At 68.1% G+C, this 56,236-nt stretch carries 57 protein-coding genes (2 of these 57 running past the window's edge); 30 read left to right on the top strand and 27 right to left on the bottom strand.

Annotation, left to right across the window (positions count from 1 at the left end):
* The 4 genes from ampC to O6P37_RS04530 all read right to left on the bottom strand — a co-directional run.
* Positions 1–202, bottom strand: the beginning of a protein-coding gene (ampC, locus tag O6P37_RS04545; RefSeq protein ID WP_408633100.1) for a class C beta-lactamase. 950 nt of this gene lie to the left of the window's left edge; the window shows 202 of its 1,152 coding nt (coding positions 1–202); the start codon lies at positions 200–202; the stop codon falls past the left edge of the window.
* A 76-nt stretch (positions 203–278) separates the two neighbouring features.
* Positions 279–1,463 carry a thiolase domain-containing protein gene (locus O6P37_RS04540; RefSeq protein ID WP_269892912.1) on the bottom strand — a complete coding sequence of 395 codons (1,185 nt, stop codon included), beginning with the start codon at positions 1,461–1,463 and terminating at the stop codon, positions 279–281.
* Between the two features lie 4 nt (positions 1,464–1,467).
* The gene (locus O6P37_RS04535; protein ID WP_269892911.1) at positions 1,468–2,532 is read right to left on the bottom strand and encodes a thiolase domain-containing protein; all 1,065 of its coding nucleotides are present in this window, start codon (positions 2,530–2,532) and stop codon (positions 1,468–1,470) included.
* Between the two features lie 14 nt (positions 2,533–2,546).
* Positions 2,547–3,539: a Zn-ribbon domain-containing OB-fold protein gene (locus tag O6P37_RS04530; protein ID WP_269892910.1), complete on the bottom strand. Its 993-nt coding sequence runs from the start codon at positions 3,537–3,539 to the stop codon at positions 2,547–2,549.
* Positions 3,540–3,591: 52 nt separating this feature from the next.
* On the opposite strand from O6P37_RS04530, the gene O6P37_RS04525 reads away from it, so the two are divergent.
* From O6P37_RS04525 to O6P37_RS04515, 3 genes are all read left to right on the top strand, one after another.
* Positions 3,592–4,623: an LLM class F420-dependent oxidoreductase gene (locus O6P37_RS04525; protein ID WP_269892909.1), complete on the top strand. Its 1,032-nt coding sequence runs from the start codon at positions 3,592–3,594 to the stop codon at positions 4,621–4,623.
* A 113-nt stretch (positions 4,624–4,736) separates the two neighbouring features.
* Positions 4,737–5,417, top strand: coding sequence for an acetoacetate decarboxylase family protein (locus O6P37_RS04520; RefSeq protein ID WP_269893171.1), 681 nt, complete (start codon positions 4,737–4,739; stop codon positions 5,415–5,417).
* Entirely contained in the window at positions 5,414–6,625 is a 1,212-nt protein-coding gene (locus O6P37_RS04515; RefSeq protein WP_269892908.1) for a cytochrome P450, read from the top strand. The genes O6P37_RS04520 and O6P37_RS04515 overlap by 4 nt, the downstream gene beginning before the upstream one ends.
* A 58-nt stretch (positions 6,626–6,683) precedes the next feature.
* Here the strand turns inward: O6P37_RS04515 and O6P37_RS04510 are convergent, their stop codons facing one another.
* Positions 6,684–7,520 (bottom strand): hypothetical protein, encoded by an 837-nt coding sequence (locus tag O6P37_RS04510; RefSeq protein ID WP_269892907.1) that lies wholly within the window; start codon positions 7,518–7,520, stop codon positions 6,684–6,686.
* Between the two features lie 139 nt (positions 7,521–7,659).
* On the bottom strand, positions 7,660–8,460 hold the full coding sequence (locus O6P37_RS04505; RefSeq protein ID WP_269892906.1) for a crotonase/enoyl-CoA hydratase family protein: 801 nt from the start codon (positions 8,458–8,460) through the stop codon (positions 7,660–7,662).
* Between the two features lie 69 nt (positions 8,461–8,529).
* Here O6P37_RS04505 and O6P37_RS04500 point away from each other — a divergent pair, with 69 nt between their 5' ends.
* From O6P37_RS04500 to O6P37_RS04490, 3 genes are read left to right on the top strand one after another with little or no spacing between them, the layout of a single operon-like run.
* On the top strand, positions 8,530–10,179 hold the full coding sequence (locus O6P37_RS04500) for an acyl-CoA synthetase (protein ID WP_269892905.1): 1,650 nt from the start codon (positions 8,530–8,532) through the stop codon (positions 10,177–10,179).
* Positions 10,176–11,297, top strand: coding sequence for an NAD(P)H-dependent flavin oxidoreductase (locus O6P37_RS04495; RefSeq protein ID WP_269892904.1), 1,122 nt, complete (start codon positions 10,176–10,178; stop codon positions 11,295–11,297). The genes O6P37_RS04500 and O6P37_RS04495 overlap by 4 nt, the downstream gene beginning before the upstream one ends.
* Before the next feature lie 52 nt (positions 11,298–11,349).
* Positions 11,350–12,054: an alpha/beta fold hydrolase gene (locus O6P37_RS04490; RefSeq protein ID WP_269892903.1), complete on the top strand. Its 705-nt coding sequence runs from the start codon at positions 11,350–11,352 to the stop codon at positions 12,052–12,054.
* A 33-nt stretch (positions 12,055–12,087) separates the two neighbouring features.
* On the opposite strand, the gene O6P37_RS04485 is transcribed toward O6P37_RS04490, so the two are convergent.
* Positions 12,088–12,816 (bottom strand): LpqN/LpqT family lipoprotein, encoded by a 729-nt coding sequence (locus O6P37_RS04485; protein WP_269892902.1) that lies wholly within the window; start codon positions 12,814–12,816, stop codon positions 12,088–12,090.
* 146 nt (positions 12,817–12,962) lie between these two features.
* Between O6P37_RS04485 and O6P37_RS04480 the strand changes: the two genes are divergently transcribed.
* On the top strand, positions 12,963–13,361 hold the full coding sequence (locus O6P37_RS04480; RefSeq protein WP_269892901.1) for a VOC family protein: 399 nt from the start codon (positions 12,963–12,965) through the stop codon (positions 13,359–13,361).
* Here O6P37_RS04480 and O6P37_RS04475 read toward each other — a convergent pair.
* Entirely contained in the window at positions 13,298–14,053 is a 756-nt protein-coding gene (locus tag O6P37_RS04475) for a DUF6597 domain-containing transcriptional factor (RefSeq protein WP_269892900.1), read from the bottom strand. The two genes, O6P37_RS04480 and O6P37_RS04475, sit on opposite strands and share 64 nt — an antisense overlap.
* A 34-nt stretch (positions 14,054–14,087) precedes the next feature.
* Here O6P37_RS04475 and O6P37_RS04470 point away from each other — a divergent pair, with 34 nt between their 5' ends.
* Entirely contained in the window at positions 14,088–16,355 is a 2,268-nt protein-coding gene (locus tag O6P37_RS04470; RefSeq protein ID WP_269892899.1) for a molybdopterin-dependent oxidoreductase, read from the top strand.
* Here O6P37_RS04470 and fadD17 read toward each other — a convergent pair.
* From fadD17 to O6P37_RS04455, 3 genes are read right to left on the bottom strand one after another with little or no spacing between them, the layout of a single operon-like run.
* Entirely contained in the window at positions 16,336–17,847 is a 1,512-nt protein-coding gene (fadD17, locus tag O6P37_RS04465) for a long-chain-fatty-acid--CoA ligase FadD17 (protein ID WP_269892898.1), read from the bottom strand. The two genes, O6P37_RS04470 and fadD17, sit on opposite strands and share 20 nt — an antisense overlap.
* A gap of 2 nt (positions 17,848–17,849) precedes the next feature.
* A complete protein-coding gene (locus tag O6P37_RS04460; protein ID WP_269892897.1) occupies positions 17,850–18,941 on the bottom strand; it encodes an acyl-CoA dehydrogenase family protein in 1,092 nt (363 codons plus the stop codon).
* A gap of 14 nt (positions 18,942–18,955) precedes the next feature.
* Positions 18,956–20,137, bottom strand: a complete 1,182-nt coding sequence (locus O6P37_RS04455; RefSeq protein WP_269892896.1) for an acyl-CoA dehydrogenase — start codon at positions 20,135–20,137, stop codon at positions 18,956–18,958.
* A 175-nt stretch (positions 20,138–20,312) separates the two neighbouring features.
* Between O6P37_RS04455 and O6P37_RS04450 the strand changes: the two genes are divergently transcribed.
* The 12 genes from O6P37_RS04450 (at position 20,313) to O6P37_RS04395 (ending at position 32,203) form a co-directional block, all read left to right on the top strand.
* A complete protein-coding gene (locus O6P37_RS04450) occupies positions 20,313–20,504 on the top strand; it encodes a ferredoxin (RefSeq protein ID WP_269892895.1) in 192 nt (63 codons plus the stop codon).
* A 4-nt stretch (positions 20,505–20,508) separates the two neighbouring features.
* Positions 20,509–21,435 (top strand): 3-oxoacyl-ACP reductase, encoded by a 927-nt coding sequence (locus O6P37_RS04445; RefSeq protein ID WP_269893170.1) that lies wholly within the window; start codon positions 20,509–20,511, stop codon positions 21,433–21,435.
* A 265-nt stretch (positions 21,436–21,700) separates the two neighbouring features.
* The gene (locus O6P37_RS04440; RefSeq protein WP_264014061.1) at positions 21,701–22,462 is read left to right on the top strand and encodes an MlaE family ABC transporter permease; all 762 of its coding nucleotides are present in this window, start codon (positions 21,701–21,703) and stop codon (positions 22,460–22,462) included.
* On the top strand, positions 22,459–23,313 hold the full coding sequence (locus O6P37_RS04435) for an MlaE family ABC transporter permease (RefSeq protein ID WP_269892894.1): 855 nt from the start codon (positions 22,459–22,461) through the stop codon (positions 23,311–23,313). Before O6P37_RS04440 ends, O6P37_RS04435 begins: the two co-directional genes overlap by 4 nt.
* An 18-nt stretch (positions 23,314–23,331) precedes the next feature.
* The gene (locus O6P37_RS04430; protein WP_269892893.1) at positions 23,332–24,522 is read left to right on the top strand and encodes an MCE family protein; all 1,191 of its coding nucleotides are present in this window, start codon (positions 23,332–23,334) and stop codon (positions 24,520–24,522) included.
* Entirely contained in the window at positions 24,522–25,556 is a 1,035-nt protein-coding gene (locus O6P37_RS04425; protein WP_264014058.1) for an MCE family protein, read from the top strand. Before O6P37_RS04430 ends, O6P37_RS04425 begins: the two co-directional genes overlap by 1 nt.
* Complete coding sequence (locus tag O6P37_RS04420) at positions 25,549–26,595, top strand: MCE family protein (protein ID WP_264014121.1); 1,047 nt, start codon at positions 25,549–25,551, stop codon at positions 26,593–26,595. The genes O6P37_RS04425 and O6P37_RS04420 overlap by 8 nt, the downstream gene beginning before the upstream one ends.
* A complete protein-coding gene (locus O6P37_RS04415) occupies positions 26,592–28,049 on the top strand; it encodes an MCE family protein (protein WP_269892892.1) in 1,458 nt (485 codons plus the stop codon). The genes O6P37_RS04420 and O6P37_RS04415 overlap by 4 nt, the downstream gene beginning before the upstream one ends.
* Positions 28,046–29,242, top strand: coding sequence for an MCE family protein (locus tag O6P37_RS04410; protein ID WP_269892891.1), 1,197 nt, complete (start codon positions 28,046–28,048; stop codon positions 29,240–29,242). Before O6P37_RS04415 ends, O6P37_RS04410 begins: the two co-directional genes overlap by 4 nt.
* Complete coding sequence (locus tag O6P37_RS04405) at positions 29,242–31,023, top strand: MCE family protein (RefSeq protein ID WP_269892890.1); 1,782 nt, start codon at positions 29,242–29,244, stop codon at positions 31,021–31,023. Before O6P37_RS04410 ends, O6P37_RS04405 begins: the two co-directional genes overlap by 1 nt.
* Positions 31,023–31,715: a mammalian cell entry protein gene (locus O6P37_RS04400; protein WP_269892889.1), complete on the top strand. Its 693-nt coding sequence runs from the start codon at positions 31,023–31,025 to the stop codon at positions 31,713–31,715. The genes O6P37_RS04405 and O6P37_RS04400 overlap by 1 nt, the downstream gene beginning before the upstream one ends.
* Positions 31,715–32,203, top strand: coding sequence for a mammalian cell entry protein (locus tag O6P37_RS04395; protein ID WP_269892888.1), 489 nt, complete (start codon positions 31,715–31,717; stop codon positions 32,201–32,203). Before O6P37_RS04400 ends, O6P37_RS04395 begins: the two co-directional genes overlap by 1 nt.
* Here the strand turns inward: O6P37_RS04395 and O6P37_RS04390 are convergent.
* Positions 32,200–33,657 (bottom strand): alpha,alpha-trehalose-phosphate synthase (UDP-forming), encoded by a 1,458-nt coding sequence (locus O6P37_RS04390; protein ID WP_269892887.1) that lies wholly within the window; start codon positions 33,655–33,657, stop codon positions 32,200–32,202. The genes O6P37_RS04395 and O6P37_RS04390 overlap by 4 nt on opposite strands.
* Positions 33,658–33,822, bottom strand: coding sequence for a hypothetical protein (locus O6P37_RS04385; protein ID WP_264014052.1), 165 nt, complete (start codon positions 33,820–33,822; stop codon positions 33,658–33,660). It lies immediately after the preceding gene.
* Positions 33,823–33,940: 118 nt separating this feature from the next.
* Here O6P37_RS04385 and O6P37_RS04380 point away from each other — a divergent pair, with 118 nt between their 5' ends.
* Genes O6P37_RS04380 through O6P37_RS04370 form a run of 3 tightly spaced genes read left to right on the top strand, consistent with a single transcriptional unit; the run spans position 33,941 to position 36,361 of the window.
* Positions 33,941–34,834 (top strand): enoyl-CoA hydratase, encoded by an 894-nt coding sequence (locus O6P37_RS04380; RefSeq protein ID WP_269892886.1) that lies wholly within the window; start codon positions 33,941–33,943, stop codon positions 34,832–34,834.
* Positions 34,835–34,880: 46 nt separating this feature from the next.
* A complete protein-coding gene (locus tag O6P37_RS04375) occupies positions 34,881–35,708 on the top strand; it encodes an SDR family oxidoreductase (RefSeq protein WP_269892885.1) in 828 nt (275 codons plus the stop codon).
* 26 nt (positions 35,709–35,734) lie between these two features.
* Positions 35,735–36,361, top strand: a complete 627-nt coding sequence (locus O6P37_RS04370; protein ID WP_269892884.1) for a trimeric intracellular cation channel family protein — start codon at positions 35,735–35,737, stop codon at positions 36,359–36,361.
* Here O6P37_RS04370 and O6P37_RS04365 read toward each other — a convergent pair whose 3' ends face one another.
* The 4 genes from O6P37_RS04365 to O6P37_RS04350 all read right to left on the bottom strand — a co-directional run bounded on the left by O6P37_RS04365 (position 36,362) and on the right by O6P37_RS04350 (position 40,996).
* Complete coding sequence (locus O6P37_RS04365; protein ID WP_269892883.1) at positions 36,362–37,138, bottom strand: hypothetical protein; 777 nt, start codon at positions 37,136–37,138, stop codon at positions 36,362–36,364.
* Positions 37,139–37,490: 352 nt separating this feature from the next.
* Positions 37,491–37,955, bottom strand: coding sequence for a GreA/GreB family elongation factor (locus O6P37_RS04360; protein ID WP_269892882.1), 465 nt, complete (start codon positions 37,953–37,955; stop codon positions 37,491–37,493).
* A gap of 126 nt (positions 37,956–38,081) precedes the next feature.
* Positions 38,082–39,344, bottom strand: coding sequence for an NAD(P)/FAD-dependent oxidoreductase (locus O6P37_RS04355; protein ID WP_269892881.1), 1,263 nt, complete (start codon positions 39,342–39,344; stop codon positions 38,082–38,084).
* 122 nt (positions 39,345–39,466) lie between these two features.
* On the bottom strand, positions 39,467–40,996 hold the full coding sequence (locus O6P37_RS04350) for a PucR family transcriptional regulator (protein WP_269892880.1): 1,530 nt from the start codon (positions 40,994–40,996) through the stop codon (positions 39,467–39,469).
* Between the two features lie 134 nt (positions 40,997–41,130).
* Between O6P37_RS04350 and O6P37_RS04345 the strand changes: the two genes are divergently transcribed.
* Both O6P37_RS04345 and O6P37_RS04340 read left to right on the top strand, forming a co-directional pair.
* On the top strand, positions 41,131–41,970 hold the full coding sequence (locus tag O6P37_RS04345) for an SDR family oxidoreductase (RefSeq protein WP_269892879.1): 840 nt from the start codon (positions 41,131–41,133) through the stop codon (positions 41,968–41,970).
* A gap of 129 nt (positions 41,971–42,099) precedes the next feature.
* A complete protein-coding gene (locus O6P37_RS04340; RefSeq protein WP_269892878.1) occupies positions 42,100–42,273 on the top strand; it encodes a hypothetical protein in 174 nt (57 codons plus the stop codon).
* Here the strand turns inward: O6P37_RS04340 and O6P37_RS04335 are convergent.
* From O6P37_RS04335 to O6P37_RS04320, 4 genes are read right to left on the bottom strand one after another with little or no spacing between them, the layout of a single operon-like run.
* Positions 42,254–42,757, bottom strand: a complete 504-nt coding sequence (locus tag O6P37_RS04335; protein WP_269892877.1) for a (2Fe-2S)-binding protein — start codon at positions 42,755–42,757, stop codon at positions 42,254–42,256. The genes O6P37_RS04340 and O6P37_RS04335 overlap by 20 nt on opposite strands.
* On the bottom strand, positions 42,750–43,652 hold the full coding sequence (locus tag O6P37_RS04330; protein ID WP_269892876.1) for an FAD binding domain-containing protein: 903 nt from the start codon (positions 43,650–43,652) through the stop codon (positions 42,750–42,752). The genes O6P37_RS04335 and O6P37_RS04330 overlap by 8 nt, the downstream gene beginning before the upstream one ends.
* Positions 43,649–44,362 (bottom strand): SRPBCC family protein, encoded by a 714-nt coding sequence (locus O6P37_RS04325; protein WP_269892875.1) that lies wholly within the window; start codon positions 44,360–44,362, stop codon positions 43,649–43,651. Before O6P37_RS04325 ends, O6P37_RS04330 begins: the two co-directional genes overlap by 4 nt.
* Before the next feature lie 2 nt (positions 44,363–44,364).
* Complete coding sequence (locus tag O6P37_RS04320; protein ID WP_269892874.1) at positions 44,365–46,758, bottom strand: xanthine dehydrogenase family protein molybdopterin-binding subunit; 2,394 nt, start codon at positions 46,756–46,758, stop codon at positions 44,365–44,367.
* A 264-nt stretch (positions 46,759–47,022) separates the two neighbouring features.
* Between O6P37_RS04320 and O6P37_RS04315 the strand changes: the two genes are divergently transcribed.
* Genes O6P37_RS04315 through O6P37_RS04305 form a run of 3 tightly spaced genes read left to right on the top strand, consistent with a single transcriptional unit; the run spans position 47,023 to position 49,278 of the window.
* Positions 47,023–47,166, top strand: coding sequence for a hypothetical protein (locus O6P37_RS04315; protein WP_269892873.1), 144 nt, complete (start codon positions 47,023–47,025; stop codon positions 47,164–47,166).
* Positions 47,163–48,419, top strand: coding sequence for a spinster family MFS transporter (locus O6P37_RS04310; protein WP_269892872.1), 1,257 nt, complete (start codon positions 47,163–47,165; stop codon positions 48,417–48,419). The genes O6P37_RS04315 and O6P37_RS04310 overlap by 4 nt, the downstream gene beginning before the upstream one ends.
* Positions 48,420–48,429: 10 nt before the next feature.
* The gene (locus O6P37_RS04305) at positions 48,430–49,278 is read left to right on the top strand and encodes an EamA family transporter (protein WP_269892871.1); all 849 of its coding nucleotides are present in this window, start codon (positions 48,430–48,432) and stop codon (positions 49,276–49,278) included.
* On the opposite strand, the gene O6P37_RS04300 is transcribed toward O6P37_RS04305, so the two are convergent.
* The gene (locus O6P37_RS04300) at positions 49,275–50,954 is read right to left on the bottom strand and encodes an alpha-amylase family protein (protein ID WP_269892870.1); all 1,680 of its coding nucleotides are present in this window, start codon (positions 50,952–50,954) and stop codon (positions 49,275–49,277) included. The two genes, O6P37_RS04305 and O6P37_RS04300, sit on opposite strands and share 4 nt — an antisense overlap.
* Positions 50,951–51,946, bottom strand: coding sequence for a TIGR03885 family FMN-dependent LLM class oxidoreductase (locus O6P37_RS04295; RefSeq protein WP_269892869.1), 996 nt, complete (start codon positions 51,944–51,946; stop codon positions 50,951–50,953). The genes O6P37_RS04300 and O6P37_RS04295 overlap by 4 nt, the downstream gene beginning before the upstream one ends.
* Before the next feature lie 123 nt (positions 51,947–52,069).
* Between O6P37_RS04295 and O6P37_RS04290 the strand changes: the two genes are divergently transcribed.
* On the top strand, positions 52,070–52,789 hold the full coding sequence (locus O6P37_RS04290) for a cutinase family protein (protein WP_408633099.1): 720 nt from the start codon (positions 52,070–52,072) through the stop codon (positions 52,787–52,789).
* Between the two features lie 5 nt (positions 52,790–52,794).
* A complete protein-coding gene (locus O6P37_RS04285; protein ID WP_269892868.1) occupies positions 52,795–52,950 on the top strand; it encodes a hypothetical protein in 156 nt (51 codons plus the stop codon).
* 31 nt (positions 52,951–52,981) lie between these two features.
* On the opposite strand, the gene O6P37_RS04280 is transcribed toward O6P37_RS04285, so the two are convergent.
* The 4 genes from O6P37_RS04280 to O6P37_RS04265 form a co-directional block, all read right to left on the bottom strand.
* Positions 52,982–54,940, bottom strand: a complete 1,959-nt coding sequence (locus O6P37_RS04280; RefSeq protein WP_269892867.1) for a serine/threonine-protein kinase — start codon at positions 54,938–54,940, stop codon at positions 52,982–52,984.
* 104 nt (positions 54,941–55,044) lie between these two features.
* The gene (locus O6P37_RS04275) at positions 55,045–55,350 is read right to left on the bottom strand and encodes a heme-binding protein (protein WP_269892866.1); all 306 of its coding nucleotides are present in this window, start codon (positions 55,348–55,350) and stop codon (positions 55,045–55,047) included.
* A 113-nt stretch (positions 55,351–55,463) separates the two neighbouring features.
* Entirely contained in the window at positions 55,464–55,787 is a 324-nt protein-coding gene (locus O6P37_RS04270; RefSeq protein ID WP_269892865.1) for a hypothetical protein, read from the bottom strand.
* Positions 55,788–56,165: 378 nt separating this feature from the next.
* Positions 56,166–56,236, bottom strand: the 3' end of a protein-coding gene (locus O6P37_RS04265) for an HNH endonuclease (RefSeq protein ID WP_269892864.1). It continues 334 nt past the right edge of the window; only the last 71 of its 405 coding nucleotides appear in the window; its start codon lies off the right edge, out of view; the stop codon is at positions 56,166–56,168.

The following is a 56,236-nucleotide window of genomic DNA, read 5'->3' as shown; positions in this document are numbered from 1 at the left end:
CCGCCACGCCGTAGCTGAAGAACTGGCTGCGGCCGTCGACGGTTACGGCGACGGCCATCCCGGGGATCCCGTGTTCGGCCATCAGCGGGGCGAACGCGCGGTCCACCGCGGCGGCGACCGTTCCCGGTTCGGCGCCCGCCGCCGCGGCCGGTGCCACAGCGGCAAGCAGCGCCGCGACAAGCAGGAATCTGAGCACTCTCACGGAGCTTCTCCTCGGGGTCGGGTCCGCCGTCCGCCCCAAGGTAGCCGCTGCCGGCCGCGCCGCTGGCCCGCGTGCGTCAGGCGGGTTTGTCGCCCGGCTTGTCGATGCTGACGACCCACATCGAGTAGTACTGCGAACCGCCGCCGTAGGCATGGCCCAGGGCCTTGCGGGCGCCCTGCACCTGGTGCTCGCCCGCCTTGCCCATCACCTGGATCGCGGCCTCGGCGAAACGGATCATGCCCGAGGCGCCGATCGGATTGGACGACAGGACACCGCCCGACGGGTTGAGCGGGATCCGTCCGCCGATCGCGGTCTCGCCAGCCTCGGTGAGCTTCCAGCCCTCACCCTCGGGGGCGAAACCGAGGTTCTCCAGCCACATCGGCTCGAACCACGAGAACGGCACGTACACCTCGGCGACGTCGATCTCGTCGATCGGGCTGGTGATGCCCGCGGCCTTCCACAGCGCCTTGGCGGCGTCCCGGCCGGCCTGCGGGTTCACCTGGTCGCGGCCCGAGTAGGCGAGTGGTTCGGTGCGCAGCGCGGTCGCGTGGATCCACGCCACCGGATTCCCCTCGGCGACGCGGGCGTCCGCGATCTCCTCGTTGCCGATGACCATCGCGCAGGCGCCGTCGGAGGACGGGCACGTCTCGTCGAACCGGATCGGGTCCCACAGCATCTGCGATGCCATCACCTTCTCGAGCGTGATGTCGGGCTGGTGCAGGTGCGCCAGCGGGTTCTTGGCGCCGTTGAGCCGGTCCTTCACCGCGACCATCGCACCGATGTGCGTCGGCGCACCCGACCGGCGGATGTAGGAACGCACGTGCGGCGCGAAGTAGCCGCCGGCACCGGCGCCGACGGGCTTGGTGAACGGCACCGGAATGCTCAACGCCCACATGGCATTCGACTCCGACTGCTTCTCCCAGGCCATCGTCAGCACGCGCCGGTACTTGCCGGACTGCACCAGTGACGCGGCGACCACACCGGTGGACCCGCCCACCGAACCGGCGGTGTGCACCCGGATCAGTGGCTTGCCCGTTGCGCCCACAGCGTCGGCCATGAACAGCTCGGGCATCATCACGCCCTCGAAGAAGTCCGGCGCCTTGCCGACCACCACGGCGTCGATGTCGTCGAACGTCGATCCCGAGTCGGCGAGCGCCCTGTCGATCGCCTCACGGACGAGGCCGTTCATCGACACGTCCTGGCGCTTGGCGACGTACTTCGTCTGGCCGGTGCCCAGCACCGCAGCGAGTTGCTTACCCATCGTGTTACCGGCCTTCCAGGACTGCGACCAGATTCTGTTGCAATGCAGGGCCACTCGTCGCGTGGGCGAGTACCCGTTGCGCGGATCCGTCGAAGATGTGCCGCGCCGCGAAGCCGATACGCTCGAGGCCCGCCGAGAACATCGGATTGGCGGCCAGCGCGCCACCGGACGGGTTGATCTTCGTCGAGCCGTTCAGCCCGATCGCCTCCTTGAGGATCAGGTGCTGGTGGGTGAACGGCGCGTAGAGCTCGGCGACGTCGATCGATCCGGCGTCGCCACCCGTGGCGGCCTTCGCCGACGCCGCGGTCGACGGGGACGTCGTCAGGTCGCGGGCGCCCAGGATCGGCGTCTCGATGCGGTGCTCGAATCCGGTGATCCAGGCCGGGTTCTCGCGCAGCTCGCGGGCGCGGTCGCCGGCGGCCAGCACGATCGCGGCGGCGCCGTCGGAGATCGGCGCGATGTCGTGGCGGCGCAACGGATCGGCGAAGTACGGCCGCGCGAGCAGTTCGTCGACGCTCTCGGCGGGCTGCTCGCGGTCGGTGCGCTCGGCGACGGCGAACGAGTCGAGTGCCACCTGAGCCATCTGCTCGGCGGTCCACTTGCCGCCGTCGAGCCCGAGGCGGGCCTGCAGGCCGGCCATCGACACCGAATCCGGCCACAGCGGCGCGACGGTGTACGGGTCGGTCTGCAGTGCCAGCACGCGGCGCAGGACGCCGGCGCTGGACTTGCCGAAGCCGTAGACCAGCGCCGTGTCGACCTCACCGGTGAGGATCTTGATGTAGGCCTCGTAGAGCGCCCAGGCCGCGTCCATCTCGACGTGGGACTCGTTGATCGGCGGCACGGCGCCGATCGAGTCGATCGCGGAGATGAACGAGAACGCCCGGCCGGCAAGGTAATCCGACGACCCCGAACACCAGAACCCGATGTCGGTCTGCTTGAGGCCGAGGTCTTCGTAGAGCTCGGCGAAACACGGCATCAGCATCTCGACGCCGTTGGTGGTGCCGTCGGTGCGGCGCACGTGCGGGGCGTGCGCGAAGCCCACCACTGCAACATCATTCGAGCCAGTCATTGTGTGTGCGCCCCTCAGAGGTGGTGCTTGTAGGTGTCGTACTCGGCGTCGGGCTCACCCGTCGGCCGGAAGTGCGAGATGTTGTCGATGCCGAGGCCCCACTCCTCGCGGGGCTTCCACACCGCCTGCACCCGCATCCCCATCCGCACATCGGCGGCCTCGATCTCGGTGACCAGGTGCAGGAACGGGATGTCCGCGCCGTCGAGCAGCACGTAGGCCGCCACGTACGGCGGCTTGATGCGCTGACCCGCGAACGGGATGTTGATGATCGCGAACGTCGTCACGGTGCCCTTGTCCGGCAGCTCGACGAACTCGGTGGTGGGCCGGCCGGTGCCCGGATCCGCTTCGCGCGGCGGGAAATACAGCTTGCCGTCCTTGCCGGTGCGCGCACCGAGCAGCTTGCCCTCCTCCAGCGCGCGCAGGAACGTGCTCTCCGGCAGCGACGCGGTGTGCTGGATCTCGATGCTGCTGGGTGACACCTGCACCGTCACCGGTTCGCGGTCGTCGGTGACGTCGGGGTGCTGCTCGGCCTCGTCGCCCAGCTCGAAGTAGGCGATGTCGGTGATCGCGCCCACCGGCTCGTCGGCCCAGTGCACGCGCACCCGGGTGCCGGCGCTGATGGCGTCGGACGACCCGGCGTCCACCGCGTGCAGCATCGGGGTGTCGGCGCCGTCCAGCGTGATGAGTGCCCACGCGAACGGACGGTCCAGCGGCTGCCCCTCCAGCGGCTGCGGCTGCCACGTCCACGACACCACCGTGCCGACCTCGCCCACCGGTACGATCTCCGTCAGCTGTTCGTAGCTGACCGGGTCGTATTCGGCGGGTGGCACGAGCACGCGCCCGTCGGTGCCGCGCACGCCGAGGATGCGCCGCGAGCGCAGCGCCGTGAAGAACTGACCGAGGAGTGGTCCGACTGAACGGGTGTAGTCGAAAGACAGTCTCAGCGGCGCGGAGAGCGGCTTCTCATGCTGGTCGATCAGGGCCGGGCTGCTTTGGCTGGCGGTCACGGCATCGAGTAGAACAGGTTCTAACTATGGTTTCAAGAACAGGGTGGCACTGATGAAACTGGGACTGCAGCTCGGCTACTGGGGCGCACAGCCGCCGGAGAACGCCGCGGAACTCGTCGCAGCGGCCGAGGACGCCGGTTTCGACACCGTGTTCACGGCCGAGGCGTGGGGCTCGGACGCCTACACCCCGTTGGCGTGGTGGGGTCGCGAGACCACTCGGATGCGGCTTGGCACGTCGGTCATCCAGCTCTCGGCGCGCACGCCCACCGCCTGTGCGATGGCCGCGCTGACGCTCGACCACCTGTCCGGCGGGCGGCACATCCTCGGCCTCGGCGTCTCGGGGCCGCAGGTCGTGGAGGGCTGGTACGGCCAGCGGTTCCCGAAGCCGCTGGCGCGCACGCGGGAGTACATCGACATCCTGCGCCAGGTGTGGGCGCGCGAGGCGCCGGTGCACAGCGACGGCCCACACTACCCACTGCCGCTGACCGGCGAGGGCACCACCGGACTGGGCAAGAACCTCAAGCCGATCACCCATCCGCTGCGCGCCGACATCCCGGTGATGCTCGGCGCCGAGGGGCCGAAGAACGTGGCGCTGGCCGCCGAGATCTGCGACGGCTGGCTGCCGATCTTCTACTCGCCGCGCATCGCGGGGATGTACAACGAGTGGCTCGACGAGGGTTTCGCCCGGCCGGGCGCGCGACGCTCCCGCGAGGACTTCGAGATCTGCGCGACGGCGCAGGTGGTGGTCACCGACGACCGGCCGGCGGTGATGGAGCTGATGAAGCCGCACCTCGCGCTCTACGTCGGCGGGATGGGCGCCGAGGGCACCAACTTCCACGCCGACGTCTACCGCCGGATGGGTTACTCCGAGGTGGTCGACGATGTGACGCGGCTGTTCCGGTCCGACCGCAAGGACGAGGCCGCCAAGGCGATCCCCGACGAGCTGGTCGACGACTCGGCGATCGTCGGTGACCTGGCGTTCGTCGAGGAGCAGATCAAGGCATGGGAGGCCTCCGGCGTCACGATGATGGTGATCGGCGCGCGGTCGACCGAGCAGATTCGTGATCTCGCCGCCCTGGTCTGAGTAGACACTTCTTGCAAGCTGTCTAGAACACGTTCTAGATTCAACGTGTGACCGACACCACCCCTGTCTCGGGGGAGAGCTCCACGTACATCATCCAGGGCACCACGCTGACCATGCCGGTGCGTATCCGCAGGGCCGACACCCACGTCGCGATGTTCTCCGTCGACGCGACCGCCGCGCAGCGGTTGATCGACTACAGCGGGCTGAAGGTGTTCGAGCTGCGGCCGGGCCGCGCGGTGGTGATGCTGATGCTCGTCCGATACCACGACGGCGACCTCGGGAAGTACCACGAGTTCGGCACGGCGGTGATGGTGAGCCCGCCGGGCAAGACCCTGAAGGGGCTGGCGTCGATGCAGTCGGCGGCCGCGTTCATCCATCACCTGCCGGTCAACCAGGGCTTCACCCTCGAAGCGGGACAACGCATCTGGGGCTTCCCGAAGATCATGGCCGACTTTTCCGTCCGGGAGACGGGCGGCTTCGACTTCGACGTCAGCGAGGAGGGGAAGCTCGTCGCGGGCATCGAGTTCCGCAGCGGCGTGCCGATCCCCTCGGCGTTGACCGCCAAGCCCCAGGTGCTCACCACCTTCAGCCACCGCGACGGCGTCACCCGCGAGATCCCCTGGGAGATGAGGAACTCCGGGATGCGGGTCCGCCTCGGCGGCGCGCGGCTCCGACTCGGTGACCATCCCTACGCAGACGAGCTGCGGTCGCTCGGTCTGCCGAAACGGGCGTTCGCCAGCCAATCGTCTGGCAACGTCGAGATGACCTTCGGCGACGCCCAGGAGATCCGATGACACAGACGCTCCCGACGACCAAGCCCGACGTCGACCTCGCCGACGGCAACTTCTACGCCGACGGGCCCGCCGCCCGCGAGGCCTATCGGTGGATGCGGGCCAACCAGCCGGTGTTCCGGGACCGCAACGGCCTGGCCGCGGCGACCACGCACGCCGCGGTGCTCGATGCCGAGCGCAATCCCGAGCTGTTCTCGTCGACCGGTGGCATCCGCCCCGACCAGCCGGGCATGCCCTACATGATCGACATGGACGATCCGGCACACGTGCTGCGGCGCAAGCTGGTGAACTCCGGCTTCACCCGCAAGCGCGTGATGGACAAGGTGCCGTCGATCGAGCGGCTCTGCGACACCCTGATCGACGCGGTCTGCGAGCGCGGCGAGTGTGACTTCGTGCGCGACATCGCCGCGCCGCTGCCGATGGCGGTGATCGGCGACATGCTCGGCGTGCTCCCCGAAGAGCGCGACATGCTGCTGCAGTGGTCCGACGACCTGGTGTGCGGGCTGAGCTCGCACGTCGACGAGCTGACCGTGCAGAAGCTGATGGACACCTTCGCCGCCTACACCGCGTTCACCATGGACGTCATCGCCAAGCGGCGGGCCGAACCCACCGACGACCTGTTCTCGGTGCTGGTGCACGCCGAGGTCGAAGGTTCCATGATGGCCGACGACGAGATCGTCATGGAGACGCTGCTGATCCTGATCGGTGGCGACGAGACCACCCGGCACACGCTGTCGGGCGGCACCGAGCAGCTGCTGCGCCACCGCGACCAGTGGGAGAGCCTGCGCGCCGACGTGGAGAAGCTGCCTGGCGCGATCGAGGAGACCCTGCGCTGGACCGCCCCGGTGAAGAACATGTGCCGCACGCTGACCGCCGACACGGAGTTCCACGGCACCGAGCTCAAGCAGGGCGAGAAGCTGATGCTGATGTTCGAGGCGGCCAACTTCGACGAGGAGGTGTTCGGCGATCCCGAGAACTTCCGGATCGATCGCAATCCCAACAGCCACCTGGCCTTCGGCTTCGGCACGCACTTCTGCCTCGGCAACCAGCTGGCCCGCCTCGAGCTGCGGCTGATGCTCACCAAGGTGTTGCAGCGGCTGCCCGACCTGCGCCTCGCCGACGGCGCCGAGGTGCCGCTGCGGGCGGCCAACTTCGTCAGCGGGCCGGAGGCGATGCCGGTGGTGTTCACGCCGACCGCGCGGGTGCTCTGAGTCGTTTCCGCCGAATGTGAAACTGTGGCGGGATTCGGGCCAGATTCCCGCCAAATCTTCACATTCGGCGATCCCAGGCGGCCTGTAGCCGACAAATGATGCCCCCTTCGGTGTCCTGGGACGTGACCCGGATGTCGGTCCAGCCGAGTTCCGTGACGGCGTCATGGCGGTGGATGTCCTTGTTGAAGCGGATCGGGCCCCTATGGTGGGCGCCTTCGTAGTCGAGCGCGACCTTGATGTCCTCCCAGCCCATGTCGAGCACGGCCACCAGGACGCCGTACCGGTCACGAACGGGGATCTGTGTGGTCGGCGGCGGAAAGCCGTTGCGGATGACCAGGAGTCGTAGCCACGTCTCCCGCGGCGATTCCGCGCCTGGGTCCACGAGCGCGAGGGCCCGACGAGCCGCCCGAATGCCGCGGCGGCCTCGGTACCGCTCCGCGAGGAGTTCGACGTCGGCGACTTTGAGATGGGTGGCATTCGCCAGCGCGTCGACCTCGGCGACGGCACGCTGCAGCGGGTTGCGGCGGGCCAGGTCGAGTGCGGTGCGGACCGGAGTCGTCACGACCATGCCGTCGATCGTGGTCAGCTCGTCATCCGCGATGGCATCGGCCCACGTGCTTATGCCTCGGGGCGGGTGCCGATTCCCATAGAGCAATTCGGCCGGGGCTCGGGGATCCAGCCATTTGGCGCCGTGCAAGGCCGCAGCCGATCGGCCGGCGAGGATTCCGCGGCGTCGTGACCACAGCCACGCCGCCTCAGCACGCAGCCGTGCCGAGACCTCCGCATCTGCGTGTACGTAGACGCCGGGATACAGCGCGGTGTGACGACTGCGGAGTTGATGGCGGGTCAGCACACCGCCGGTCAGCGCCTCACCCCCGATGAACGGCGTCTCCATGGCAGAAGTGTGCCGACACCGACCGACACCGTCGTGAGTGTGAAACCTGGGCGGAAAAAGGGCGGAAATGCCGCCAAGGATTCACAGTCGCGTGCCGACGCGACCCGGTGTGCGCGGCGCCCCGACTCCCCGGAGCCGCCTACTTCATCTGGAAGTTGGGCGCCCGCTTCTCCTTGAACGCCCGCGGGCCTTCCTTCGCGTCGTCGCTGATGAAGACCTCGATGCCGATCTTCGTGTCGATCTTGAACGCGTCGTTCTCGTGCAGGCCTTCGGTCTCATGGATCGACCGCAGGATGGCCTGAACGGCGAGCGGACCGTTCTTGTTGATCACCTCGGCGATCTCGAGTGCCTTGTCGAGCGCCGAGCCGTCGGGCACCACGTAGCCGATCAGCCCGTACTCCAGCGCCTCCGCGGCCGTGATGTGCCGTCCGGTCAGCAGCAGGTCGCACGCAATGGTGTACGGAATCTGGCGCGGCAGGCGCACCGCCGACCCGCCCATCGGGTACAGGCTCCACTTGGCCTCGGAGATGCCGAACTTGGCGCTCTCGCCGGCGATGCGGATGTCGGTGCCCTGCAGGATTTCGGTGCCGCCCGCGATGGCGGGTCCCTCGACGGCCGCGATCAGCGGCTTGGTCAGCCGGCGGCCCTTGAGCAGGCCGTCGATGCGCGAAGGGTCGTAGGCGCCGCTCTTGAAGGAATCTCCAGGAGGCGCCTTGGTCGCGGCCTTGAGGTCCATGCCCGCGCAGAAGTAGCCGCCGGCGCCGGTGAGGATGCACGTCCGGATCTCCGGATCGTTGTCGACGCGGTCCCAGGCCTCGACCATTATCGAGAGCATCTCGGTCGAGAGCGCGTTGCGCGCCTCGGGCCGGTTGAGCGTCAGGATCAGAGTGTGTCCGCGCTGCTCAATGAGGGCGTCGGGGCCCTTTTCCGGCTCGCTCACAGGTATCCGCCTTCCCGCCGATCAACCACAGACTTGTCACGAAATGTAACACGTTCTAGTTTAGGCATCGTGGCCCTGAACATCGCCGATCTTGCCGAGCACGCCATCGACGCCGTGCCTGACCGTGTCGCCCTGATCAGCGGCGACGAAACGCTGACTTACGGCCAACTCGAGGAGAGGGCCAACCGGCTGGCGCACTACCTGCTCGAGCAGGGGGTGAAGAAGGACGACAAGGTCGGTCTGTACTGCCGCAACCGCATCGAGATCGTGATCGCGATGCTGGGCATCGTCAAGGCCGGCGCGATCCTGGTCAACGTCAACTTCCGCTATGTCGAGGGCGAACTGAAGTACCTGTTCGACAACTCCGACATGGTCGCGCTGGTGCACGAGCGCCGCTACGCCGACCGGGTCGCCAACGTGCTGCCCGAGACGCCGAACGTCAAGACGATCCTGGTGGTCGAGGACGGGTCCGACGACGACTTCCAGCGCTACGGCGGCGTCGAGTTCTACGCCGCCCTCGAACAGGCGTCGCCTGAACGCGATTTCGGTCCGCGCAGCGAGGACGACATCTACCTGCTCTACACCGGCGGCACCACCGGCTTCCCCAAGGGCGTGATGTGGCGCCACGAGGACATCTACCGGGTCCTGTTCGGCGGCACCGACTTCGCGACGGGTGAGCCCATCGCCGGCGAGTACGACCTGGCCAAGCAGGCCGCCGAGAACGCACCGATGATCCGGTACCCGATCCCGCCGATGATCCACGGCGCCACCCAGTCCGCGACGTGGATGGCCCTGTTCTCGGGTCAGACCGTGGTGCTGGTGCCGGAGTTCGACGCCGACGAGGTGTGGCGGACCATCGCCAAGCACAAGGTCAATCTGCTCTTCTTCACCGGCGACGCGATGGCGCGCCCACTGCTCGACGCGCTGCTCGCCCACCAGGACGCCGGGAACGAATACGACCTGTCGAGCCTGTTCCTGCTCGCCAGCACCGCGGCGCTGTTCTCCACCAGCATCAAGGAGAAGTTCCTCGAGCTGCTGCCCAACCGCATCATCACCGACTCGATCGGGTCCTCGGAGACCGGCTTCGGCGGCACCAGCGTGGTGGCCAAGGGGGAGTCCCACACCGGCGGCCCGCGCGTCACGATCGACAAGAACACCAAGGTGCTCGACGAGGACGGCAACGAGGTCGAGCCCGGATCGGGCAAGCGGGGCATCATCGCCAAGTGCGGTCACATCCCGGTCGGCTACTTCAAGGACGAGAAGAAGACCGCCGAGACGTTCAGGACGTTCAACGGTGTGCGCTACGCGATCCCGGGTGACTACGCCGAGGTCGAGGCCGACGGCACGGTGACGATGCTCGGCCGCGGCTCGGTGTCCATCAACAGCGGCGGCGAGAAGATCTACCCCGAAGAGGTCGAGGCCGCACTCAAGGGCCACCCCGACGTGTTCGATGCGCTGGTGGTCGGTGTGCCCGACCCGCGCTTCGGTCAGCACGTCGCCGCGGTGGTGCACCCCCGCCAGGGCATCCGTCCGACGCTGGCCGATCTCGATGCGTTCGTCCGCAAGGAGATCGCGGGATACAAGGTGCCGCGCAGCCTCTGGTACGTCGACGAGATCAAGCGGTCGCCGGCGGGCAAGCCCGATTACCGATGGGCCAAGGACACCACCGAGGAACGCCCGGCCGACGAGGTCCACGAGAAGCATGTGGTGAAGTCATGAGAACCGAGCTGTGCGATCGCTTCGGCATCCAGTACCCGATCTTCGTCTTCACGCCGTCGGAGAAGGTGGCGGCGGCGGTCACCCGCGCCGGCGGCCTCGGCGTGCTCGGATGTGTGCGCTTCAACGAGGCCGACGAACTCGAGAACGTCCTGCAGTGGATGGACGAGAACACCGAGGGCAAGCCCTACGGCGTCGACATCGTCATGCCGGCGAAGATCCCCACCGAGGGCACGTCCGTCGACATCAACAAGCTGATCCCGCAGAGCCACCGCGACTTCGTCGACAAGACGCTCGCCGACCTCGGCGTGCCGCCGCTGCCCGAGGACGAGGAGCGCTCCGAAGGCGTGCTCGGGTGGCTGCACTCGGTGGCCCGCAGCCACGTCGAGGTGGTGCTCAAGCACCCGATCAAGTTGATCGCCAACGCGCTCGGCTCGCCGCCGAAGGACGTGATCGACCAGGCGCACGAGGCCGGGGTGCCGGTGGCCGCACTCGCCGGCTCGGCCAAACACGCACTGCGGCATGCGGAGAACGGTGTCGACATCGTCGTCGCGCAGGGCCACGAGGCCGGCGGTCACACCGGTGAGATCGGTTCGATGGTGCTGTGGCCCGAGATCGTCGACGCGCTCGGCGGCAAGGCTCCCGTGCTGGCCGCCGGCGGCATCGGCACCGGCCGGCAGGTGGCCGCGGCGCTCGCGCTGGGCGCCCAGGGTGTCTGGATGGGCTCGGCGTTCCTGACGTCGGCCGAGTACGACCTCGGCGTGCGCCGCGAGTCCGGCGTCTCGGTGATCCAGGAGGCGATGCTCACCGCGACGTCGGCCGACACCGTCCGGCGCCGCATCTACACCGGCAAGCCGGCCCGGCTGCTCAAGACGAAGTGGACCGACGCCTGGGATGCGCCCGACGCGCCGGAACCGCTGCCGATGCCGTTGCAGAACATCCTCGTCAGCGAGGCGCATCAGCGGATGAACGAGTCCGACAACCCCGCGACCGTGTCGATGCCGGTGGGCCAGATCGTCGGACGGATGAACGAGATCCGGCCCGTCGCCGACATCATCGCCGAACTGGTGACGGGTTTCGAGGAGGCAAGCAAGCGGCTCGACGGGATCCGCGAGAGCTGACCGACAACCGGCGGCCACCTCCTATGATCGGCGAACACGCAGGAGGCGGCTCATGGCGACGTTCGCATTGGTACACGGCGCCTGGCACGGTGCGTGGTGCTGGGACAGGCTCGTCCCTGAACTGATGACGCGGGGGCATCAGGTGGTCGCCGTCGACCTTCCATCGGATGACGTGACGGCCTCGTTCGACGACTATGCCGACGTCGTGTGCGCCGCAGTCGGCGACAGCCCGGCACGAGACCTGATCCTCGTCGGACATTCGCTGGGCGGCATGACGATTCCGCTGGTCGCCGCCCGCCGACCGCTGCGGCGGCTGGTGTACCTGTGTGCACTCCTGCCGCAGCCGGGACGCAGCCTCGGTCAGCAGATGGCCGAGGACGGCGCGATGCTCGACCCCGACTATGCGCTCGGGCTCAGCCGCACCGATCCCGACCGACGGACGTGGGTCGACGAGGAGCGGGCACGCGAGCACTTGTTCGGCGACTGCGACGAGGCCACCGCTGCCGCGGCGATCGCACGCTTGCGACCACAGGCCACCTACCCGTACCGGCTGCCGTATCCGCCCGACGAGCTACCCGCAGTGGCCTCGTCCTACGTCCTCTGCACGCAGGATCGGATGGTCAAGCCGGACTGGTCACGCCGAACGGCGCCCGACCGCGTGGGAGCAGACGTCGAAGAACTGCCCGGCAGCCACTCGCCGTTCCTTTCGCGCCCGGGCGAGCTCGCCGACGTACTCGACCGTCTGGCGGACGCGTGACGAGCGCCGACAGGTCGACGAGCCCAGACCACCTCAGAAGGTGATCGTGGTCTCCTCGTCGATGGCCATGGTCGCCGGGGCGAGCACGAAACCCTGGTCCTCGCGGCCGTCGGCGTTGAGCTGCAGCACGTAGACGGCGTCGGGGCCGGGGATCACCACGGTCTTCTGGGCGACCAGCTTGGTCACGCCGTCCTGCACCCAGGTTCCGCCGAGCTGGAAGGCGGGGTATTCGCCGAGGGTGCTTGCTTCGCCCTCGTTCATCGCCGACCATCCGGGCAGGTTCTTCAGCTCGCCGGGCGCGAGATCGATGATGGCCTGCGGGTCCACATCGCCCTCCAGCCGCGACACCAGCGCGACGATCGACGGCTGGTACTCGGCGGCCTCGGGACCGGTGTAGGCGATTGCGCCATAGGCCCATTCGGGCGTCTCGTCACCGGCGGTCACCCAGCCCTCGGGGATCGGGAGGTCGATCACCGGTGCGCCGGGTTCGCCCATCTTGACCGCCGTCTCCTTGATGCCGTTGTCGGCGATGTAACTGGCGATGGTGGGGTTGGCGCCGGCGGCATCCTCGTCGCGCGGCGCGATACGCAGCTTGCCAACCGGCGCCGGGGACGCCGAAGACGCTGCGCTCGAGGGGCTCTCGCTGCTCGCGACGCTGCTGGCACTCGAGGCGGCGGGCTCGGTGTCCGAGCCGCAGCTGGACAGGGCGAGCCCGAGGACGGCGGCCGCGGCCACCGCTCCAGTTATGCCGCTGGTTTTCATCAATCGACCTCCAGGGAGTGGAAACGCGGAACACCGCGACAACACCGCAAACTTGTCGAGTGCGAGCGAAGCGTAGCTCACCCCGGGTGCCCGGGCTGTCCGATTTGTTCACGACGGTTCGCGCGTGTGTCCCTAACGTGATCGGTATGGATATCGCGCTCACCGGAACCACGATCGAGATCGTCGCGAAGGACCTGCGGCGGACGCTGGAGTTCTACCGCCTGCTGGGATTGGCCGTTCCGGAACCCGAAGGCGCGCCGCACGTTGAGGCCGAACTGCCCGGCGGCAATCTGCTCGCGTTCGACACCGAGGAGACCATCGCCGGGATGCACCCGGGGTGGACGCCGCCGGTCGCGGCGGGCCGGGTGGCGCTGGCATTCCGGGTTGGCTCACCCGGCCAGGTCGATGCGCTGTACGAAAGGCTCACCACGGCGGGCCATCCCGGCGCCCTCGAGCCGTTCGACGCGCCGTGGGGGCAGCGCTACGCCACCGTGACGGACCCCGACGGCACATCGGTGGACCTGTTCGCGCCGCTGCCCAGCTGAGCGATCCCGACGCCTGCCAGCGTGCGGACCTCGCGGTGCAGGTGCGGCTGGTCGGCGTAACCGGCGCGCGCGGCGACCTCGGCTGCGGCGAGTCCGTCGCCGAGCAGACGCACCGCACGACGGAACCGCAGCACCCGCCGCAGCACCGCCGGGCCGTAGCCGTACACCGCCGCGCAGTGCCGCTGCAGGGTTCGTGCGGACCAGCCCACCTCGGTGGCCACCGCCGACACCGCCGCACCGTCGGCCAGGCGTGCGGTGACGTGGCGCAGCACCGGCAGCGACCACGGCGCCGTCTCGGTGGCCGGTTCGCCGGCGGCCAGTGCGTCGGTCATCACCAGCAGCGGCCGGTCGGCGATGTCGGGTCGCAGGTCGGCCACCGGCACCCGGTCATCGCGGAGCTCCGACGCCGGGACACCCAGCAGCCGGGGCAGCACGCCGGGTCGGAACCGCAGTCCGCGCACCGTCTCCCGGTGCGGTCCGCTGTGGTGTGCGCCCGTGTCGGGTCCGGCGACGACCACGCGGCCGTCCATCCAGACGAGATCCATGCATCCGTCGGGTAGTACCCGGCCCGGCTCGGCGGACCCGTCGCGTGTCCACCCGCATTCGGCAAGATCGCGAAGCCGGTGCGGCGGCGGGAATTCGCGGTAGCCCACCCCGTCGACGTTACCGCCGCCGCGCTTCGGCCAACCCACCGCGCGACGGGGCCCGAACCCATAACCTGGACACATGTCCAGTGAGGTGTCCGACCACCGCGTGACGTGCCCGCTCTGCGAGGCGATGTGCGGGCTGCGGGTCCGGGTGCGCGACGATCGGGTGCTGAGTATCCGCGGCAACGGCGACGACGTGTGGTCGCGCGGCCACCTCTGCCCGAAGGGCACCACACTGGGGCAGCTGCACGAGGACCCCGACCGATTGCGGATGCCGATGGTCAAGGGCAGCGACGGCGTACACCGCACGGTCGGATGGGACGAGGCGTTCGCCGAGGCCGAGCGGCGGCTGCGGCCGGTGCTGGAGGAGGACGGCGCCAGGGCGCTGAGCGTCTACGTCGGAAATCCCGTGGCGCACAACCTCGATCTCGCCTCCTACATCGGCGCACTGGTCGGCATGGCCGGAGCGGCGGGCATGCCCGCGTACTACTCGCCGGGAACCGTCGACCAGTGGCCGCTCAACGTGGTGGGCACCCTGCTGTTCGGCGGGATGTGGAACGCGCCGATCCCCGACCTCGAGCGCACCGACCATCTCGTCATCCTCGGCGCGAACCCCGCTGCCTCCCAGGGCTCGATGCTGTCCGCGCCCGACGTGATGGGACACCTCGCCGACATCCGTCGCCGCGGCGGCGCCGTAGTCGTCGTCGATCCACGCCGCACCCCCACGGCCGACCGCGCCACCGAGTGGGTGCCCATCCACCCCGGCACCGACGCGCTGCTGCTGTTCGCCATCCTGCGAATCCTGGCCGTCGACGGCAACATCCGGCGCCCCGCGCATCTGGAGGGCAAGGTGACCGGGCTGGACGAGGCGATCGCGCTCGCCGATCCCTTCACCGCGGAGCGGGTCAGCGCCGCCACCGGCATCGAGGCAGCCACCATCCGGCGCATCGCCGCCGGCCTCGCCGCGGCGCAGTCACCCGTGCTGTACAGCCGGATCGGCACCTGCACACAGGAGTTCGGCACGCTGACCACCTGGCTGGTGTTCGTCGTCAACGTCGCGCTCGGGGCGGTCGACCGGCGCGGCGGCGCGGTGTTCGCCAAACCCGCGGTGTTCTCGCCGATGTTCATGAGGCCACCCGATCAGACAGGAGAGCGGTGGGAATTCGGCCGCTTCCGCAGCCGGGTCCGCGGCGCTCCGGAGGTCCTCGGGCAGTTCCCGCTCAGTTGCCTCGCCGAAGAGATCGACACCCCGGGGGACGGCCGCATCCGCGCGCTGATCACGGTCGCGGGCAATCCGGTGATCTCGGCGCCCGGCGCACGCCGGCTCGATATGGCGCTGCCGAAGCTCGATGCGATGATCGCGGTCGACAACTGGCTCAACGAGACCACCCGCCACGCGCACGTCATCCTGCCCGGGCTGTCGCCGCTCGAACGCGCGCACAGCGACGACCTGTACTGGATGTACGCCGTCGCTTCGTGCCTCAAGTGGTCGGAGCCGGTGTTCCCGCCCGACCCGGGCCGCCCGGCGGAGTGGGAGATCCTGCTGCGGCTGGGCGCCTCGGCGCTCGGTGTTCCGGTTCCGGACGTCGACGTGGCGGCGATGGACGACATGTACACCACCGGGCTGCTGTCGGCGATGTGCGACCAGCCGGGAACCCCGTTGACGGGACGCGACCCGGGTGAAGCGTTCGCGGCGCTGTCCGGCGTCGGACCGGCGAGGCTCGCAGACCTCGGAATCCGTCTGGGGCCGTGGGGAGATCAGCTGGGCCTGCGGCCCGGCGGGCTGACGTTGGACGCGGTGCGCGCCCACCCCGACGGACTACGGCTGGCCGAACTGGACGGCGGGCGCCTCGACGAGGCCGTCACCACACCGTCCGGCCGGATCGAGTTGATCCACCCCTGGATCACCGACGACATCCCGCGCCTACTCGACCGGATCGGCCGCACGAGTGCCGATCTGGTTCTGACCAGTCGGCGTCACCTGAGAAGCAACAACTCGTGGCTGCACAACGTCCCGGCCCTGATGCGCGGGCGCGACCGCTGCACGCTGCTGATCCATCCCGACGACGCCCGTTCGGCAGGCGTCGCGGACGGGGACCTCGCCGTCGTCACGACGAGCGCGGGTTCACTCGAGATACCGGTCGAGACGTCGGACGAGATGATGCCCGGCGTGGTGTCCCTGCCGCACGGGTGGGGCCACGGCAGGCCCGGCACCCGGCTCGAGGTCGCCAACGCCCATCCGGGTGTCAACTCGAATCTGCTGAACCCGGTCGACGTGATCGACGTCCCGAGCAACACCCATGTGGTGAACGGGGTGCCGTGCCGGGTCAGCGCGCCGGCCGGCTGATCTCCCACACCGGGTCGGCGCAGTCGGTGCCTTCGGCGGACAACTGCCGCTTGAGCACCTTGAACGTCTCCGTGCGGGGCAGTTCGGCGGTGATGCGAACGAACGACGGCCACTGCTTGGGACCCAGATCGTCCTGCGCCGAAAGGAATTCGCGCAGTCGCGAGGCATCGAGGCCGGCGCCCGGACTCAGCACCAGCGCGGCCATCACCTGGTCGCCGACGGCCGGGTCGGGAATGGGATAGACGGCCACGTGGGCGACGTCGGGATGGCGCGCCAGGATCCGCTCGATCGGCGCGGTGCCCAGGTTCTCACCGTCGACGCGCATCCAGTCGCCGAGCCGGCCGGCGAAGTACACGAAACCGTTCTCGTCGCAGTAGGCGAGATCACCGCTGTGATACATGCCGCCCGCCATCCGTACGGCCTCGGCGTCGGGGTCGTTGTAGTAGCCGCGGAACTGGCCGCGCCCGCGGGGATTGACCAGTTCGCCGATCTTGCCCGGTGGACACGGTTCGCCGGTCTCGACGTCGACCACCGCCACCTCGTCGGTCAGCGGCCCGAGGGCGCCGTCCGGGGTGTCCGGCGAGCGCGCGATCGACACCCCGCCCTCGGTGGACCCGAAGCCGTCGACCACCACCACGCCGAACCGCCGCGCGAAGCGGTCCAGGTCGCGCGGCGCACCTTCGTTGCCGTACAGGAAATTCAGCGGATTGTCGGCGTCGTCGTCGCGCTCCGGCGTGGCGAGGATGTAGGACAGCGGCTTGCCGACGTAGTTGGCGTAGGTGGCGCCGAAGCGGCGGACGTCGGACATGAACGCCGAGGCGGAGAACCTGCGCCGCAGCGCGATCGACCCGCCGGCGGCCGCGGCCACCGCCCAGCCGGCCATGATCGCGTTGGAGTGGAACAGCGGCATCGACAGGTAGAACGTGTCCGCCGGGCCGAGGCCGAACCGGTCGGCGAGCATCCGGCCGGGAAACGCCACCTTCTCGTGAGTGACGCGTACCGCCTTGGGTTCACCGCTGGTGCCGGAGGTGAAGATCAGCATGTACAGGTCGTCGGACGCGACGTCGGCGAAGCGCACCGGTGTGCCGTGCTGCGCGGCGAGCTCGTCGGCCCACGCCGTCGACCCGACGTCGATGAACTCCACCCCGTCGGGCACCGGGCCCGCGTCGTCGGCGAGCACCAACTGGCAGTCGGCGCGGTCGATGTCGCGGGCGAGTGCGGCGCCGCGGCGAGTGGGGTTGAGCCCCACCGGCACCAGCCCCGTCATGGCCGCGGTGACGAGCACCGTGGAGAAGAACGGCGTGTTGCCCAGCAGCACACCGACGTGCGGCGGGCGGTTCGGGTCCAGCCGCGCCCGCAGCGCCGCACCGAGTGCCGCGCCGTCGGTCAGGTGTTGCCGCCAACTGACGAACGAGTCCTCGGCATACACCCCCCGGTCGTCGACCTCGGCCAGCGGTTCAAGCAGTCGACCGACGGTCGGCCCGCCGTCCACGGTCAGACCGGGGTGTCGGCCAGCTCGCGGCCGATGCGCAGCAGCGCACCGGTGGCGCCGCCGACCGCGAACTCGGTCTGCTTGGCGGCCAGGAAGTACCGGTGCACCGGGTGGTCCATGTCGATGCCGACGCCGCCGTGCACGTGCACCGTCGTGTGAGCGACCCGGTGGCCGGCCTCGGCCGCCCAGAACGCCGCACTGGCGACGTCGATGTCGGATGCAAGGTCCTCCGACAACCGCCAGGCCGCCTGGGTCAGGGTGAGCCGGAGGCCCTTGATGTCGATGTAGCCGTCGGCGAGCCGCGACGACACCGCCTGGAAGCTGCCGATCGGCCGGTCGAACTGCTCCCGCTCCCTGGCGTATTCGGCGGTCAACTCGAGCGCGCGCTCCAGCACGCCCAGCTGGAAGGCACTTCGGCCGAGCATGGACCTCGCGGTCAGCCACGACACCGCGTCGCCGAGTCCGCGATCGCCGCCGACCTCGACGCCCTGCAGCTCCAGGTAGCCGACGCTGCCCAGACCGGTGGTCTCCAGCGCGCGCACCGACACGCCGGGGTCGTCCTTGCTCACCAGGAAGACCGTGGTGCCGGAATCCGTTTCGGCCGGCACCAGGAACGCGTCGGCCACCGGCCCGTAGGGGACCTGGGTGCGGGTGCCGGTCAGGGTGTGGTTCCCGCCGCTCGCCGTCGCCCGGACCGGACCTTCGCCCATCTCGCCGTCCAGGGCGATCGTGAGCACCTTGCCGCCGGTGACCGCGGGCGCCGCCCACTCCTGTTGCAGCGCCTCGGTTCCGAACGCGGCGAGCGCACCGGCGGCCAGCACCACCGATTCGAGGTACGGCACCGCGGCCAGCTGGCGGCCCAGCGCCACCAGCACCGCCACCTCCTCGAGCACCCCGTACCCGCCGCCGCCCAGCGACTCGGGGGCGGTGGTGCTCAGCACGTCGGCGTCGATCAGCTTCTGCCACAGTTCCCGGTCGAAGCGGTGCTCCTGGTTGTCGAGCTCGCGCTGGTGCTCGGGGGTGACCACCGACTCGGTGATGGTGCGGACCAGGCCGCCGAGGTCGTCGGCGGCTTCGGTTGTCGTGAAATCCATTTCGAGGCCCTTTCCTACCGGTTGACCCGGGGCAGGCCGAGGGCGACCATGCCGATGATGTCGCGCTGGATCTCGTTCGTGCCGCCGCCGAAGGTCAGGATCAGCGCCGAGCGGTGCATCCGCTCGATGCGCCCCCGCAGCAGTGCGCCGGGGGAGTCGGCCCGCAGCGTCGCCGAGGTGCCGAGCACCTCCATCAGCAGCCGGTAGGCCTCGGTCGCCAGCTCGGTGCCGTACACCTTGGCCGCCGAGGCGTCGGCGGGCGAGGGACCGGCGCCGCCGGCGGAAGCGAGTTCCCAGTTGACCAGCTTGAGCACCTCGGCCTTGGCGTGCACCCGGGCCAGGTTGAGCTGCACCCACTCCGAGTCGATCAGCCGGTTGCCGTGCGCGTCCTTGGTGTGCTGCGCCCAGTCGCGGACCGCGTTGAGCGCCACATAGATCGGCTGGGCGGAGACCAGGGCGACGCGTTCGTGGTTCAGCTGGTTGGTCACCAGCTTCCAGCCTGCGTTCTCCTCGCCGACCAGATTCGTCGCGGGAACCCGGACGTCCTGGTAGTAGGTCGCACTGGTGTCGACGCCCGACATGGTGTGCACCGGCGTCCAGGAGAAGCCGTCGGCCGTGGTGGGCACGATGAGCATCGAGATGCCGCGGTGCTTCTTGGCCTCCGGATTGGTCCGCACCGCCAGCCAGACATAGTCGGCGTAGGCGATCAGGCTGGTCCACATCTTCTGGCCGTTGATCACGTAGTCATCGCCGTCGCGCACCGCGGTGGTGCGCAGCGAGGCGAGGTCGGTGCCCGCGCCGGGTTCGGAGTAGCCGATCGAGAAGTGCAGTTCACCGGCGGCGATGCGGGGCAGAAAGAACTTCTTCTGATCCTCCGTGCCGAACGCCATGATGGTCGGCGCGACGCTGTTGATCGTGAGGAACGGGACCGGGACATTGGCGATCGCCGCCTCGTCGGTGAAGATCAGCGCGTCGATGGGCGGGCGGCCCTGGCCGCCGTACTCGGTCGGCCAGTTCAGCGTCAGCCAGCCGTCCTTGCCCATCTGCGCGACGGTCTCGCGGTAGACGTTGCCGCGCCCCATCTCGCCGTCGTTTGAGGCGAGTGCCTCGGCCCGGTCGGGCGTCATGAGCTTGGCGAAGTAGGCGCGCAGTTCGCGGCGCAACTCCTCCTGTTCGGGGCTGTAGCCGATCCGCATGGCGGTGAATCCTCACTTGTCGGCACCCTGCGTGGGCACCCTGGTATCCACCTGGTTGTAACACGTTCTAGTCTTGGGGTCCAGGCCGGTGTTGCACACGCGCCGGAAGCCGGGGTCGTATTCTGACCCTTCGTCACGGGCGGGCCGCCCGAACAGCGGTTGCAAGGAGGTTGTCATGCGAGTGGAAGTCGACCGGGACCGTTGCGAGGGCAATGCGGTCTGCGTGGGGATTGCCCCGGATCTGTTCGATCTCGACGACGAGGACTATGCCGTCGTCAAGGAGGATCCGGTGCCGGCCGACCAGGAGGACGTCGCCGAGCAGTCCGTCGCCGAATGCCCCCGTGCCGCCCTGATCCGGAAAGACTAGAGGTATTCATAAATTGACTGATTCAGACGTGACCGATCTGTCCGGACGGGTCGCCGTCGTGACCGGCGCGGCCGCCGGCCTGGGCCGCGCCGAGGCGATCGGGCTGGCGCAGGCCGGCGCGTCGGTCGTCGTGAACGACATCGCCGCGGCGCTCGACAAGTCCGACGTGCTCGACGAGATCTCCGCGGCCGGCGCCAAGGGGGTCGCGGTGGCCGGCGACATCAGTGAGCGCGCCACCGCCGACGAACTGGTGGAGACGGCCGACGGCCTCGGCGGGCTCGGCATCGTCGTCAACAACGCAGGCATCACACGCGACCGGATCCTGTTCAACATGTCCGACGAGGAGTGGGACGCCGTCATCGCCGTGCACCTGCGCGGGCACTTCCTGCTCACCCGCAATGCGGCCACCTACTGGAGGTCCAAGGCGAAGGCCGGTGACGGGACCGTCTACGGACGCATCATCAACACCTCGTCGGAGGCCGGCCTGTCCGGTCCGGTCGGCCAGCCGAACTACGGCGCCGCCAAGGCCGGCATCACCGCGCTGACGTTGTCGGCGGCGCGCGCACTCGAGCGCTTCGGCGTGCGGGCGAACGCCATCGCGCCGCGGGCCCGCACCGCGATGACCGCTGGGGTGTTCGGCGACGCCCCGGAGCTGCCGACGGGGCAGGTCGACCCGCTGTCGACCGACCACGTCGTGAACCTGGTCCGGTTTCTGGCGTCACCCGCCTCGGGAGGGGTCAACGGACAGCTCTTCATCGTCTATGGTCCGACTGTCACATTGGTGGCCGCGCCGGTCGCGGAGCATCAGTTCACCGCCGACGCCGACGCGTGGGACCCCGCTGAGCTGAGTTCGACACTGCGCGAATACTTTGCTGACCGGGATCCCGAGCGCGGCTTCTCCGCCACCGAGCTGATGGAGTCGCGAGACTGACAGTCTCGGTTGTCAGCGGGCGCGAGAGACTAGAACACGTTCCAGAATGATCTGTGTCACACTGGCGCTGACCAGCGTGAATATAATGAAATGGACCGGTTTTGCGGTTCTTTGACACTGCGAACTTGTTCTAGTTACTATGAGCCGGCTCACTAAGAGCAGTGCTTAAACCAGGGGTGGAATGGCCGCCGTCACAAGCGGTCCGGGGTTTTTCGCCACGGCGAGAACCGCGACAACTCCCCCCGCCCTGAGAACGGAGCCGAGGTTGTTCGAACAGCTCGCGGTCCCGGCTCGGGCTGTGGGCGGTTTCATGCAGATGTCCGTCGAAACTCTCCGAGCCACGTTCCGTCGGCCGTTCCAGTTTCAGGAGTTTCTCGACCAGACCTGGATGATCGCCAGGGTTTCGCTCATTCCGACGGTGCTGATCTCGATTCCGTTCACGGTGCTGGTCGCGTTCACCCTCAACATTCTGCTGCGCGAACTCGGCGCCGCGGATCTGTCGGGCTCCGGAACCGCGTTCGGCACCGTCACCCAGCTGGGTCCGATCTCGACCGTGCTCGTCGTCGCCGGCGCGGGGGCGACTGCGATCTGCGCCGATCTGGGCGCTCGCACCATTCGCGAGGAGATCGACGCGATGCGGGTGCTCGGCATCGATCCCATCCAACGACTCGTCGTGCCGCGGGTGCTGGCGTCGACGGTCGTGGCCATGTTGCTCAACGGTCTGGTGATTGCGATCGGCCTGAGCGGCGGCTACGTGTTCTCCGTGCTCCTGCAGGGAGTGAATCCGGGAGCGTTCATCAGCGGCCTGACCATCCTGACCGGGTTGCCCGAGTTGGTGATCTCAGAAGTCAAGGCCCTTTTGTTCGGCGTCATGGCCGGATTGGTCGGGTGCTACCGAGGCCTCACCGTCAAGGGCGGGCCCAAAGGTGTCGGAGAAGCTGTCAACGAGACCGTCATCTATGCCTTCATCTGCCTCTTCGTGATCAATGTGCTGATGACGGCGATCGGCGTTCGGATCACCCAATGAGTCAGCTCGGAAGTTACGACGCGTCGCTGCGGATCCGGCGTGCGTTCCGATGGCTGCCTCGGGCTGTCGACACGTTCGGCGAGCAGGCATTGTTCTACGCCGAGTCGATCCGATACATCCCGCACGCGCTGGTGCACTACCGCAAGGAAACACTCCGGCTGATCGCCGAGATGACGCTGGGCTCCGGTGCGCTGCTGCTCATCGGCGGCACGGTCGGCGTCGCGGCGTTTCTGACCCTGGCGTCCGGCGGCGTCATCGCGGTCCAGGGTTACGAGTCGCTCGGCAACATCGGCATCGAGGCGCTGACCGGGTTCCTCTCCGCGTTTCTCAACGTGCGCATCGTTGCGCCGATCATCGCCGGCATTGCGCTCGCCGCCACCATCGGCGCCGGCACCACCGCCCAACTGGGCGCGATGCGCATCGCCGAGGAGATCGATGCCACCGAGGCGATGGCCATACATTCACTCTCCTACCTGGTGTCCACCCGCATCATCGCCGGGTTGGTCGCGATCGTTCCGTTGTACTCGCTGGCGACCTTGGCTGCGTTCTTCTCCGCCCGCACGATCACCGTCTACGTCAACGGACAATCCGGCGGTCTCTACGACCACTACTTCAACACGTTCCTGATACCGACGGACCTGCTGTGGTCTTTCGCCCAGGCCATCGTGATGGCGGTCGCGGTGATGCTGGTGCACACCTACTACGGATACAACGCCTCCGGCGGACCCGTTGGCGTAGGCGTCGCGGTAGGTCAAGCGGTACGGACGTCGCTAATTGTCGTGGTCGTCATCACCTTGTTCATTGCACTCGCCGTGTACGGCGCGTCCGGTAATTTCAACCTCTCGGGGTAGAAGGGGAGGGCAGACGTCGTGTCGAGGACCACCGCGATCAGGATCGCCGCCGCAGCACTGGCGACGATCATCGTGGCGTTCACGGTGTTGACTTATCTGTCGTATACCGCGGCGTTCAGCCCGACCGAGACCGTGACGGTGATGTCACCGCGGGCCGGGTTGGTGATGGACAAGGAAGCAAAGGTCAAGTACCGCGGTATCCAGATCGGCAAGGTCGAAGACATCGCCTACACGGGCGATCAGGCGAAGTTGACGCTGGCGATCAACGAGGACCAGTTGCGGTTCGTCCCGTCGAACGCGCTGGTACGAATCGCCAGCACCACCGTGTTCGGTGCGAAGTCAGTAGATTTCATGTCGCCGGAGCAACCGTCGGATGCGCCGTTGCGTCCCGGCGCGACCGTCGCCGCCCAAGCCGTGCAACTGGAAGCCAACACGCTGTTCCAGACCCTGATCGACGTGCTGCACAAGGTCGACCCGATGAATCTCAACGCGACCATATCGGCGATCGCCGAGGGGTTGCGCGGTCATGGTGACGAATTCGGCGGTAGCCTTGCAGGGTTGAATCAGTATCTGACGCAACTGAACCCGAAGTTGCCCACTGTCGAATCGGACTTCGCGCAGACAGCGACGGTCGCCAACATCTACGGCGATGCCGCTCCCGATCTGGTCACCGTGCTCGACAACGTGCCGACCATCAGCAACACGATCGTCGATGAGCAGGAGAACCTCAACGCGACGCTGCTCGCGGCAACCGGCTTGGCGAACGAAGGATACGCAACCTTGGAGCCGGCGGCAGACGACTACATCGCAGCGATCCAGCGGCTGCGAGCGCCGTTGACGGTGCTGGGGGACTATTCGCCGGTACTCGGCTGCATAGTGCAGGGTGTCAAGAAGGGGGCCGAACGCGGTGGAAGCATCGTCGGTGGCATGAAACCCGGCGCGATGGTCAGTTCCAGCTTCGTGCTGGGCGTGCCGTCGTACACGTATCCAGAGAGTCTGCCGATCGTCAATGCGTCGGGTGGTCCGAACTGCCGCGGCCTACCCAACCTCCCCAGCAAGCAATTCGGCGGCTCCTTCTACCGTTCGCCTTTCCTGGTCACCGACAACGCTGTCATTCCGTACGAGCCGTTCACCGAGGTGCAGGTCGACGCCCCGAGTACCTTCCAGTTCTTGTTCAACGGGGCATTCGCAGAACGAGACGACTTCTGATGAGCCGCCGGGGAAATCTGATCAAGGTGAGCGTCTTCGCGGTGGTCATGCTGCTCATCTCCGCCGGTCTGGTGGTGGTTTTCGGCGAAATCCGGTTCGCATCGAGCAACTCTTACCACGCCACGTTCGCCGACGCCTCGCGGCTGAAGGGCGGCGAGGACGTGCGGATCGCCGGCGTTCCGGTGGGCAGTGTCGGCGATGTGAAACTGAACCCCGACAACACCGTTGACGTGGCGTTCAACATCGACAAGAAGTATCAGATGTACACCTCGACGCGGGCTGCGATCCGCTATGAGAACCTCGTCGGCGACCGCTATATGGAGATCACCTCGGGTCCGGGCGAGCTTCGGAAGTTGCCGTCGGGTGGCATGGTTCCCATCGACCAGACCCAGCCGGCCTTGGATCTCGATGCTCTGCTCGGTGGCTTGCGCCCTGTGGTCAAGGGTCTCGATGGCGAGCAGATCAACCAGATAAGTGGTGCGGTCATCGAATCGCTGCAAGGCGAGGGTGGTGCGCTGTCTCGATTGCTCTCGGAAACCGGAACATTCAGCCAGACACTGGGCGATCGCTATCAGGTGATCTCCGAGGCGATCCGGAATCTCAACGAGGTGCTTGGGACCATCGACGAGAAGAGCGTCGAGTTCGATGCCAGCGTGGACGAGCTCCAAAAGCTGGTCAGCGGACTGGCGGAGGGCCGGGACCCGATCGCAGGGGCCATTCCGCCGCTGGCATCCGCCTCAGCGGATCTGACCGACATGCTCGCCAATTCGCGACGGCCGCTGCAGGGCGTGCTCGAGAACCTTCGTCCGCTGGCGACCGAGCTCGACAATCGCAAGGATGAGGTCAATCGAGTCATCGAACCGTTGGCCGAGAACTATCTGCGGCTCAACTCCCTTGGTGCGTACGGGTCATACTTCAACTACTACATCTGCACGGTGACGCTGAAATTCAACGGCCCAGCAGGCAGCGACATCTTCCTGCCGATCGGTGGCGTGCCGGACCCGTCGAAGGGCAGGTGTTCAGACAATGGATAAGACCATCCGGGCGGGTATCTTCGGGATCGCGGTCGTGGCGTGTGTCGTGATCGTCGCGTTCGGATACACCAGCCTGCCGTTCTATCCGCAAGGCAAGTCCTACGAGGCCTTCTTCGCCGACGCAGGTGGTATCTCGCCGGGCAACGACGTCAACATCTCCGGCATCACGGTCGGCAAAGTGACCGAAGTCGGCCTCGCCGGCGACGCAGCAAAGGTGGCATTCACCGTCGACCGCAAGGTCAGGCTCGGCGATCAGACTCTCGTGTCGATCAGGACCGAAACCGTTCTGGGGGAGAGGTCGCTGGGGATCGTTCCGCAGGGTGGCGGATCGGTGACATCAATTCCCCTGAGCCGCACCACTGCTCCGTACACCTTGAACATGGCGCTGCAGGACCTCGGTCAGAATTCCGGTGTGCTCGACAAGGATCAGTTGACCCAGGCGTTGCAGGTGCTGACCGATTCGTTCCGCGACGCGACGCCCGAGCTCCGCCGCACGCTCGACGGGGTTGCCACGTTGTCGCGCAGCATCAACGCCAACGACGAAGCGCTGGGTCAGCTGTTGACACGCGCCAGGTCGGTGACGGCGGTGCTCGCCGACCGGGCCGGTCAGGTGAACCAGCTCATCACCGACGGCAATCAGCTCTTCGCCGCGCTCGATGAGCGACGGGCCGCCCTGAGCAGTCTGATCGCCGGCATCGACGATGTGTCACAGCAGATCTCGGGGTTCGTCGCCGATAACCGCCGCGAATTCGGCCCCGCCCTGAGGAGACTGAATCTGGTGTTGGACAACCTGCTCGAACGCCGTGAACACATCAGTGAGGCGCTGAAGCGTCTGCCGGGCTACGCCACTGCGCTCGGCGAGTCGGTCGCTTCCGGCTCGGGTTTCATGGTCAACCTGCCCAATGCGATACCGAACACTACTCAGTCGGCCCTGCTACTGGATCTCTACTTCCAACCGGGCAAGATTCCGGACAGCCTCGCCGACCTTCTACGCGGGTTCATCAACGAGCGGCTGATAATAAGGCCGAAGTCGCCGTGAGCCGCCTCTTGCGCTACGGCGTCATCACCGCGCTGCTGGTGGCGCTGATCGGTGGCGTCTTCTTGGTGTGGCCGCGAGTCTCCACGTACACAGTGGTCGGATACTTCACCTCGGCGGCGGGCGTCTATCCGGGCGACGAGGTTCGTATCATCGGCGTGCCTATCGGCTCGATCGAATCCATCTCGCCGCAGGCCGATGCCGTCAAGATCACCATGAGGGTGAAGGAAGACGTCAAAGTGCCCGCCGACGCTCGCGCGGTGGTCATTGCACCGAACCTCGTGGCAGCCCGGTTCATTCAGCTGACCCCTACCTATAGTCAGGGTCCGGCGATGGAGGATGGCGGCACCATCGAGTTGGGCCGCACCGCCGTGCCGGTCGAGTGGGACGACGTCAAGACCGAGCTCACCAGGCTCAGCCGGCAGCTCGGACCGTCGGCGGGCGAAGTTCACGGCCCGTTGAGCAGCTTCGTCAATCAGGCCGCCGATACCTTCGACGGAAACGGCGACTCGTTTCGGCAAGCCGTGCGCGAATTGTCGCAGACTGCGGGGCGGCTGGGCGACTCACGCATGGACCTGTTCGGCACGGTGAAGAACCTGCAGATCCTGGTCGACGCGCTGTCGAGGAGCAACGAGCAAATCGTGCAGTTCAGCGGGCATTTGGCCTCGGTCTCTCAGGTGTTGGCCGACAGCGCGGTGGGGCTGGACGACACCTTGGGCAGTCTCAACCAGGCACTGTCTGACGTCCGCGGCTTCCTCGACGAGAACAACGCGGTGCTGATCGACAACGTCAACAGGTTGACCGACTTCACCAGCATCCTGACAACCCAGACCGACGACGTCGAGCAGATACTGCACGTCCTGCCGAACGCGATGGCCAACTTCTACAACATCTACAACCCGGCCCAGGGCACCGCCAATGGTCTTCTGGGCCTGCCGGAATTCGCCAATCCGGTGCAGTTCATCTGCGGAAATTTCGACGCGGCGGGGATGCCCGATTATGACAAGCGATCCGAGATCTGCCGCCAGCGGATGGCTCCGGTGCTCAAGCGCCTGGCGGTGAACTACCCGCCCTTCATGGCGCACGGGATCAACACGATCACCGCGTACAAGGGCCAGGTGATCTACGACACCCCGGCGACTGAGGCCAAGGCGCAAACCTACATCCCGCACCTCGAGTGGATCCCCAGCGACGGGCGGTTCCCGCCCCGTGCCGGTGAGGGAGGAGATCCCACGTCGTTGCTGCTGCCCCCGAACCCGGTTCCTGGTCCGCCGCCGCCTGCGCAGCCGTACACGCTTGGTCCGGTGGTACTGCCGCCCGGTCCAGCGCCCGGTGGTCCGCCGCCCGGTCCGGCTCCGGGTGCGCCGCCGGCACCAGCTGCGCCCGGTCCGCTTCCGGCCGAGATCGGCGCGCCGGTGCAGCCGATCGCTCCGCAACAACATGGAGGCGGAGGATGACGCGAATGTCGTTGACCATCAATAGTGGCCGCGTGAGCAGGCGCATGGTGGCCATCGGGTCCGGCGTAGTCCTGCTCACCGGGTGCCAGTTCGGCGGGCTGAACTCGCTGAACATGCCCGGCACGGCCGGTCACGGCGCGGGCGCCTACACCATCGCCGTGGAGCTGCCCGACGTTGCCACTCTGCCGCAGAACTCGCCCGTGATGGTCGACGACGTCACCGTCGGCAGCGTGTCGGGGGTCGAGGCTGTGCAGCGGGCAGATGGCAGCTTCTATGCTGCGGTGCAACTGTCCCTCGACCGCGAAGTCCGGCTGCCGGCCAACGCGACGGCCAGGGTCGCGCAGACGTCACTATTGGGTTCGCAGCACATCGAGCTGTCGGCTCCGGTCGATCAACCGCCGGTGGGCGAGCTACGTGACGGGTCGGAGATCCCGTGGAGCCAGGGCAGCCGCTACCCCACCACCGAGGAAGTACTGTCTGCCTTGGGTGTGGTCGTCAACAAGGGCAATCTCGGTGCGCTGCAGGATATTACTCAAGAGGTCTACAACGGGGTGGCGGGCCGTGAGGGCCAGTTCGCGGGCCTGATCCCGCGGCTCGCCGAGCTGACCGCGTCGTTGAATCGGCAGACCGACGACATCATCGCCGCTGTCGAAGGCCTGAACCGATTCGCCGGAGTCCTCGCCCGCAGCAAGGACAGTCTTGGCCGGACCCTGGACACCCTTCCGGCAGCGCTGCGCGTGCTCAACGACAATCGGACGAACATCATTGACGCGTTCGCCGCACTGCAGAGTTTCGCTACCGTCGGATCACGCATCCTGGCCGAAACCAAGGACGATTTCGCGGAGGACTTGATCGACTTGTACGCGGTGATCAAGCCGCTCAATGACAACCGTGCGGACCTCGTCTCCTCCCTGGATAGCCTGGCGACCTTCCCGTTCCCGGGCAAGAATCTGCATCGAGTGGCCAGGGGTGACTACTTCAACATCTTCTCCACGTTCGATCTGACAATCCGCCGGCTCGGCGAGACCATCTTCACGACGTCGTTCTTCGACCCGAACATGAAGCGCCTCGCCGAAGTTGTCAACCCGCCGGAGTTCTTGACCGGGGAGATGGCGAACCTGTCCGGGCAGGCCGCTGATCCGTTCAAGATCCCGCCCGGTACCGCGTCGGGCCAGGAGGTGCCGCCCGAGTAATGCTCAACCGAACCGCGCGAATCCAACTGATGATCTTCGCTGTCGTGACCGTGGTCACCGTCGGCGCGATCTCCTTTTTCTACCTCCGTGTACCCGCCCGGCTGGGCGTCGGTGTGTACGGTGTCACGGCCGAATTCGTCGCCGGCGGCGGGCTGTATGAGAACGCCAATGTCACGTATCGCGGCGTGCAAGCCGGCCGCGTCCAGGCCGTGGAGTTGACCGACGACGGCGTCGCCGCGCACATGGAACTCAACAGCGATGTCAAGATCCCGGCGAACTCGACCGCCACCGTCAAGAGTGTGTCTGCGATCGGCGAACAGTACGTGGACTTCGTTCCGCCCGCCGATCCCTCGTCGGCGTTGCTGCTCAACGGTGCGACCATCCCGAAGGAACGGACGGCGATACCGCAGGACGTCGCCGAGTTGCTGGGTGAGGCCAACCGATTGGTGAACAGCCTCGACAACACCCGCATCCAGGACCTGCTACGCGAGACGTTCGACGCGTTCAACGGCTCAGGGCCCGAACTGGCGCGACTGATCCAATCGGCACGGTCGCTGATCGACGAGGCCAACGCAAGTTGGCCGCAGACCGCGGCGCTGATCGACCAGGCGGAACCGTTCCTGGAGGCGCAGATTCGCAGTGGCGATGACATCCGGTCGTCGGCCGACGGCCTTGCGCGATTGACCACCGAAGTGGTCAACGCCGATCCGCAGCTGCGTGCGCTGCTTGCGGAGGCACCCGGGGCGGCCGCCGAAGCCGGCGAGACGTTTGCGGGCATTCGGCCCTCGTTCCCGGTGCTCGCGGCCAACTTGGCCAACTTCGGCCGGGTGGGCGTCATCTACCACAGGTCGATCGAACAGGCGCTGGTCATCTTTCCTGCACTGCAGGCTTCTCTGTTGACGATCGGCGGCCAACTTCCCGCGGACGAAGGTGGCAAGCAGGACTTCAAGATCTCGATCAACGATCCGCCGCCGTGCAACACCGGATTCCTGCCGCCGTCGGAGATTCGCACGCCAGGCGACACCACGCTGCGCGAGCTACCCAATGACTTGTACTGCAAAGTCGCGCAGAACGATCCGATGGTTGTGCGCGGCGCGAGAAACTATCCCTGTCAGGAGTTCCCCGGCAAGCGCGCGCCGACCATTCAGTTGTGCCGCGACCCCCGTGGCTACGTCCCGATCGGTAACAGCCCATGGCGCGGTCCGCCGGTGCCGATCGGCACACCGATGGACGTCCTGGAGGACGACACGCCCGAGGACGGTCGCAACATCTTCCCGCCCAACAAGTTTCCCTACATCCCACCTGAGAACGACCCGGACCCGGGATACCCCGTCGCGCCGGGTTTGGTACCGCCCGGGGTCCAAACCGGCCCGGGGCCGGCGCCACATCAACCGTGGCCGTACATTCCGCCTCCGAACGATGGCCCACCGCCACCGCCGCTGACGGCGTGGATACCGCCGGCGCCGTACCCGGAGGCATGGCCACCGCCGCCGGTCGGGCCGGCGATCAACGGTCCTCCAACACCGCCGCCGATATTCGCTGGGCCCTACAACACCGCGGCTCTGCCGCAAGCCCCCGGAGCTCCGCCGCCACCCGCAGCTCCGCCGCCACCCGCTGCACCGATGCCGCAGGCGAGCGGGGCGGCTTACGGGACGTATGACCAGAACACCGGAGTTTTCGTCGATCCGGCCGGCGGTAGCGGGGTGTACGCCCCCGGTATCGCTGACATGCCGCCGCAGGAGAATTGGGTTGATCTCATGCTCTATCCAAGGCGGACCTGATGACGCCTACTTCGGCCCGTCCGGAACAGGCCCGACGTCGCCGCGCGTCCCGGCCTGCAGGCCCGGCGAACGGTAAAGCTGCCGAGGCCACCGTCGCACGCATTCAGACCGCGAAGCCGACCGGTGCAACGTCTGCGCGCAAGTTCCGCAAGGCTGCGCCCCCACCACGCCGGAAGGCGCACCGACGGCTGGTCGCAATCGTTGCTTTGGTGTCTGGGCTCGTCGCGACGAGTGTTCTCGGCGTTGCAGTGGCGGTACTGATCGTCCAGAAACAACACACAGAAGCAACGCAAGCACGCAACCAGCGGTTCGTCGACACGGCGACACAGACCGTGGTGAACATGTTCAGCTTCAGGCAGGACACCATCGACGAGAGTGTCGACCGTTTCTACGACGGCACCAGCGGGCCATTGCGCGACATGTTCAGCCAGAACAACAACGTGGTGAACCTCAAGGCGATTTTCCGGGACACCGGCGGCAGTTCTGAGACGGTGATCAACGGCGCTGCTTTGGAAAGCATCGACGACATCAGCAAGAACGCGGCGGTGTTGGTGTCGGCTCGGGTCACGGCCAGCGACATGGACGGCAACAACAGGCCATCGCAGCCGTACCGGCTGCGCATCGTCGTGCACGAGGATGACAACGGGCGGATGACGGCCTACGACCTCAACTATCCCAACGGCGGCAACTGATGCGCTGGCTCGTCAGCGGGATCATCGGGCTGATGGCAGTTGCGTTCGTCAGCCTGGCCGCCGTGGGTGGTGGCCTCTACTGGCAGCGGGTGGAGACGCGTGGAGAGCAATCAGCGCGCGAGGAACTCGGACCACTTGCGCAGAAACAAATCCCGACCGTATTCACCTACGACTACAAGACGGTCGAGCGCAACCTCATCGATTCATACAACCTGCTCACGCCCGACTACCGCAGGGAGTTCGAGCAGAGGGCGAATGCCGACATCATTCCGCAGGCGCGGGAGCGGGAGGTCGTGAGCCAAGCCAACGTAGTCGGCGTCGGAGTGCTTAATGCGCAGCGCAACTCGGCAGCGGTGATGGTCTACATCAACCGCACGGTGTCCGAGAAGTCGAATCGCGACCAACCGATCTACGACGGCGCGCGGCTGCGGGTGGAGTACAAGCGAATCGACGGCAAGTGGTTGATCAGTTACATCACGCCGATCTAGGAGCGCGCTGACTTGGTGTCGGCCAACGCGTCGAGGAAGGCCCGCGCCCACCGGTCGACGTCGTGGGCGAGCACCTGCCTGCGCAGCGCGCGCATCCGGCGCCTGCCCTCCTCTGGCGCCTGGGTCAGCGCCGCCTCGATCGCGTCCTTGACGCCCTCGAGGTGATGCGGGTTGGCCAGGTATGCCTGGCGCAGTTCGGCTGCGGCTCCGGTGAATTCGCTGAGCACCAGCGCGCCGCCGAGATCGCTGCGGCAGGCCACGTACTCCTTGGCCACCAGGTTCATCCCGTCGCGCAGCGGCGTGACCAGCATGACGTCCGCGGCGACGAAGAACGCGATCAACTCTTCACGGGGAATCGGCCGGTGCAGGTAGTGCACGATGGGATGGCCGACTTCGCCGTGCTCGCCGTTGATGTGGCCGACCTGACGCTCGATGTCCTCGCGCATCGCGATGTAGCTCTCGACGCGTTCCCGGCTCGGGGTCGCCAGCTGCACCAGCACGGTGTCGTCGCGGTCCACCCGTTTCTCGTCGAGCAGTTCGGACAGCGCGTGCAGGCGGACGTCGATGCCCTTGGTGTAGTCGAGCCGGTCGACCCCCAGCATGATCTTGCGGGGATTTCCGAGCTCGGCACGGATCGCGCGGGCCCGCTGCCGGATCTCCCGGTTCCGTGCCTTGGTGTCGAGCTCGGCCGAGTCGATGGAGATCGGGAACGCGCCGACCTTGACGGTGCGGAAGCCGACCTGCACCTCACCGAATCTGGATCGCACACCGACGTTGCCGCGTGAGGTGTTGGCCCCGACCAGCCTGCGGGCCAGGATCAGGAAGTTCTGCGCGCCGCCGGGCAGGTGGAAGCCCACCAGGTCGGCGCCCAGCAGACCCTCGATGATCTCGGTGCGCCATGGCATCTGCATGAACAGCTCGACCGGCGGGAACGGGATGTGCAGGAAGAATCCGATGGTGAGGTCGGGCCGCAGCATCCGCAGCATCTTGGGAACCAGCTGCAGCTGATAGTCCTGCACCCACACCGTCGCGCCCTTTGCGGCCGCACGTGCGGTGGCCTCGGCGAACCGCCGGTTGACCTCGACGTAGCGCTCCCACCATTCGCGGTGGTAGATCGGCTTGACGATCAGATCGTGGTAGAGCGGCCACAGCGTGGCGTTGGAGAAGCCCTCGTAGTACTTGGCGACGTCGTCGGCGGACAGCGACACCGGGTACAGCTGCAGGCCGTCGTCGTCGATCGGGTCTTCGTCGCTGTCGGGGACGCCCGCCCAGCCGATCCATGCCCCGTGCCGCTTACGCAGCAGCGGCTCCAGCGCCGTGACGAGGCCACCGGGGCTCCGCTTGTAGGTCGTGGTGCCGTCCGGGTGGCGCTCGATGTCGATCGGCAGCCGGTTGGCCACGACGACGAAGTCAGAGTCCCCGGAGTCGGACTGTGCGCCGGCCTCCGGTGACACCTACGCCTCGATTTTCGACGGTCCAATGCCGAGCATCGAGAGGAAGACCCGGCATTCGTCGGCATCGGTGGCGTAGGCGGCGACCACCTGCCTGGCCTGACGGGCAGTGCTGTCGGCCAATGGTTCGACGTCGCCGAGCTCGGCGGCTTCAGTTTTTGCGGGCATACCCCAACTCTAGGCGACTTCGCGGGCGCCCGGTTGATCGCCTGTTACTACAGGGTGTAGCTGATCATGGCCGCGACGGCGTGAAGACGGGCCGCGCGGTGCCCGTAATGTGCCTGCCATGGCCGATGAGCAGGTGACATACGAAACCCTCGACGAGGGCCGGATAGCTCGCATCTGGCTCAACCGGCCGGAATCGCAGAACGCACAGTCACGCACCCTGCTCGTGCAGCTCGACGAGGCCTTCACCCGCGCCGAGGCCGACGACCAGGTGCGCGTGGTGATCCTTGCCGCCCGCGGGAAGAACTTCTCGGCCGGACACGACCTCGGCTCTGAGGCAGCCCTGGCCGAGCGCAAGCCCGGGCCCGACCAGCATCCGACCTTCCGCTCACACGGCGCGACGCGGTCCGCCTCGATGGAGAAGCTCTACCTGCAGGAGTGGCACTTCTACTTCGAGAACACCAAGCGCTGGCGCGATCTGCGCAAGATCACCATCGCGCAGGTGCAGGGCAACGCCATCTCCGCCGCGCTGATGCTGATCTGGGCGTGCGACCTCATCGTCGCCGCGGACGACGCGAAGTTCAGCGATGTGGTGGGCGTCCGGCTCGGGATGCCGGGCGTCGAATACTACGCACACCCTTGGGAGTTCGGTCCCCGCAAGGCCAAAGAGCTGCTGCTGACCGGTGATTCGATCGACGCCGAGGATGCCTACCGGCTGGGCATGGTGTCCAAGATCTTCCCGGTCGAGGAGCTCACGGACAAGACGCTCGAGTTCGCCCGCCGGATCGCCGAACGGCCCACGATGGCGGCGCTGCTGATCAAGGATTCGGTGAACGCGGCCAGCGACGCGATGGGGTTCACCGAGGCGCTTCGGCACGGTTTCCACATCCACGAACTCGGCCACGCGCACTGGGCCGCGCACAACGAGAACCGATTGCCGCTCGGCCTGCCGCCCGATGTCCCGGACTGGCGGACGCTTGGCGCACCGAAGCCGGCCCGGCGCGATCAGCCGTGACGTATAACTAGAACCTGTTCTAGTAAACTTGGCTTAAGGGGTCGCGGTGCAGCTGTCGTTGGCGGATCGGACGTACGTGGTCACCGGTGGTGGCAGCGGCATCGGCAAGGGCGTGGCGGCCGCGGTGGTGGCGGCCGGTGGCAGGGTGATGCTGGCCGGCCGCAACGCCGACCGGCTGGCTGCCGTCGCCGAAGAGCTCGGCGGTCATGACTCGGTGCGTTACGAACCGACCGACATCACCAACGAAGACGAGGCGGCCCGCCTCGTCGACGCGGCCACCGCCTGGCATGGGCGCCTGCACGGCGTGGTGCACAGCGCGGGCGGTTCGGAGACCATCGGTCCGATCACGCAGATCGACTCCGACGCCTGGCGGCGCACGGTGGATCTCAATGTCAACGGCACGATGTACGTGCTCAAGCACGCCGCGCGGGAGCTGGTCCGCGGCGGCGGCGGATCGTTCGTCGGGATCTCGTCGATCGCGTCGAGCAACGTCCACCGCTGGTTCGGCGCCTACGGTCCGAGCAAGGCGGCGCTCGACCACATCATGATGTTGGCCGCCGACGAGCTCGGCCCGTCCTGGGTGCGCGTGAACGGCATCCGTCCCGGCCTGATCCAGACCGACCTGGTTGGCCCGATCCTGGAGTCCCCGGAGGTGTCGGCGGACTACCGTGCCTGCACTCCGCTGCCCCGCTTCGGCGAGGTCACCGACATCGCGAACCTCTGCGTGTTCCTGCTCAGCGACGCCGCGGAGTGGATCACCGGGCAGGTGATCAACGTCGACGGCGGCCACGGCCTGCGCCGCGGGCCGGACATGTCCGGCATGCTCGAGCAGCTGTTCGGTGCCGACGGTCTGCGCGGAGTGGTCGCCAAGTAACACCCGAGCGCGGTATACCTGGCGCCATGCTGGCCGAGACGCCGCTCCTGCTGGTGCTCGACCTGGCCGGCACGTTCGCCTTTGCGCTCAACGGTGCGCTGACCGCGATACGCGCCGAACGCCTCGACATCTTCGGGGTGATCACCCTCGGCATGTTCACCGGCCTGGGCGGCGGCACGATCCGCGACGTGCTGCTCGACGACCTGCCGCCTGCCACCTTCGTCGACTGGCGTTACCTGGCGCTGGCGGCGGCCGGCGGCCTGACGGCCTTCGCGCTGAGCCATGTGCTCGAGAAGCTGGCCACCGTGATCACCGTCCTGGACGCGGTCGGGCTGAGCGTATTCGCGGTGCTGGGCGCGGTGAAGGCACTCGACATGGGATTCGGTGTGCCACAGGCGATGATCGTCGGCACGATCACCGCCGTGGGCGGCGGAACGATCAGGGACGTGATGATCGGCCGGGTACCGGTCGTGCTGCGCAGCGAGCTGTACGCCATTCCAGCGCTGCTGGGGGCGGGCTGCGCGGCGGCGGCCTACGGCCTCGGGTACCGCGGCACGGTGGCGGCACTCGCCGCGGCGGCGGTCTGCTTCACCGTCCGCATGGTCGGCGTCCGCTTCGATCTGCACGCGCCGCGGCCTCCGGGGCGACGCTGATCACCGGACCGCGTGGACGCGTTCGCGGTAGCGGGTGCGGGCATCGTCGCGGACCACGGTTGCCGCGTCGAGGTGTTCACCGCGCAGGTATCCGGCCACTCCGAGCGCCGTCGCGGCGAAGCCGAGCGACCACGCCGTCGATGCGCCCATTCCGGTGGTGAAGCCGACCACCCACGGCGCCATGAACAGCGCCAGCCCGACGACGGCCAGCTTGAAGTAATCGCGGGTGGGATCGGCGGTGAGCAGCGACCACAGCGCCGTCACCGCGATGAGGACGCCTGCGCCGGCGATGACGACGGTCGCTGCCGCCGACGTGCGGACGAACGTGGCGGCCAGCACCGCCGCGACGGCGCCCAGCGCCAGGGCAGAACCACTGAGCCACTTCGCGATCACGCCGGGCTGCACCTCGCGGCTGCCGTACTCGTTGATGCCGAGCTTGGTCGGCGGTTCTCCGGTTACCCAGCCGATGCCGCCGCAAATCAGGGCCAGCACGCCGGCCACCCCGGCGGTCCACGCGGCGCCGCGGTCGGGGACGAAGCCCGCGCCGAGCCACGGCACGACGGCCAATGTCAGACCCGCGACCAGGACTCCCCAGTGTCCCGGGACGGGGTCTCGGGCGAGGAGTGACATCGAGGCGAAGAAGACGATGAACGCACCCAATCCGAGCGTGAGGCCCTGCCCCACTTGAGTCGACGAGAACGCGAACGCACCGATGACGGCGCCGATGCCCACCACCAGCGCCGCCAGACTCGTCCAAGGTCTGCCTGGTCTTATCACTTCTCGCTCCTCACTACGGGTTCTTTCGTTCGTCTGGGCCGTGGGTGCGCTACGACAGCGCGCCGCCTTCGGCCTCCCATTGCTCGATCCAGATGTCAGCGTTGGCATACATGGGTTTTCGCCTCCTCGTGTGTTCGTTGGTCATCGCGACTGTGCTCAGCGCGCGACTGTGCGAACTGATCCGCGTCGCACGGCCTGTCGCGTATGGCGTGGCGCGTCGCGGAAAGTAGGTGGCCGAAACCTGCTGGCCACACACTCCATTGTCGTCGACACAGCCGCCCGGCTGCCTGCGCCAAGCGGACAACATCGTCGTCGTCGATTGTCGCCGACCGACAACCGGCCGGCGCAGAGATCAGCCGGTGAGGCTGTGGATGCCGTGGGGGACGGCCCTGAGCATCGTGACGGTGAGGGTCTCTCCGTTGGGCGTCGTGTAGGTGCACCGCTGACCCGGGCGGGCGCGGACGATGGCGGCGCCGAGCGGCGAGTCCACCGAATAGACGTCGAGGTCGCCGTACTCGGCGCCACGCACACCGAGCAGGAAGGTCTCTGCTTCGCCGGTGTCGTCGTAGCGGACGGTCACCACCATGCCGGGTTCGGCGATGCCATCGTTGGGCGGATCCTCGCCGACGACGGCGTTCATCAGCAGGTCGTGGATCTGCTGGATGCGGCTGCGCCGGGCGGCCTGGACGGCGGTGGCGTTCTCGTCGGTGTCCGCGTCGCCGGTCCTGATGGTGGTGAGCCGGCGCAGCGTGGCCAGTTCGTCCTGCAGGTGCTCGTAGGCGTGCGGAGACAGCCAGACGGTGTGCTTCACGATCATGTGGATTCCTTCCGGTACCGAGGATTGCCGTCAGGGGCGGGCGAAGGAGAGCTCCGCCCCTGACGACTCGCGGGCCCGCGGTGGGGCCTGGGTCAAGGGGTCAAAATCTATGAGCCGGTGGGCAGTTCATCGCCCGGTGCGGCGCAGGGGATCGAGTTCCCGCAGCGCGTCCGGTTGCTTGCCGGTGGTGATCTGTTCGGCGAGGAGGCGCCCGGTGACCGGTCCGTGCGCCAGGCCCCACATGCCGTGTCCGCCCGCCACGTACACGTTGCGCGACATCTCGCCGACCAGCGGCCGACCGTCGGGCGTCACCGGCCGCGGCCCGACCCAGACGTCCGTGCGCTCGGCCCAGCGGACACCATCGAGCAGTGAGCCTGCCGAGGCGACGATGGCGCCCACCCGTGCCGGCACCGCCGGTTCGTAGGGGTCGCGGAACTCCATCGTTCCCGAGACGCGCAACCCGTCGCGGTAGGGCGTGCACGCCACCCGGATGCCGGGGAGATAGAAGGGTCCCGGTAGCGGCCGGTCCACGGGCACGGTGAAGGAGTAGCCGCGCCCGGACTGCACGGGCACGCGCAGTCGGCCGGCCAACCGTGACAGCCACGCGCCGGTGGCGACGACCACGGCGTCCGCGGTCATGGGATCGCCGTCGCGCAGACACACTTCAGCGCCGCTTCCAGTGCTGTACACGCCCCGGACCTCCGCGGTGTGGATCGTGGCGCCGCGGCCGACGACAGCGCGGGCCAGCGCGTGTACGAAGCGGCCCGGGTCGATGAAGCGCTGTCCGTTGACGTTGATCGCGGCGGTGATCGCCGGCGAGGCGAGCGGCACCTGTTCGCGCAGCGCTGCACCGCTGAGGTGGGTGACGTCCACCGACTGGCCGGCTTCGGACAGTCCGTCGAGTTCGGCCAGCATGTGCCGCGAGTCGTCGGCGCTGCGGAACAGCGCGGTGATGGGGGCATCGGTCACCGGTGCGTCGACCCCGTTGGAGACGAGCACGTCGAAGGCTTCGATGCACTCTTCGTTGAGCGGCAGGTTGGCGCGCACCGCGCGTCGCCACGTCGACCGTCGGCAGCTGGCGGCGAACTGGAACAGGAAGCGTCCCAGCCCGCTGTCCGCGGTGAGTGGGATGTGCAGCGGTGCGGCGGGGTCGCGCAGCGCGCGCAGCCCGTACCGCAGCGCGGCGGGGGAGTTCAGCGGCAGGGTCAGCGTGGGCGCGATCCAGCCGGCGTTACCCCAGGACGCTCCGGCGGCCACACCGGTGCGGTCGACCACGGTGACGTCGACGCCGCGCTCCTGCAGGAACCACGCCGTGGACAGCCCGACGATGCCTGCACCGACCACGATCGCCGATCGCGGTCCGCCGTCGATGCGCTCGTGGCCTGCCATCACATACCTCCTCGGGTGTCAGTCCCATGGTGGTGTGCAGGGAGACGACACGGCTTGCCCGGAACCGACAACCCGCTTCGACGGCGTTGTGCCGATGCGACAACGCCCGACCCGGCGCGGGGTCAGTCGGTCTCGGCGGCCGCCAGTTCGATCGACATCGCCTGCCGCTTGCGCGCGTCGTCCAGTTGCAGGTCGGTGATCTCGGCCATCTTGCGCAGGCGGTACCGCACGGTGTTCTCGTGCACTCCCAGGCGTTCGCCGGCTTCGGTGGGGTCTCCGAGGGCCTCGAGCCAGGCCCTCAGCGTGGCCACGTACTCGGTGGCGTGGGCGCGGTCATGGCGGCGCAGTTCGGCCACCGGCCCCCGGCCCGGCGACCGGCCCGAGCGTGCCGCCATCCGCAGCCGAGCCAGCACGATCTCGTCCCACGATTCGTCGTAGGCAGGCGGCTCGGTTGCCGGCGGCCGCGTCTCGTGCAACGCCAGACACTCGTCGGCCTCCTGGCGTGCCGCCGGCAGGTCCGGTACCGCTGCGGGCTTGCTGATGCCTGCCACCACCGTCACCCGGTCGGGCAGTGCCGCCCGTAGTCCGGCGACCCAGCGGCGAGCCGCGGCGGCCTGCTCACCCGGCAGCAGTGTGTAGACGGTGTTCCCGGCCAAAGCGCTGCGACCGGGCCGCGACCAGCCGAATCCACTGGTGGCGCGGTCGAACAGCAACAGCAGCGGGGCATCGCGGTCGGAGGCGACGGCGGCCTGCAGCGCGATGACCCGCATGGGTCCCTGCGGCAGCCCGAGCCTGCTGGTCGACGCCGTCGCGTCGGCGCCGCCGTCGAGCAGCCGGATCACCTGTTCCGACTCCACCTGGCGTTCGAGATCCGCGCTGGCCCGGGACCGCAGCAGATGCAGTGCCACCGTGCGGGCGCCGTCGGTCAGAGCGGTGAGTGCCTCGCCCTCCAACGGAGCCGTGCACGACACCCACACCGAACCCATCAGCACCCGCGCCGAGCGCACGGCCACGACCATCCGGCCGGAAAGGCCCTGATCGGCAGCGGCACCGACGAACAGCGGCTCGTCGGACACCGCGAGATGCGCGGAGATCCCACGCTCGTCGAAGAACTCGCGAAGGCGCTCGGGTGCCTGCCTGCCCATGATCGTCGCCGTGCGTGCGTCGTCGGCATTCCTCTGCACCATGGAGTACGCCAGCACGCGCGAGAGCGGGTCCTCGATGGTGACCGCGCCGCCGGTCGCCTCGGCCAGGCTGTCGGCCAGTGCGAATAGATCCGTGGGTCCGCGACCGGAGTCGGTCTCGCGGCCTTCGAGCACCAGGCCGTAGACCACGGCGGCCAGTTCGCTCCAGGACATCGCCGGGTCCACCGCCAGCACCGCGATGTCGGCCGGGCCCGCCTCGGCTCCCGCGTCGTCCTCCGCAGTGTCGCGAACGAACACGACCGCCGCGCGGGCCGACGCCGCCCACTGCACCGCCTCGGCCACCGTGGCGGCGCCGATGGCCAACAACACGTCCCCGACGACGGTCCGGCCGTCGACGTCCTCGTGCACCACGACGCCGGCCAACCCGGTGGAGCGCGGAATGGGGCACGATCGCAGCCGAACACCATAGGCGCCCAGTACATTCACCAATCGGTCCAAAGTGACCACACGCTGCTCCTCTGGCGTCGCGGCTGAGACGGACCGTGTGTGCCTACGGTCAAGGCTAGCCCCACGTCCCAGGCGAACCGCGGGATTGCGCCCCGGACAGGATCCCGGTGAGCCGGTCTGCCACATTTACTGACGTGGGCACCTACGTCGTCACCGGCTCGGCCTCGGGCATGGGGTTCGAGACCGTGCACCGGCTGCGCGCCGACGGCCACACCGTCATCGGTGTGGATCTCCAGCAGACCGACGTCGTCGCCGACCTCTCCACGCGCGACGGCCGCATCGGCGCGGCACGCGACGTGCTGGCCGCGGCGGACGGGCGCCTCGACGGCGCCGTGCTCGCCGCCGGTCTCGGCCCCGGCCGCGGACGTGACCGGTGCCGCACCATCGCGCAGGTCAACCACTTCGGCGTCGTCGACCTGCTCGAGCACTGGCGACCGGCGCTCACGGCAGCAACGAGAGCGAAGGTGGTGGTGCTGTCCAGCAATTCGACGACGACAATCCCGGCGGTGCCCCGGCGGGCGGTGCAGGCGCTGCTGGCCGGCGACGCCGACCGGGCGGTGCGCGCCGTGCGACGCTTCGGTCCCGCCGACGGGACGATGATGTACGCGGCGTCGAAGATTGCGGTGAGCCGATGGGTGCGCGCACAGGCGGTACGACCGGAGTGGGCGGGCGCCGGAATCCGCCTCAACGCGCTGGCCCCCGGTGCGGTGATGACCCCGTTGCTCGCCGACCAACTGGCCAATCCCACGCAGGCGAGGGCGGTACGGCGCTTCCCGGTGCCCATCGGCGGCTTCGGCGATGCCGCCCAGCTGGCCGAGTGGGTCTGCTTCATGCTGTCCGACGCTGCCGACTTCCTGTGCGGCAGCGTGGTGTTCGTCGATGGTGGCACCGACGCCCACTTTCGGGCCCGCGACTGGCCGAGGGCGGTGCCCGCCCGCCGCCTGCCGTCCTACCTCGTCCGGTTCCTGCGCTGATCACCGGCGAGCAGACACAAATTCGCACATCGAGGCCGAGATCAATGCGAATTTGTGTCTGCTCGCGGCTGTATTGCCCAGGCCGACGAGACCCACTTCTCTCGGACCGATCCGTGGGAGGCTCATTTGATGGACCCGCAGTCGGAGGCGGCGGCGACGCTGCCGCCACCGGTGGCCGCCCTCATCGACGGCACCGGCCTCGGTGGCAAAGTGGGTCAGACGATTTCGATCCTCACGGTCGTGACGACGGGTGGCCGCTTGAGGCGACCGTCGCTCCTGGTCGTCACAGCGCCTGCGGGCTGACCTCTTTCGCGGCGCGAGTGCTCTCGGCGGCCTGGTGCACGGCGTTGACGATGCCCTGGTATCCGGTGCACCGGCAGAAGTTGCCGGACAGGCCCTCGCGGATCTCGGCGTCCGTCGGGTCGGGGTTGTCACGCAGCAGCGCCGTGATGGAGGTGACGAATCCCGGTGTGCAGAAACCACACTGCAGTCCGTGGCAGTCGCGCATCGCGGACTGCACCGGTGACAGCTCGCCGCCGGGCGCCGCGATGCCCTCGACGGTGGTGACCTCCTGGCCATCGGCCTGGACCGCGAAGATCAGGCACGACCGCACGGCCTGGCCCTCGAGCAGCACCGTGCAGGCGCCGCATGCGCCGTGCTCGCATCCGAGGTGTGTGCCCGTCAGGCCGCACTGCTCGCGCAGGAAGTCGGCGAGCGTGACCCGCGGTTCGACGGTGCCGCGGTGCTCGATTCCGTTGACATTCAACTCGACCGGTAGCTCATGCACTGAGCGTCACCTCCGTCTTCTCCTCGCTGGTGGCCTCTGCGATGGCCGAGTGCAACGCGCGTGACACCATCGCGGCGCCGACGCGGCGGCGGTATGAGGCGGATCCCTGAAGATCGGCCGGGACGTCGTCGAGGGCCGACATGGTCATGCGGCCGATCTCGTCGGCGCTCAGTTCGGTGACCGGACGCCCGACGATCGCCTCCTCGCCCGCGGAGCCGCGCACCGGCGTGGATCCCAGGCCGAGCAATCCGATGCCGCACCGTGCAACCCGGTCGTCGCCGTCCACCTCGACGGCCACCACCGCGCCGGCGATTGCGAAATCGCCGTGCCTGCGCGCGAACTCCTCGATGGCGTACCCGGTGCGCCCGCCCCACACGGGGAACCGGACCGAGGTGAGGATCTCGTCGGCGGCCAGCGAGGTCTCCCACAGTCCGGTGAAGAACTCGGACGCCGCGATCTGGCGGGTGCCCTGTGTCGACACCGCGTCCATCTGCGCGTCGAGGGCCAGGGCGACGGCGGCGTACTCGGCTGCGGGATCGGCGTGGGCGATCGCACCGCCAAGGGTGCCGCGGGTGCGGATCTGGAAGTGCCCGATGTGCGGCGTGGCGAGCGTGAGCAGCGGCGCCGACTCGGCGACCTCGTCGTCCATGCCGACGAACGCGTGCGGGGTGCCCGCGCCGATCACCACGTCGTCGCCGTCCAGGTCGATGCCCTGCAGCTCGGCGACGCGGGAGATGTCGATCAAATTCTCGAAGTGCGTCAACCGCATCGCCAGCATCGGCACCAGGCTCTGCCCGCCGGCGAGGATCTTGGCGTCGTCGCCGTACTCGGCGAGCAGTTCGACCGCCTCCTTGACCGAGCCGGGGCGGTGGTATTCGAACGGGGCGGCTTTCATGACGCCAGCAGCCGGGCCAGTGCCGCCTGCAGGTCGTCGGCGAGCACCGCCGCCGGGTGGGTGCGCCTGCGCCTGCCCACCAGCAGTCCGACGGTGAGCCCGGCCGCCAGGCCGGCCAGCACCGGCGCGGCCCGCTTCGCCATCGGCAGGGCGACTACCTTCAGCAGGTCCACCGAGTCACCGGCATCGGCCGCGACGGCCGCTACGCCCGCCGCCGATGGTGCGTCGGCCGCGGCGCCGGCCGGTGCGTTGGCCGCCGGCGTCGAGTCGCCGAGCACGCTGGCCTCCAGTGATTTCGCGAACTGACCGATCAGGTTGCCTGCCACGTCGGCCAGCACCCCGCGGCCGAACTGCGCCGCCTTGCCGGAGATCTGCAGATCCGTGCTGATGTAGACGGAGGTGGCGTCACCCTCGTCCTTCAACTGAGCGGTGACGACGGCCGCCGCGCTACCGTTCCCGCGCGTCTCCTTGCCGGTGGCGCGCAGCACCACCCGCCGGGCCGTCGCATCCTTCTCCTCGAACGCCGCAACGCCCTTGTAGGACACCGTGATGGGGCCGACCTTGACCTTGACCGCGCCGGTGAACTCGTCGCCGTCGACGGAGAGCAGCGTGGCGCCCGGCAGGCACGGCGCCACCCGCTCGACGTCGGTGAGCACCTCCCAGGTCTTGGCGGCGGGCACCGCGACGCGGAATTCGTTGGTCAGCTCCACAGTCAGTGGTCCTCTCTTCCTTTGATTCCCCGGTCGCTGCGCTCCAGCCCGCGAGAAGCTTTATCCAGCAGTTCTACGATCGTCGCCGGGCTCGCGGGCAACGTGGTCACCGTGACGCCAAGGGGCGCCAGCGCATCGTTGACGGCGTTGATCACGGCGGGTGTCGACCCGATGGCGCCGCCCTCGCCCGCACCCTTGTAGCCGCCCACGCCCGGGCCGGGAATCTCGACGTGGCCGAACTCGATCGGTGGCACCTCGGTCGCGGTGGGCAGCAGGTAGTCGACGAAGGTGGAGGACAACGGATTCCCGTCGGCGTCGTAGACCAGGCTCTCGAGCAGCGCGCCACCGATGCCCTGCACGGTGCCGCCGGCCACCTGGCCCTCTACCACGTTCGGGTTGATCATCGGTCCGACGTCCTCGCTGACGATGTAGCGCGTCAGGGTCACCTGGCCGGTGTCGATGTCGACCTCGCAGGTGCAGGCGTGAGTGGCATTGGCCCAGTGGATCATCGCCTCCGGCGGCGAGGTGAACCGCGTGGTGGCCTCCAGCGACGCGGACATCCCCGGTGGCAGCTGCGCAGGCTCGTAATGGGCGCGGTAGGCGATGTCGCCGAACGTCACGCACTTGTCCGGGTCGTCGCGGACATAGGCCGTCGACCCGCCCAATTCGATGTCGCCGGCCTCGACACCCAGTCGGTGCGCGGCCATCGCGGCAATCTGCCCGCGCAGGATCGTGCCCGCCTCGTTCACCGCGCCCGCCGTCATCGGCCCGCTGCGGCTGCCCTGGGTGCCGGCCCCGTAGGGGGTGACCGCCGTGTCGCCCTGGATGGTCGAGACATCGTCGATGTCGGCGCCCAGCGCGTCGGCGGTGAGCTGAACGACCGTGGTCTCCAGGCTGTTTCCAGTGGATCCGCCGTTTACGTAGACGTTGATCTTGCCGGTGGACTCCATCCGGATGGTGCAGCCCTCGGTGGCCAGGTGACCGGTCGCCGCACCCGTCGGCTCGATGTAGGCGGAAAACCCCAGCCCGATGTAGCGGCCCTGCGCGAGTGCCTCGGCCTGCTCCTTGCGGAAACCCTCGTGGTCGAGGATCTTGACCGCCTGTTCGAACGTGTCGGCGGGGGCGACGTGGTCGTACGGCATGCCGTTGGGGTTGAAGTACGGCATCTCGTCCCCGCGCAGGATGTTGCGCCGGCGAAGTTCGACGGGATCCATCCCGAGCTTGCGCGCGGCGATGTCGAACATGATCTCGCGCGCCAGCGTCTCGTACTGCCACGGGCCGCGGTAGGCGTGCAGCCCTGCGGTGTTCGAGAACACCGTCTTGTAGTTGAAGCTGGCCTTCGGCACCCGGTACGGGCCCGGATAGAACATGCCGATGGCCGCGGTGGTCAGCACCGGATACGGCGTGGGATAGGCGCCGATGTCCTGGACGAAGTCGATGTCGACGGCCAGGATGTTGCCCTCGTCGTCGAACGCCATCCGTGCGGTGCCGTCGACGTGGCGTGCCTGACCGGCCGACATGAGGTTCTCGCGGCGGTCCTCGATCCACTTCAGCGGCCCGGGCACCTTGCGCGCCGCGAGCATGATGACCATGTCCTCCCGCATGGGGACGACCTTCTGGCCGAAGCCGCCACCGGTGTCGCGCATGATCACCCGCACCTTGCTGGCGGGGATGCCGAGCAGGCGGGCGCAGAACGCGCGCAGTTCGTGCGGTGTCTGCGTCGAACCCCACAGCGTCAGCTCGCCTGTGGTGGCCGTCCACTCGACGACCATGCCGCGCGTCTCGATCGGCACCGGCACGTGCATCTGTTGGTAGATGTTCTCCGAGACAACGCATGCCGCGGTGCTGAACGTCTCCTCGTCGGGCGGCGCGCCGCCCATGCCGCCCGCGACGTTGTCCGGGTACTCGTCGTGCACCACGGCAACGCCGGCCTCGGCGCCGCCGACGGCGACACGGAAGTCGGCGACGGCGGGCAGCGGTTCGTAGTCGACCTCGACGGCGTCTGCGGCGTCCTCGGCGAGGTACCGGGATTCGGCGACGACCAGGGCGACGGGGTCGCCGACGAACTTCACCTGGCCCTCGGCCAGCGGCGGGCGCGGGGTGTCCGGCATGTCCTTGCCTGCGACGGCGTGCCAGGCCTCGACGGCGTCGCCGTTGATGTCGGCTGCGGTGAGAACGGCCCGCACTCCCGGCATCGCGAGTGCCGCGGCGGTGTCGACGCCCTTGATGGTGGCGCGGGCGAACGGACTGCGGACGAAGCAGGCGTGCAGCATGCCGGGGCGCTGGATGTCGTCGACGAACGTGCCGCGGCCGGTCAGCAGGCGGTTGTCCTCGACGCGGGCGTGCCGGGTGCCCGAATAGCGGGTGGCGACGGTCTCCGTCGACGTTGACGTCATCGTCGTCACTCCTCATCCGTCGAGCATGCTGTCGGAACTTCTGCGCGTAAGCGGCTCATTCCGGGGCTCGGCCTTGTAGTCGCCGAGAGTGCGGTTATCGTACATGGATAAGCGGTGTGCCTGAAAGAGAGAGCGGCATTTCCGCACGTAGGAGATGGTATGTGCGGGCTGAGCACCTGCACAGGTTGCCAGGCGCAGGCATGCCACGGGCGGTATTGGACGGATCGATCGACGCGCCGACCGGCGGGGTGCTTCGATCATCGAATGCGCAGACCGGTCGCCGCGGCACGCGCGGTCACGCTGGGCCTGATCGTCGCGGCCTGCGGCAACGGGAAGCCGCCCGCGTCGTTCCCGCCCGGTGTGGCCGTGACGAATTGCTCGGCGACGTCGATATCGTTCGCCGGGTGAGCGCCGACGGCCATTCCCCGCGCCGCGCGTGGGCTGCCGTGGTGCTGCTGGCCGTCGTCGGCACCCTGAACTACGCCGACCGCTTCCTGCCCGCGGTGCTCGCCGAACCGATCAAGAAGGATCTCGCGCTGTCCGACACCGCGATCGGCGTGATCAACGGGTTCGGGTTCCTCGCCGTCTACGCCGTCCTCGGGCTCTTCATCGCCCGCATCGCCGACCGCGGTGCGTTCGGGCTGGTGGTGTCGTCGTGTCTGACGCTGTGGGGCGCGATGACAATGCTCGGTGGGGCGGTGACGTCCGGCGTCCAGCTCGCGCTCACCCGGATCGGCGTCGCGGTGGGTGAGGCGGGCAGCACCCCGGCCGCCCACGCGTATGTGGCGCGCAACTTCCCGCCGGAACGCCGTGCCGCACCGCTCGCCGTCATCACCCTGTCGATCCCGCTGGCCAGCGCGGCCAGCCTGCTCGGCGGCGGCCTGCTCGCGCAGTCACTGGGCTGGCGTACCGCGTTCGTGGTGATGGGCGCGATCAGCGTCGTCGTCGCCCCGCTGGTGCTCGTCGTGCTCGGCCGCCGTCAGACGATGCCGGCGCTGCCCGTCGGGCCGGGGCAGGGGCCGGCGCGGCCCTGGGACCTGCTGCGCAAACCCAGTTTCATCGCCGTCGTCACCGGTGCCGCCTGCATCTCGGTCGCGGGCTATGCGCTCACCACCTTCGCGCCCGCATTCCTGATCCGCACGCACGGCATGTCGCTCGGCGAAGTAGGGGTGCACTACGGGATCGCCAGTGGGCTGTCGGGCATCCTGGGCCTGTTGCTCGTCGGCCGGGTCGCCGACCGGCTGTCGGCCAGAGATCCGCGCTGGCTGCTGTGGTTGGTTGCGGCGATGACGGCAGCGTTGCTGCCCTTCTCGGTTGCGGCGTTCCTGGTGGAAAGCCGGCTGACTGCGGTCTGGTGCATCGCGTTGAGCTACATCGTCGGAACCGCCTACATGGCGCCGTCGATCGCCGCGATCCAGCGACTGGCGGCGCCCGAGCAGCGTGCCACCGCATCGGCGATCTTCCTGTTCTTCGGCGCGATCCTGGGCAGTGCAGGCCCGTTCGTCACCGGCGTCATCAGTGATGCGCTGACCGCCGAACTCGGCGTCATGTCCCTCGGCCGTGCGCTGCTGCTCGTGGTTCCCGTGATGCAACTCGCGGCGGTCGCCTGCTACGTCGTGGCGAGCCGGCGATTCGTCGCCGAGCTCGTGCGCGTCACCTGACCGGGCCGCCATGCCCTGGGTGCCATTGCTGTTCGTCGTCGGCGCGGTGTCGCAGTACCTGGGGGCGGCCATCGGGGTCTTCCTGTTCGACACCACCGAGCCGTCGACGGTGGCCTGGCTCCGGGTTGCGACCGCGGCAGCCCTGCTCTGCGCGTGGCGCCGCCCATGGCGATTGCCGTGGACGCGGCGCGGCCTGGCCGCCGCGGGGTGCTTCGGCCTGATCACCGCTGGCATGAACATCGCCATCTACGAGGCGATCGCGCGGATACCACTCGGCACAGCGGTGGCGATCGAATTCTTGGGCCCGGTCCTGGTGGCAGCGTTGGGTTTCCGTCATCGGCGCGACGTCATCGCCGTCGTCCTCGTGTGCGCGGGCGTGATCCTGCTGGCCGGTGTGCAGCTCGACGCCTCCTGGCTCGGTGTCGCCTTCGCGCTGGCGTCGGCGGCGATGTGGGCCGGTTACATCGTCATGGGCAAGATCGTGGCCGACGCCGGACAGGGCCTCGACTCCCTCGCGGTCGGCATGGCGATCGCCGCGGTGTTCATCGCGCCGGCGATCATCACCGGCCAGGCGCGGGCCGACGCGTCGGTGTTCCTCGACGCGCGAACCTGGCTCCTCGGCGCCGGTATCGGCGTGCTGTCCACAGCGATTCCGTACGTGCTCGACCAGTTGGTGCTCGCTCGGGGGGGACGCGCGCGGTTCGCCCTCCTGCTGTCATTGCTGCCCACCACGGCGGCGGTGGTCGGAGCCGTTGTGCTGCTGCAGCTTCCGACGGCAGCCGAGATCGTCGGCATCGCCCTGGTGATCGCCGCGCTGGTGGTCGGGGCGCGGCCGACGGAAGCTGGGCCGCCCGCCTAGATGATCGGGTCGTCGTCCGGGCGGCGCAGCCGCAACCACCGGTAGCCGTAGGGCTCCAAGCCGATCTCGATGCGGCCCTTGCTGTCGAGCTGATGCTCGGTGAGACCGTGCAGCAGGTCGACCAGGAGGCATCCGCCCTCGTCCTCGAGCTGCAACGGCACCATGCAGCTGTCCGCGCCGAAATTGTGCAGCGCCAGCATCAACCAGTCCGACTCCGCTTCCCGGCAGACGTGTGCCAGCACTCCGGTGTGGGGCTGCTTGAGCACTTCAGGAGTGGACCAGCCGATCTCGGGCTGCTGCCGGTAGGTGTAGATGAGGTTGCGCATGAACCACCAGAACGACTCGTGGTCGTGTCGCTGATCGGCGGCGTTGACGCGATCGGGACCGTACATCCCGTCGGGCAGTGGACGCGGCAGGCGCCGTTTGCCGGCTCGGGAGAAGCCCCCGTTGGGTCCGGCGGTCCACTGCATCGGGGTGCGTACCGCGAACCGCCCCGGGACATCGAGATTCTCGGCCATCCCGATCTCCTCGCCGTAGAACAGCACCGGTGTGCCGGGCAGTGAGAACGCCAGCGAGTACGCCATCTTCATCCGCCGTTGATCGCCACCGAGCATGGCGGGCAGCCGACGGCGCAGCCCGCGGCCGTAGAGCTGCATGTCCTCCTCGGGCCCGAACGCATCGAAGACCTCCTGGCGTTCGTCGTCGCTCAGCTTGTCGAGGGTGAGTTCGTCGTGGTTGCGCACGAAGTTCGCCCACTGGCTGGTGATGTCGAGCTTCGGCCGTTGCCGCAGTGCCTTGGCGATCGGGCGGGCATCGGCCCGGGCGAGCGACAGGAAGATCGCCTGCATGCCGATGAAGTCGAACTGCATGTTCAGGCCGTCGCCGTCGGCGCCGCCGAAGAACGCCTTCTGATCCTTGTACGGGACGTTCACCTCGCCGAGCAGTACCGCGTCACCGACGCGGCGGTTGACGAAGTTCCGGACGTCGCCGAGGTATTCGTAGGGATCGAACGGGTCCGGCCGGCCGGGGACGGCGTCCTTGGCGAACAGGAACGGCACGGCATCGACACGGAACCCCGAGACCCCGAGCTGCAGCCAGAAGCCGAGGGTGCGCGAGATCTCCTCCTGCACCTTGGGGTTCTCGATGTTGAGGTCGGGCTGGTGCTTGTAGAAGTGGTGCAGATACCACTCGCCGGTTTTGGGGTCGAGTTCCCAGAGGCTGTCCTCCTGGTCGGGAAAGACGACGTCCTTCGAGGTGTCGGGCGGCTCGGTGTCGGTCCACACGAAGTAGTCGCGGTACGAGTCGTCCTTGCTCCGACGCGCCGACTTGAACCAGGGGTGGGCGTCGGACGTGTGGTTCATCACGAAGTCGATGATCACCCGGATACCGTGCGCTTTGGCGGTGCGGACCAGCTCGACGAAGTCGCCGAGGGTTCCCAGGCGGGGATCGACGTTCAGGAAGTCGATGATGTCGTAGCCGTCGTCCTTGCGGCCGGTGGGATAGAAGGGCATGAGCCACAGGCAGGTCACGCCCAGATCGGCGAGATACTCGACGCGCTCGGTCATTCCGCGGATGTCACCGCAGCCGTCGCCGTCCCAGTCGTAAAAGGTCTCGATGTCGGCGCAATAGAAGACTGCGTTCTTGTACCAGAGGTCGCCGGTGTCGGCCCGCCTCATGCGTTCGCCGCCTCGGCGGCCGGCGCGGGGGCCGTCGGGGAGAGCTGCGGCAGCACGTGCTCGCCGAACGCGTCGATGAATGGTTTCTGATGCTGGCCGACGAAGTGCAGGTAGAGCTCGTCCCAGCCCTGCTCGAGATATCCGTGCAGCCACTCGGCGTGCCTGCCCAGGTCACTGGAGATGTTCACCGACTTCCTGACCTGGTCGACCGTCACATCCTCGCCGATGGCGTCGAACGCCTCGACGGACTCGGTGTCCCAGCAGACCGGTGGCGGGAACACGTTGCCGCGCCACTGGTCGTGGGCGATGGCCTCCGCCGTGCCCTCGTCGGGTGCCCAGCTCAGGTGGATCTGCAGCCGGGCCGGTCCGCGACCGCCGGCGTCGCGGTACGCGTCGAGCACCTTTCGCAGGGTGTCGCGGTCCTGGTTGACGGTGATCAGCGCGTCGGCCCAGGCGGCGTGGCGGGCGGCGGTCTCGGGCGTGACGGCGGGGCCGACGAGATCGGGGACGGCGTCGGGCAGCGTCCACAACCGTGCACGGTTGACGTGCACCAGGCCGTCGTGGCTGACCTCCTCACCGCGCAGCAGCCGCCGGATGACGTCCACGCACTCGACGAGGCGCTGGTCGCGCACCTCCTTGCGGGGCCAGACGTCGCCGGTGACCCGTTCGTTGGACGCCTCGCCGGAACCGAGGGCCGCCCAGAACCGTCCGGGGAACATCTGGGCGAGTGTGGCGATGCCCTGGGCGACGATCGCCGGGTGATAGCGCTGCCCTGGTGCGTTGACCACGCCGAACGGCAGATTCGTCGTGGCCAGTGCGGCGCCGAGGAAAGCCCAGGCGAATCCGGACTCACCCTGCCGCTCGCTCCACGGACTCAAGTGGTCGGAGGACATTCCGGCGGTGAAGCCGGCCTGTTCGGCGTGCTGGACGTCGCGCAGCAGCTGCGCCGGGTCGATCTGCTCGTGGGAGCAGTGGAAGCCGATGACGGTCATGGTCGGGGGCATACCCGTTTCTGCGAAGTCGCTGCGAGGTAGTTGTGACGGACGTGCCCGTGCGGATTGCGCTGGCGAATTCGGGGTATCAGCTCACCTCGAACCAGTGGAAAGGGTGTTGCGATGAATCGCAGGAACTTGGTAGGCCGGGCGGCCGCAGTCGTGGCCGCGGTGGCCTTCGTGGCCGCGATGCTGGTTGGAGCACCGGCCCCCGCGGCAACGGCGCAGCCGTGTCCAGATGTCGAGGTGGTCTTCGCCCGCGGCACGGGTGAGGCGCCCGGAGTCGGCGGCATCGGTCAATCGTTCGTCGACATGCTGCGCAACCAGGCGGCGCCGCGGACCGTCAACGTCTACGCCGTCAACTATGCGGCCAGTGACAACTTCTCCGGCGGCGTGGACTTCGCCAGGACGGTCGTCGACGGAATTCGGGACGCAGGCAGCCACATCCAGGCGACCGCTGCCAACTGCCCGGACACCCGCATCGTGCTCGGCGGGTTCTCACAGGGCGCGGCCGTTGCCGGTTATGTCACGTCGGCCCAGGTTCCCGCCAACATTCCGCCCGCATACGCGTCGTACATTCCGCAGCCGCTGGCGCCTGAGATCGCCGACCACGTCGCGGCGGTGACCCTGTTCGGCAAGCCGTCGGATGCGTTCCTAGGTGCCTACGGCGCGCCACCGATCGTGATCGGCCCGCTGTACGCGCCCAAGACCACCGAGCTGTGCGCCCAGGGCGACACCATCTGCGACGGCACTCCCGGCGGTCAGCCGTCGGTGGCGCACGCGCTCTACGGCGTGAACGGAATGACCGCTCAGGCAGCGACATTCGTCGTCGGACGGCTGTGACGCCGATGACCGAGCCCAACGACCCGTCGGCCCGGCCGAAGGACGCCACCGAGGTCACCGACGAACAACGCGAACAGCAGGAGTTGTTCGAGCACCAGGGTGAGGACCCTGATGCGCCGGGTCAGCACGAGAGCCGCCATCAAATCGCCGACGAGAACTGAGGGCGCTGCGCTGCCATGATCGAACCGATCGTCAGAGCTGATGTGGCGGTCGGTGTCGGATCACCCGCTCGAGCGCCTGGATGTCGGTTTCGATCAGCCGCGACAGCCAGTACACGAGGACGAATGCGGCGATCCCCCCGATACAGAGCACCCTGATCGGCACGATGACCTCAGCGATCTCCGCGGCGGTCAGGAAACTCACGGCCACGACGCCGAGCAGGGGCACCGAGGCCGCGACCGCCAAGTAGCGGGGCAGCCGACGGCTCAGTGCGCGTAGCTGCTCGGCCTCCCGCGGGTCCGTCTGCCCGTGTGCCACCAGTTCCGGATAGACGCTACGAACGACGTAGAAGGTCACCAGGAAGAACGGATATGCGATCGCGATCGCGCCGCACACCGTGATCGACCCGAAGAAGTGGATCGCCGACCTGCCCGGGATCCCACCCGCGGCGAACTGCATGGTGAACGGAAACGCCAGCGCGGACAGGAACCACAGGCCGAACACCACGAACACGACCCGGTCACCTGCGACGAGGCAGTCGTGACGCGCTCTGGCCAGGGCCTCCGCGGGCGGCGGCGGCCCCCGTCGCAGGCGCCGCGGGACCGAGATGACGTAACGGAACCAGTAGATCAGCACCGCACCGCCGAGCGGGAAGAAGACCAGATTGATCAGTGTGGTGACCACCATGAACCGGGTCTGGGCATGCTCGGACAGCTGGCTGACGATGAGCAGCTGGTTGTGCTGGATGTTGTACGCGCTGGCCAGCACATTGGGAATCAGGATGGCCAGCGTGGCGATCGGCAGGAAGAACGGCCGCAGCCGCAGCCGCCAACTTCGTGCTGGGGGATCGACCAGGTCACGGGCATGCGGATCGAGGCACAGCTGCAGTTGCTCGGCGAATTCGGCGCCCGAGGTCCAGCGCTGATCGCGATCGCTGCTGAGTGCCTTCAACAGCACGCGACGCAGCGCGGCGGGGCAGTCCGCGGGTAGTGCGGCGAGTGCCGACGCCGAAACCCCCTGCGCCCGGGCGGTCAACATGAGCTCGAGTGCGGTGGTGTCGCCGATCGACCCGCCGGAGTCCGCCCTTGCGGCCTGCGCCGCGGAGTCGTCGAACGGTTTCACGCCGGTCAGCAGCTCCCACAGCACGACCGCCAGCGAGAAATTGTCGCTGCGGGTGTCGAGATCTGCCGCGTCCTGGGTGTGTCCGGGCCGGCATGCCATCAGCTGCTCGGGTGACATGTAGGACAGCGAGCCGCCGAAGTAGTCGAACGGGCTTGCGCCGGTGACGTTGCGGGCGAAGCTGATGTTGAAGTCCGCGAGTTTCGGGGTGCAGTCGGGGGCGAGCAGGACGTTGGCGAGCTTGATGTCGCGGTGCAGGACACCCCGTGACGTCGCGTAGTGCACCGCTTCGGCGAGTCTCTTTCCCAGCCAGGCGACCGTCTCCGGCCAGGTGAGGTCCGCGAGCTCTGCCCGGGTGGCAGATTCGGTGGGCCGGATCTCGCCGCGCGACTCCAGTGCGCTGTCGACCGTGTCGATCAACGCCTGACCCGAGTCAGGTGGCCGGCCCGCACGGTGAACGGCTTCGACGAGGTCGAGCAGTGTCCCGCCGGGCAGATACTGCATGTACAGCAGCCGCCAGTCTCGATCAGGAAGAATCCGCTGGTCGAATACCCGGACGATGTAGTCGTGATCGAGCTGGGCGAGGGTTTGTGGCTCGTGGCCTAGGTTCTCCGAGATCTTGACCGCCACCAGCCGCTGCAGCGAGAGTTGCCGGGCCAGGAACACACGCGCGAAGGCGCCGCTGCCGAGTTCGATGAGCAGATCGAAATCGTCGAGCCGCTGGCCGACCTCGACCTCCGTGAAATGGGTGCACGGTCCGACGAGGGGCGCTGGTCGGAAGGTACCGGTGCGGCCTTCTGTTTCTTCGCCGAAGTAGGGCGTCGCTTGAGTGCGGGTCAACTCGGCCGGGTAGTCGGCAGTCGGATCTGTCATGGCAACCTCGTTCAGGTCACCTAGATCCTAGCGGCTGCGGTGCCTCCAGCCTGCGAGTTTGCCGCGCTGATGTGAGTGGTCGAGCCCTCGCCACGTTTCGATGGTCAGGGTGTGACAGGTGCCCCGCAGCGCTGACGGAAATCGACCGAAGGTTGCCGGATGCGCTGGAGTTCCTGCCGTACCGCGGGATTGGCGTCGAGGTACACCTGGACCTTCTCGCCGATCTCGTTCTTCGGTTGGCCCTTCAGGCTGGTGAAGAAATCGTTGACGGGCGGGTTGAGGGTGAGATAGTTCGACGTCTCGAACGTGACGCCGGACATCACCCGGGCCAGCTCGGCGGCGGTGCACGGGGGCGGGATCGGGCCCGGCGGAAGAGGTTGTGCGCCAGCGGATCCGGCGGCGATCGCCATGGCGCATGCCAGGGCGCCGAAACCGGTCACCCCCATCGCTGTGCGGCGTCCTCGGCGGGTTGCAGGCAACATCGTGTCTCCTTGATCGATGGGTTGGCCGGTCACGTCGGGGCTCACCGGGGTCCTCTTCCGCCGCCGCCCCCGCCGCCGGGGCGGTTCGGGCGGTTGGGACGGTCCGGACGGTCGACGCCGGGATCCCACGCGACGTCGAGATCCCAGCCGCTGTTGCAATACCAGTCGTTCTCGCACGGGTAGGGGACCGCCGGGGTGGCTGCTCTGGGCACACCGTCGGAGCCGCGCACATCGCCCTGCGCGCAGATCGTCGTCCCACCCGAGTAGGTGCAGTCCGCTTCCGCCGGAGGCGCCGTGACGATGATCGCCATGGGGACCGCCGCGGCGGCCACCCCCCACGTCAGGTAGCGCCGCTGTGATCGCATGACAGCTCCCGTTCGTCGGATGCGCGGGCGCAGACGCCCGTACAGCCGGAGCATAGGACGCCGGACTAATCGTGGGTCGGGTTCCGACATTTCCATCGAGCGCAATGCATCATGCTGAAATTTCGTCGTAGGAGCATGCGCCGAGGGCCAAGCGTCGGCAAACATGTTCGCGCTGCACGCCTTTGGCTCAAGGAGAAGGCGACTTCCTGGAATCCTGACTTACTGGATGGGCTTGCAATTGCGGCTTGCGAATTCGTGTTCTGGATACTTGCGCGACGACTCGTGCGCGGCTCGAGGATGGAGCGGACATATCCCCAGATATTTCGCCAGCTCGGCGTCGCGGGCACTGGACAGCGGCCGCCCAGGAGACGTTCTACCTCAGTAGGACTGGCCGTCGGCGTACCGCTGCCTGCGGTAGTGACGCCCCTTGCCGCGGTTGCGGTTCTTGA

Source organism: Mycobacterium hippophais (assembly GCF_027529605.1).
GTDB classification, from domain to species: Bacteria; Actinomycetota; Actinomycetes; order Mycobacteriales; family Mycobacteriaceae; genus Mycobacterium; species Mycobacterium arseniciresistens.
Note: the sequence above shows the minus strand (reverse complement) of the source record. Positions and strands in the feature narration are given on the sequence as shown.

What these genes read in the sequence shown, in the direction of transcription:
- O6P37_RS04290 (WP_408633099.1), top strand. Translation starts at nt 52,070, where the DNA reads ATGAATCGCAGGAACTTGGTAGGCCGGGCGGCCGCAGTCGTGGCCGCG.
- O6P37_RS04400 (WP_269892889.1), top strand. Translation starts at nt 31,023, where the DNA reads ATGACGCCTACTTCGGCCCGTCCGGAACAGGCCCGACGTCGCCGCGCG.
- O6P37_RS04370 (WP_269892884.1), top strand. Translation starts at nt 35,735, where the DNA reads ATGCTGGCCGAGACGCCGCTCCTGCTGGTGCTCGACCTGGCCGGCACG.
- O6P37_RS04510 (WP_269892907.1), bottom strand. Translation starts at nt 7,520, where the DNA reads ATGGAGACGCCGTTCATCGGGGGTGAGGCGCTGACCGGCGGTGTGCTG.
- O6P37_RS04385 (WP_264014052.1), bottom strand. Translation starts at nt 33,822, where the DNA reads ATGCCCGCAAAAACTGAAGCCGCCGAGCTCGGCGACGTCGAACCATTG.
- O6P37_RS04285 (WP_269892868.1), top strand. Translation starts at nt 52,795, where the DNA reads ATGACCGAGCCCAACGACCCGTCGGCCCGGCCGAAGGACGCCACCGAG.
- O6P37_RS04395 (WP_269892888.1), top strand. Translation starts at nt 31,715, where the DNA reads ATGCGCTGGCTCGTCAGCGGGATCATCGGGCTGATGGCAGTTGCGTTC.
- O6P37_RS04485 (WP_269892902.1), bottom strand. Translation starts at nt 12,816, where the DNA reads ATGAAAACCAGCGGCATAACTGGAGCGGTGGCCGCGGCCGCCGTCCTC.
- O6P37_RS04380 (WP_269892886.1), top strand. Translation starts at nt 33,941, where the DNA reads ATGGCCGATGAGCAGGTGACATACGAAACCCTCGACGAGGGCCGGATA.
- O6P37_RS04275 (WP_269892866.1), bottom strand. Translation starts at nt 55,350, where the DNA reads ATGGCGATCGCCGCCGGATCCGCTGGCGCACAACCTCTTCCGCCGGGC.
- O6P37_RS04535 (WP_269892911.1), bottom strand. Translation starts at nt 2,532, where the DNA reads ATGACTGGCTCGAATGATGTTGCAGTGGTGGGCTTCGCGCACGCCCCG.
- O6P37_RS04405 (WP_269892890.1), top strand. Translation starts at nt 29,242, where the DNA reads ATGCTCAACCGAACCGCGCGAATCCAACTGATGATCTTCGCTGTCGTG.
- O6P37_RS04360 (WP_269892882.1), bottom strand. Translation starts at nt 37,955, where the DNA reads ATGATCGTGAAGCACACCGTCTGGCTGTCTCCGCACGCCTACGAGCAC.
- O6P37_RS04520 (WP_269893171.1), top strand. Translation starts at nt 4,737, where the DNA reads ATGCCGGTGCGTATCCGCAGGGCCGACACCCACGTCGCGATGTTCTCC.
- O6P37_RS04295 (WP_269892869.1), bottom strand. Translation starts at nt 51,946, where the DNA reads ATGACCGTCATCGGCTTCCACTGCTCCCACGAGCAGATCGACCCGGCG.
- O6P37_RS04490 (WP_269892903.1), top strand. Translation starts at nt 11,350, where the DNA reads ATGGCGACGTTCGCATTGGTACACGGCGCCTGGCACGGTGCGTGGTGC.
- O6P37_RS04435 (WP_269892894.1), top strand. Translation starts at nt 22,459, where the DNA reads ATGAGTCAGCTCGGAAGTTACGACGCGTCGCTGCGGATCCGGCGTGCG.
- O6P37_RS04410 (WP_269892891.1), top strand. Translation starts at nt 28,046, where the DNA reads ATGACGCGAATGTCGTTGACCATCAATAGTGGCCGCGTGAGCAGGCGC.
- O6P37_RS04355 (WP_269892881.1), bottom strand. Translation starts at nt 39,344, where the DNA reads ATGGCAGGCCACGAGCGCATCGACGGCGGACCGCGATCGGCGATCGTG.
- O6P37_RS04320 (WP_269892874.1), bottom strand. Translation starts at nt 46,758, where the DNA reads ATGACGTCAACGTCGACGGAGACCGTCGCCACCCGCTATTCGGGCACC.
- O6P37_RS04470 (WP_269892899.1), top strand. Translation starts at nt 14,088, where the DNA reads ATGTCCAGTGAGGTGTCCGACCACCGCGTGACGTGCCCGCTCTGCGAG.
- O6P37_RS04340 (WP_269892878.1), top strand. Translation starts at nt 42,100, where the DNA reads ATGGACCCGCAGTCGGAGGCGGCGGCGACGCTGCCGCCACCGGTGGCC.
- O6P37_RS04460 (WP_269892897.1), bottom strand. Translation starts at nt 18,941, where the DNA reads ATGGATTTCACGACAACCGAAGCCGCCGACGACCTCGGCGGCCTGGTC.
- O6P37_RS04455 (WP_269892896.1), bottom strand. Translation starts at nt 20,137, where the DNA reads ATGCGGATCGGCTACAGCCCCGAACAGGAGGAGTTGCGCCGCGAACTG.
- O6P37_RS04315 (WP_269892873.1), top strand. Translation starts at nt 47,023, where the DNA reads ATGCGCAGACCGGTCGCCGCGGCACGCGCGGTCACGCTGGGCCTGATC.
- O6P37_RS04450 (WP_269892895.1), top strand. Translation starts at nt 20,313, where the DNA reads ATGCGAGTGGAAGTCGACCGGGACCGTTGCGAGGGCAATGCGGTCTGC.
- O6P37_RS04540 (WP_269892912.1), bottom strand. Translation starts at nt 1,463, where the DNA reads ATGGGTAAGCAACTCGCTGCGGTGCTGGGCACCGGCCAGACGAAGTAC.
- O6P37_RS04270 (WP_269892865.1), bottom strand. Translation starts at nt 55,787, where the DNA reads ATGCGATCACAGCGGCGCTACCTGACGTGGGGGGTGGCCGCCGCGGCG.
- O6P37_RS04420 (WP_264014121.1), top strand. Translation starts at nt 25,549, where the DNA reads ATGGATAAGACCATCCGGGCGGGTATCTTCGGGATCGCGGTCGTGGCG.
- O6P37_RS04305 (WP_269892871.1), top strand. Translation starts at nt 48,430, where the DNA reads ATGCCCTGGGTGCCATTGCTGTTCGTCGTCGGCGCGGTGTCGCAGTAC.
- O6P37_RS04300 (WP_269892870.1), bottom strand. Translation starts at nt 50,954, where the DNA reads ATGAGGCGGGCCGACACCGGCGACCTCTGGTACAAGAACGCAGTCTTC.
- O6P37_RS04495 (WP_269892904.1), top strand. Translation starts at nt 10,176, where the DNA reads ATGAGAACCGAGCTGTGCGATCGCTTCGGCATCCAGTACCCGATCTTC.
- O6P37_RS04480 (WP_269892901.1), top strand. Translation starts at nt 12,963, where the DNA reads ATGGATATCGCGCTCACCGGAACCACGATCGAGATCGTCGCGAAGGAC.
- O6P37_RS04515 (WP_269892908.1), top strand. Translation starts at nt 5,414, where the DNA reads ATGACACAGACGCTCCCGACGACCAAGCCCGACGTCGACCTCGCCGAC.
- O6P37_RS04280 (WP_269892867.1), bottom strand. Translation starts at nt 54,940, where the DNA reads ATGACAGATCCGACTGCCGACTACCCGGCCGAGTTGACCCGCACTCAA.
- O6P37_RS04525 (WP_269892909.1), top strand. Translation starts at nt 3,592, where the DNA reads ATGAAACTGGGACTGCAGCTCGGCTACTGGGGCGCACAGCCGCCGGAG.
- O6P37_RS04330 (WP_269892876.1), bottom strand. Translation starts at nt 43,652, where the DNA reads ATGAAAGCCGCCCCGTTCGAATACCACCGCCCCGGCTCGGTCAAGGAG.
- O6P37_RS04425 (WP_264014058.1), top strand. Translation starts at nt 24,522, where the DNA reads ATGAGCCGCCGGGGAAATCTGATCAAGGTGAGCGTCTTCGCGGTGGTC.